The sequence below is a fragment of the Actinoplanes sp. NPDC023714 genome, assembly GCF_040639855.1.
Lineage (GTDB): Bacteria > Actinomycetota > Actinomycetes > Mycobacteriales > Micromonosporaceae > Actinoplanes.
In genome coordinates this window covers 514,682-572,096 of record NZ_JBFAAR010000005.1, presented here as the reverse complement: position 1 = coordinate 572,096, position 57,415 = coordinate 514,682, and the positions used below count along the sequence as shown (strand labels likewise).

Below are 57,415 nucleotides of genomic sequence, written 5' to 3'. Positions count from 1 at the left end.
TTCAGCCACCAGCATGCGTACGCCGTGAGCTCACTGGCGGCCAGACCGGTGGGGTGACCGTGGGTGAGCGCGGCCTGGAGTTGGGCGGCGCCCGCCCGCTGGTCGTCGCTCAGCCCCGGGATCAGGCCGATCGGGGTGACCCGCATGTTCGCCCCGCACCCTTTCGACCCGGTCTGGGTGGCCTGTGTCCAGGGCCGGCCGTCGGAGAGCGCGGCACAGGCCCGCAGGCAGGTCATGCCGGGCGCGCGGTCGTTCTCCGGGCTGGCCGCCCACTCCAGGAAACGGCGCCGCAGCACCGGCTCGAACGTCTCCGGGGTGATCTCGCCGTGCAGTTCCAGCAGCGTCTCGCCGACTGCGAGCGCCATCTGGGTGTCGTCGGTGACCAGGGCCGGCTCGCCCTCCAGCCGCTGCGGGCCGGCCGGGCCGTAGCGCGCGACGATCTCCTCGTAGTCCCGGAACTCGGTGGGCTTGCCGAGTGAATCGCCGTAGGCCAGACCGAAGAGGGAACCCGAGGCAGCACGCATGGGACAACTCTAGGTAGTCCGTCAATATGGAGCACATGCCCGATCCGTTACAGCCTGTCCTGGGCGGCGACGAGCCATTCGACGCGACCGAGTCCGAGGTCGAGTCCCGCGCCGAACTGGACGCCCTGCTCGCCAAGCGCACCCTCGCCGGCCTGGTCGTCCTCGGTCTGCGCCTGGACCGTGACCCGCCCGACCTCACCGGCGTCGACGTGCACGACACGCTCTTCGTCGGCTGCGAGTTCAGCGGGCCGGACGTCGAGACCGACCTGATCCGCCGGGGCGCGCACGTGGTGCCGCCCCTCGACGGCCTGCCGTACCCGACGCACCCGGCCGTGCTCTACACGCCGGAGGACCTGGCGGAGGGGTTCGCCGAGGGCGGTTTCGCCGGGATGTACGACACGGTCGTCTACGACCACTTCACGGCGCACGGCGGCGCCGTCCCGACCATCCGCGAGGCGCTCGCCCAGCGGCTGCACGACGCCGGCATCGACAACGCGCTCGGCAAGTCGCTCGCGGCCTGGGCCGCCGTGCACGGCCACGAGGGCGCGGTCGGGATCATGGGCGGCCACGCGGCGCTGCGCGGCTCCGACGCCTACCGGATGGCGGCCTCCCTGGCACAGCGGCTGGCCGCGTCCGGTCGCCTCATCGTGACCGGCGGCGGACCCGGCGTCATGGAGGCGGCGAACCTCGGCGGCTACTTCGCGTCGCGTACCCGAGAAGATCTCTCCGCCGCAATCGACGCCCTGGCGGCGGCGCCGCACTTCCTGGACCACGATCCCTACACCGCGGCCGCCCTGGCCGTGCGCGCCGACTATCCGCTGCCCGCCCTCGACGCCGCCGGACGCCTCCGGCACGGCGGTCTCGCGCTGCCCACGTGGCTCTACGGGCACGAGCCCGCGAACCTCTTCGCCGGGCAGATCGGCAAATACTTCTCGAACGCCGTCCGCGAGGACTCGATCCTGCGCCTGGCCCGTGGCGGCATCGTCTTCGCGCCCGGCTGGGCCGGCACCGTCCAGGAGATCTTCCAGGCCGCCACGAAGACGTTCTACGCCACCGACGGCCCGTCCGGCGCCTACGTCTTCCTCGGCGTCGAGCACTGGACGGCCCTGCCGGTGACCGAGCTGCTACGCCCTCTGCTGGCCCGCTCCCCGCACGGCGACCAGTCCCATCTGATCGTGGTCACCGACTCCCTCGACGAGGCGATGGAGGCCCTGGTCGGGTGAGGTGGCGGGGGTGCCGCACACTGCGGTCATGACGAGCTTCGTGGTGGTGTTCATCGCAGTGGTGGCACTGGTCTTCTTCGCGGTCATGGCGTTTGTCGCGGTCCTCGTCTTCCGGGCGGCCAGGCGGGGCCGCGACCACGGCCCGATCAACCGTTCCCGCGGTCGTGGTCGTGGTCGTTCCTCGTCGAGTTCCCACTACGCCAGTTCGGACTCGGGTGGCGGCGGCTGGGATTGGGGCTCGTCCGACTCGGGCGGCGGCGGTGGAGACGGCGGCGGTGGCGGCGGCGACTAGGGCAGACAGCAGTCGCACCCGCGTGTTGAGTTAGGGCGCGATCCGAACCCGAACTCAACACACACACCGGTTCCCCGCCTTGCGTGTTGAGTTGAGGCGCGCATCGGATTCCAACTCAACACACACACCCGCTCTCCACCCCGCGTGTTGAGTTGGGGCGCGGATCGGACCCGAACTCAACACACTCACCGGTTCCCCACTCCGCGTGTTGAGTTGAGGCGCGGATCGGACCTCAACTCAACACGCGACAGGGCTGCGGGCGGCGGGGCAAGCGGCGGGCGGCGGGCGGCGTCAGGCGACGTGGACGCGGCGCCAGTGCACCGGCGGCAGTTCCGACTCCGGCACATCGGTGAGGCCGTTCTCATCCATGGCGTTGTAGATCGCCAACCGAGCGCCCTCGAACAGGAACTCGACCGCATGCAGGACGCGAGGCCGCCAATCCACCGACGTGGTCCGCTCGATGACGTTGACCGCCCGAAGTGGACGACCGCGAGCATGACGCAGGGCGGCGTGCGGATCGGCGCGCCAGTCGAAGTGCTCGTACCAGTCGATCGGCCGGTTCATGTCGATCTGGTCCCAGGTGATGGCGCACTCGTCGAACTTACGGTGAGTGATCTCGACGTGACTGAGTCCGAAGTCGAGGATGATCGGGCCGTCGGCGAACCAGCCGCGCTGGGCGACGTCCCACATGAGCCAGCTGGAACGGAGCTTACGCCCGATGAGCCGCACGAACATGTGTCGATGTGTCGCGGCGAGGGCTTCGGCATCGTGATGCCACTCGGGTTTCCAGCCCTCGATGCCGAGCACGACCACCGTCCCTTGATCAAGACGTTCGATCGTACCCATGTCGCTGTGTAACCCTGCAAGACGACAGCGGCCGGTCCCCGCGAAGGGGACCGGCCGCTGACCGAACGAATTACTTCGCGAGGGTGGTTCCGGACGAGCGGAGGTGCTCGCAGGCCTCGACGACGCGCTTCGCGAGACCGTTCTCGGCCAGCTTGCCCCAGGCGCGCGGGTCGTACGCCTTCTTGTTGCCGACCTCGCCGTCCACCTTCAGCACACCGTCGTAGTTGTGCATGATGTGGTCGACGACCGGGCGGGTGAACGCGTACTGCGTGTCGGTGTCGATGTTCATCTTCACCACGCCGTAGTCCAGCGCGCCGTGGATCTCGGAGAGCAGCGAGCCCGAGCCACCGTGGAAGACCAGGTCGAGCGGCTTCTCCTTGCCGTACTTCGCGCCGATCGCGTCCTGGATCTCCTTGAGGATCTCCGGGCGGAGCTTGACGTTGCCCGGCTTGTAGACGCCGTGCACGTTGCCGAAGGTGAGGGCCGTCAGGTAGCGGCCCTTCTCGCCCAGGCCGAGCGCGGCGGCGGTGGCGAGACCGTCCTCGACGGTCGAGTACAGCTTGTCGTCGATCGCGGCGGAGACGCCGTCCTCCTCGCCACCGACGACGCCGACCTCGATCTCGAGGATGATCTTCGCAGCGGCGGACGCGGCGAGCAGCTCCTCGGCGATCTGCAGGTTCTCGTCCAGCGGCACGGCCGAGCCGTCCCACATGTGCGACTGGAAGAGCGGGGCGAGGCCCTTGCTGACGCGCTCCTGGGAGATCGCGATCAGCGGGCGGACGTAGGAGTCCAGCTTGTTCTTCGGGCAGTGGTCGGTGTGCAGCGCGATGTTGACCGGGTAGTTCTTGGCGACCTCGGTCGCGTACTCGGCCAGCGCGACCGCGCCCGTGATCATGTTCTTGATCGTCGGGCCGGACGCGTACTCGGCACCACCGGTGGAGATCTGGACGATGCCGTCGCTGCCGGCCTCGGCGAAGCCCTGGAGGGCCGCGTTGAGCGTCTGCGAGGACGTCACGTTGATCGCCGGGTAGGCGAACGCGCCGGCCTTGGCGCGATCGATCATCTCGGCGTAGACCTCGGGGGAAGCGATAGGCATCAGGCGCTCCTTGCTCTTTGGAACGGGAAGCAGAGGGCAGGACCGCGCTGTCCTCCAGCAGGCAGTATTCCGCAGTCGCAGTGCGTAGCGGAAATCACCCCGAAACTCGGACTCCGAACCCGGCACATCCGGCGTAGAAGACAAATAACCTTCAGGTCATGTCCGCGTTTACCGGGCGGATCGTGACCATCGCGTCCGCGGTCCTGCTCGCTGTCGGTGTTTGTCCGTTCCCGGCGACCGCAGCCCCCGAGAAGCCCACCGTCACCGCCCGCTTCCAGCAGCTCACGCTCGCGCCGGGAGGCGAGGGCCGGGAGGCCCTGCTCTGGGCGTCGATCGACGACGGCGGCACGCCCGGCTACAGCACGATCGACTACGTCGTCGACTACTCGGACATCGCCGCGTTCACCGAGATCGAGCTGACCGAGGCGTACGAGAACATCGCGCTCGGCAGCACGCCACTGAGCAGCCGGTCGATCGCGAGCCCGGAGCCGTCGCAGGACGGCTGCCGGGTCAGCGGCATGACGTTCGTCTGCACCGTCGCGGCGTTCACCGGGGTGGCCCAGCCGTTCGTGGGCCTCGGCTCCTTCGGCATCCGGCCCAGGACCGACGCGGCGGCGGGCACCTCCGGCACGGTCACGGTGACCGCTTCGATCGGTGACGGTCCGAAGATCAAGAGCGAGTCGAGCGTACGGATCGGCGAAGGCGTGAACCTGACGGCGGAGGAGATCGACCCGCTCGACGCCGCGGCCGGTGAGTCCACGCCGGTGCAGTCCCGGGTCCGCAACGCCGGGACCACGGTGGCCGACGGCCTGCTGCTCTACCTGGGCGCGGACCGGGGCCTGCTGACCGGGACGAAGCACCGGAACTGCCGGTACGGCAAGGTGGTGCTCTGCACCTTCGACAGCACCGTGGAGCCGGGCGCGACCTACGAGCTCGCCGAGCCCTTCGAGATCCGCCCGCCGGAGGACGCGATCGACGGCAGCGTCCTGGAGACCGAGGTCACCTGGACGACCGTGACCGAGTGGGAGGACCTGACCGCGTCCTGGCCGGCCGAGCTGATCGACGGGGTCTTCGGGGCGGGTGAGGCCGGCGACGGCGGCGACCTGGAGCTCACCGAGGTCGCCTCGGCCGCGGCGGCGCCGCAGGTGGAGACCGACTACAGCGACAACGACGTGAACCTGACCGCGACCGTGACCGGCGGCGCGACCGCCGACCTCGCCGCGATCGGCGCGACCGTCGAGGCGAAGCCGGAGAGCACCGTGCCGGTCCGGGTCGGGCTGGTCAACAACGGTCCCGGGCGGCTCTACCCCGATCTGTTCGACAACAACAACGTGCTGGTCGACATCGTGTTGCCGCCGCACACCCACCTGGACTGGACGGACGCCTACTGCGACGCCTGGGACGACGAGCAGCGGTTCGGCTGCGTCGCGGAGAAGGCCCTCGAGCCGGGCGACCGCGAGCACTTCGACCTCGAGGTGCGCGTCGCGAAGAAGCCCGGGAAGGCCGGCTCGATCGCGGTGCGGGAGCTGGCCGGCAGCGGCGAGAGCGGCAACGACACCGCCCCGATCACGATCACCGTGGCCGGTGGGGAGGCCAGTCTGCCGATCACCGGGCCGGCCGGGATGCTCGCCCTCGGCACGTTCCTGCTGGCAGCGGGCGGGCTCGGGCGCTACCTCGCCCGGCGCCGGCCGACATCGGATCGGTGACGCCGGTTTGTGCGGCATCTTCGACGGGGAAGCCGCACCATGGAGGCGACGGACGAGGGGAGCCGATCATGACGCGCCCGATGGACCAGATCGACGTGGAGACGCCCGAGGTGGACGCGGCCGAGCAGGCGGTGGCCGCCGTCCCGAGCTGGCAGGACGACGAGGGGGACGACACTCCCGCGGTCGGCGAGGCCAACGAGTGGGACGCCCAGGAGCAGGGCCGGGTCGTCGCCTACGACGACGATTACCGCTGAACAATTCGATCGCCTGGGACGACACCCGCTGACACGATCAACGGGTGCTGCTCACCCTGACGACCACTCACCGGCCCGCGACCGACCTCGGCTACCTGCTGGTCAAGCACCCCGCGAAGGTGCACACCTTCGACGTGCCCACCGGTACGGCGTACGTCATGTACCCGGAGGCGACCGAGGACAGGTGCACCGCGGCGCTGATGCTGGACGTCGACCCGCAGCGGTTGCGGGCCCAGCGGGACGCGTTCGAGCTGAGCCAGTACGTCAACGACCGCCCGTACGCCGCCTCCAGCCTGCTGGCGAGCGCACTGGCGAAGGTGTTCCGCAGCGCCCTCCGCGGTGCTTCGAAGGACCGTCCGGATTTGGCCGCCGTACCCATCCCGCTCGAAATCCACGTCCCGGTGCTGCGCGGAACCGTGGAGCTGGTGAACCGGCTCTTCGGCCCGCTCGGCTGGGACGTCACCGCCACCCGGATCCCGCTGGAACCGGAGATCGGTGGCGACAGCCGCTACGTGGACCTGCGCCTCACCGGTGAGCTGCGGGTCGCCGACGCGCTCAACCACCTCTACGTCCTGCTGCCCGTGCTCGACGACGGCAAGCACTACTGGGTCGCGCCGGACGAGATCGAGAAGCTGCTGCGGTCCGGTGAGGGCTGGCTCGCCGGTCACCCGGAGAAGGTGCTGATCGCCCGCCGCTACCTGGCGCACCGCAAGTCGTACGCGACCACCGCGCTGCAGATCCTGGCGGAGGACGAGGCGCCGGCCACCGAGGAGGAGGCCGAGCTTCCGGTGCCGCGTCGTGCGCCGCTCGCCGAGCAGCGCCGGGACGCCGTCCTGGCCGCGCTCGAGGAGACCGGCGCCGGCCGCGTCCTGGACCTGGGCTGTGGCGGCGGCGCGCTGCTCACCGCGCTGATGAAGCAGCGGTCGTTCACCGAGATCGTCGGCGCCGACGTCTCCAGCCGGGCGCTGGAGATCGCCGCCCGCCGGCTGCGCATCGACCGCCTTCCGGACCGGCAGCGGGACCGGATCCGGCTGATCCAGACCGCGCTCACCTACCGTGACGACCGGCTGCGCGGCTTCGACGCGGCGGTGCTCATGGAGGTGATCGAGCACGTCGACCTGGCGCGGCTGCCCGCGCTCGAGATGGCCGTCTTCGGTCACGCCCGGCCCGGCGCGGTCGTGGTGACGACGCCGAACGCCGAGTACAACGTGCACTACGAAGGCCTCACCGGCATGCGCCACTCGGACCACCGCTTCGAGTGGACCCGCGCCGAGTTCGCCGCGTGGGCCGAGCGGGTCGCCGCCGAGCACGGCTACACGGTCACCATCCGGGGCGTCGGCGAGGAGCACGAGGCGACCGGCGCGCCGACCCAGCTCGCCCTGTTCACGATCGACGAAAAGAACGAAGCATGATCCTCGACGTACCCGAGCTCTCCCTTGTCGCACTGGTGGGCATCTCCGGTTCCGGCAAGTCGACGTTCGCCCGCACCCACTTCACGCCGACCCAGGTGCTCTCCTCGGACTTCTTCCGGGGTCTGGTCGCCGACGACGAGAACGACCAGTCGGCCTCCGGCGACGCCTTCGACGTGCTGCACTACGTGGCCGCCAAGCGCCTCGCCGCCGGCCGGCTCACCGTCGTGGACGCCACCAACCTGCAGACGCACGCCCGGGCCGGCCTCGTGAAGGTCGCCCGCGAGCACGACGTGCTGCCGGTCGCGATCGTCCTGGACGTACCCGAGTCGCTCGCCTGGGAGCGCACGGAGAGCCGCGAGGACCGCACGTTCGACCGTCGCGTCCTCACCCGGATGAGCCGTGACCTGCGGCGTTCCCTCTCCCAGCTGAGCCGGGAGGGGTTCCGCAAGATCCACGTGCTGCGCGGCGTGGACGAGATCGCCGCCGCCGAGATCCGGTACGAGAAGCTCTTCAACGACCGCCGCGACGAGCATGGGCCGTTCGACATCGTCGGCGACGTGCACGGCTGCCGCGCCGAGCTGGAGCTGCTGCTCGGCAAGCTGGGCTGGGACCTGGTCCGCGACGAGCGAGGCCGCCCGGTCGACGCCGTGCACCCGGAGCCGGGACGCAAGGCCGTCTTCGTCGGCGACCTGGTCGACCGCGGGCCGGACTCGCCGGGCGTGCTGCGCCTGGTCATGGGCATGGTGGCGGCCGGCCACGCGATCTGCGTGCCGGGGAACCACGAGCAGAAGCTGGCCCGCAAGCTGAACGGCCGCAACGTGCAGCTCACCCACGGCCTCCCGGAGACCCTGGAGCAGCTCGCCGCCGAGCCGGACGAGTTCGTGGCCGAGGCGAAGACCTTCATCGAGGGCCTGGTCAGCCACTACGTGCTCGACGACGGCAAGCTCGTGGTCGCGCACGCCGGCCTCAAGGAGGCGTACCACGGGCGGGCGTCCGGCCGGGTGCGCAGCTTCGCGCTCTACGGCGAGACCACCGGCGAGACCGACGAGTACGGCCTGCCGGTCCGCTACCCGTGGGCGAAGGACTACCGCGGTTCGGCGGCGGTCGTCTACGGCCACGTGCCGACGCCCGTGCCGGAGTGGATCAACAACACGATCTGCCTGGACACCGGCTGCGTCTTCGGTGGCGCGCTCACCGCCCTGCGCTGGCCCTCCCGCGAGCTGGTCGCCGTGCCGGCGGAGAAGGAGCACTACGCGCCGCTCCGTCCCCTGGTCGCTACCGCGACCAAACCCGATGGTGGTCTGGATATCGCGGACGTGACCGGCCGTCGTCACATCGATTACGGGTACGGGCGGACGACCGTCCCCGCCGAGAACGCGGCCGCCGCCCTGGAGGTGATGGGACGGTGGGCCGTCGACCCGGAGACGCTGGTCTGGCTGCCGCCCACCATGGCGCCGTGCTCCAGCTCGACCGTCGACGGCTACCTCGAACACCCGTCGTCGGCCTTCGCGGACCTGCGGGCGGCCGGCGTGACCCGGGTCGTCTGCGAGGAGAAGCACATGGGCTCGCGGGCGGTCGTGCGCGTCTCGGCGTCCGGCGGCGGCGACGCGATCTGGACCCGTACCGGCCGGCCGTTCTTCGGGCCGGAGCTGGACGAGCCTCTGCTCGCCCGGGTCCGGGCGGCCGCCGCGCCGCTCTTCGAGGAGCTCGGCACCGATTGGCTGCTGCTCGACGCCGAACTGCTGCCGTGGTCGGCGAAGGCCGGCTCGCTGATCCGGGACCACTACGCCGGGGTGGGTGCGGCCGGCCGGTCCGCTCTGCCCGTCGCGCTGTCCGTTCTCGATCAGGTGGCGGGCCGCGGTCTCGACGTGTCGGCCCTGCGCGACCGGCTCGAGCTGCGGTCGGCGGAGATCGACGGGTACTCGGCCGCCTACCGGGCGTACGTGAAGCCCACCGACGGCCTGGCCGGGGTCACCCTCGCCGTGTTCGCGGTCCTCGCAGGCGACGGTTCCACGTACAAGAGCAAGGACCATGACTGGCACCTCGCGCACGCGGACCGCCTGGTCGCGGCAGACCCGGACCTCTTCGTCGCCACCCGGCGGATGAACGTCGATCTGGGCGACCCGGCGGCGGAAGCCGCGGCGACCGACTGGTGGCTCTCGCTGACCGCGGCGGGCGGCGAGGGAATGGTGGTGAAGCCCTGGGCCGGGCTCGGCGCGACCGACGCCGGCGGACGACTCGTGCAGCCGGGCGTGAAGTGCCGCGGCCGGGAGTACCTGAGGATCATTTACGGTCCCGAGTACACCCGCCCGGAACAGCTCGAGCGGCTCCGCGGGCGCAACCTCGGCCGAAAGCGGGCGCTCGCGCTGCGCGAGCACGGCCTCGGTCTGGCGGCGCTGGACCGGCTCGCCGAGGGGGCCGCGGCATGGCGGGTGCACGAGCTGGTCTTCGCCATCCTGGCCGCCGAATCCGAGCCGGTCGACCCGAGGTTGTGACCACACAGGTAGTTCTCGGGGAGTAAATGCTATCCACAGGATTCATACAGGGACCGGTCTTGTAAGGGCCGGTACCCTGGCTCCTCGTGGACATCCATGCGCTCACCGAGCAGCTCGCTCTGAACCCGATGGACCCGAAGGATCTGCTCTCCGCCTTCGGTGTGCCCGGCGTTCTGGCCATCCTCTTCGCGGAGACCGGCCTTCTCGTCGGCTTCTTCTTCCCGGGTGACTCCCTGCTGTTCCTGGCGGGTGTCGCGGCCTCCTCGGTGGCCGATTCGATCTTCGGTGCGGGCAGCAAGCTGTCGATCACCGCCCTGCTGATCGGCGCGCCGATCTGTGCCATCGCGGGCGCCCAGTTCGGGCACTGGCTCGGCGCCCGCTACGGGCGTCGGATGTTCGACAAGCCCGACTCGAAGCTCTTCAAGAAGGAGTACGTCGAGAAGGCGGAGTACTACTTCGAGAAGTTCGGCCCGGCCAAGGCCGTGGTGCTCGCCCGGTTCATCCCGATCGTCCGGACCTTCCTGAACCCGGTCGCCGGCACCCTCGGCATGCCCGCCAAGCAGTTCTTCGTCTGGAACGTGGTCGGCGCGATCCTCTGGACCGACGGCATCATCCTGATCGGCTACCTGCTGGCCCAGCAGATCTACGACGCCATCGGCGACAAGATCGACCACTACATCCTGCCGGTCGTCGTGCTGATCGTCCTGATCTCGGTGCTGCCGATCCTCATCGAGATCATCCGCGAGCGGAAGCACAAGAAGAACGCTCCCGCCGACGGCCCGGGCGTGGCCGAGGCGTTCGGCGTGGTCGCGGCGGCCACCGTGGTCGGTGCGGCGGACGCGGCCCACGACGAGATCCACCACCACCAGCACCAGCCTTCGGGTGGCCTCTACGGTCAGCCGCAGCAGCGGCCGGCGGACAGGTATGACGAGCCGACCCAGTTCGGTGGTGGGCTGCAGCAGCAATACCCGCCCCAGCCCGGCATCTACGGGCGGCCTCAGCAGCAGCCGGACGACCAGAGCCAGCCGCGCTGATCTCATAGGAAAACGGCCCGGTTCCCCGAGGGGAGCCGGGCCGTTCTACGTCTTGGTCTTTCTCAGACGGTGACCGCGGTGGAGCCGTGCAGCCGGTCCAGGAACGCCTCCGGGCAGTCGCGGAGGTTCTCCAGCCGGCCCGCGGCGAGCGCGCGGTAGGTCAGGGAGGCCGCCTCTTCGAGATTGCGGGCGCGCTTGTGCGCCAGCTCGACCGAGTCGCCCATCACGACACAGCCGTGCTGGCTCAGCACCAGGCAGTCGGTGCCGTCGGCGGCCATCGCGGCGGTCAGCGACGCCAGCTCCGTGCTGCCGGGCAGCCGGAACGGGACGGTCGACACCCGTCGCAGGTAGAACGCGTGGTCGGTCGTGACGATCCGGATGTGCTCGCCGAGAGCGTCGAGCAGCAGAGCCGTCTGCGGGTGCAGATGGACGACCGCGTTGACGTCGGGACGAGCACGGTAGAGCGCGAGATGCAGGGCGAGCTCGCTGGTCGGATCGATCCGCGGCGGCGGCATGCTGCCGACCATCGCGGGAGCGCCGTCGGAGATCCGGACGGGCGCGAAGGTGTTGCGGCTCAGCCGGTCGAGCCATGAGCCACTCGCGGTGACCCAGATGGCGTCCTCGTCGGGGATGCGGGCGGACAGGTTGCCGCCCGAACCACACACGAGGCCCGCCTGGACCACGTCGTAACCCACGTGCGCGAGCTGGTCACGCAGGTCGCCGGGAACGTAGTTCACCCGTTCCTCCTGGTCCTCGGCCTGGCGTCACGCCCCCATGTTTCAGTGACGCCAGGCGTTTCCCAACGGATCAGCGGGCCTTCTTGGTGGCCCGCTTGCGCGGCGGGGTGAGCAGGTCCGCAATCGTCGCGATCGCGGTCGGCACGAGGCGGTAGTACGCCCACACACCGCGCTTCTCGCGCTCGAGAAGACCAGCCTCCGTCAGAATCCGCAGGTGGTGGCTCACGGTCGGCTGCGAGAGGCCCAGAGGGGCCGTAAGGTCGCAGACGCACGCCTCGCCATCCGTCGCGGACTGAATGAGGCTCAGCAGCCGCAGCCGTGCCGGGTCGGCGAGCGCCTTCAGCACTCCCGCCAGGCGCTCGGCGTCGGCGCGTTCAATAGGCTCGCCGGCAAGCGGCGAGATCTGAGGCATAGTCATTTCCGCCAACGCAGTTCCCACGATCTCCATCCTTCCACCAACTGCATCGATTCTCCTGCATGTGTGCAGGAACGAACCGGCTAACTTTCAGGCCGTAAGGCCGACATCGATCGCCTTCTCGGTCGACCGGAGCGCTCTCGCCCCCCGCCCGCCGAAACCCGCGACACCGACTTCGGTCTCTGCCTCCTGCAACGCCTCAGCCGCCATCTGGTCGCTACCCATCCGTGTCGAGCTCTCGATCCCCGTCTCCGGAGTGAGGCGGGCCACATTGGTAAATCGTCGATTGTTTCGGCTCACCGATCTCGGACGATGAACCGGCACACAACGCATCGAGACCATCACGCGGCACTGCGCGATCTTTTCGCCACTCTCCGAACTCAACTGCCCCCGACCCGATGAAAGCACGGCGCCACGCTGCGCGACGGCCAATTCAGTGATGAATTTACCCAGGTCGTGCCGTGCCTTCATGACATCGAGCGTACTGGCTGGAAGGAAACCGGAATCTTTCGCCCCGCCGGGGCGGAACGGAACTATTGACCCACGGCTTTGGGGGCTTCTGTAAAGAAGGTTTACCGATCGACCATCGCGACTCAGCCTTTCCCCCGACCATAGATGCAGCTCAAAGCAGGTAACGTCGCCACGGTACCTCTGCGCACCTCAGGATCACCTGGTGGATGGGCTGTGAGCATGCTGTGAGAGCGTGAATCACGTTTGTCCATCCAGCGGAAAACACCCACCGTCCGGCCGATCAACATCTATCCGGACAGCCGATCGGGTGACGCGCGCAGAAACGGACCGTACCCGTTCGAGTGACCCACAGTCGTCGATGCAGGGCCGGATTGGGTTTGTTACCGGCGAGTTCAGTCCGAGGGTCGTGACCAGTACTCGTCTTCCGGCCGCTTCTGCACCGGACGGTGAACGAAGTTCTGATCCGCTTCGGACGGAGATTGATCCGATTGCGGGTATTGATCGGGGGTGGATTGTGGCGCGGCCCACGGAGAAGTTGTGACGGAGGAGTCACTCGGTGGGTATACGGGCGGGCCGGCGTACCCGAATCCGGAGGGCGGCGCGGGGGCGCTCGGGTGATTCGCGGGCGGGGTGTTCCACGGCACGGCGTTCCCCGGCACGGTGTGCCCCGGTGCGGTGTGCCCCGGTGTGGTGTTCCCCGGCACGGCGTGCCCCGGTGCGCCGGCGGTGTTGAGGGCGCCGGCGGCGCCCTGGCGGCCGAAGAAGGCCCGGGGAGCCAGCAGGAGAAGGAAGGCCACCACGATGTACGCGATGACCTGAGCGACCGCCACAGCGGCGTTCAGGCCTATCCAGCCGGCCGGATAGGCGGCGTTGAGCGCCTCGCCCAGCGAACCCGGCACCGCATCACCCGACTGCTGCCCGCCGATGGCCGCGACCGACCCGCATCCGCCGAGCACTCCGAGGACGCAGACCCCGAGCGTGATGCCCCAGGCCACCCGGCTGCCGCGCCGCAGTCCCACACCGAGCACCGCGAACAACGCGACGACGAGCAACGCCACCACGGCCCCGACCGCGGCATCGAGCCACACGACGGCGATGAAGTTCTCCGCCACCTCCGAACCGGACGTGGCCTCCCGGAACCGGCTCACCGTCCCGGGTGTGACGGCGACCATGCTGATCGCGTAGACGAACCCACCGACCGCCATGGTCCAGAGCAGAGCGACAGCGGTCGTCACGGCGCCGGGCCGGACAGCGCGCCGCCGCCCGGCCGGATCGTGGCCTTGAACGAACGCTTCGTCCGCAGCCTGATCGCCCGGGAGAGGCGTGCCCGGGAAGGGTGTTCCCGCGGAAGGCGTGCCCGGGAAGGGTGTTCCCGCGGAAGGCGTGCCCGGGAAAGGCGTGCCCGGGACGGGTGTTCCCGGGGACTGTTCACCGGGAGCCGGCTCGCCGGGGTTGGGCGGTCCCGGAACGGGCGGCTGTGCGGCGTACGACATCGATGAGCTCCCGCGGTGGTTCGGCTGGCCAAAACCTACCGCCTGCGGCGTCCGAAAGTGGCCGGACCGCTTCCGCCCGGGCTCCGACCGGAGAGAACGAACCGGCCCACCTCGATGAGGCGGGCCGGTCCACGATCGTTCAGAGGGCTACCAGAGGCTGCTCGGCCTCAGGATTGATCCGTAGGCCGGCCACCCTGCGGCCCTTCACCCCGAGACCCAGGCTGCGGGTCGTCGTCCGAGGAAGGGCTGTCCTGGGAACGGCTTTCCTGGGTTTCGCCTGCCTGGGATTCGCGTGCCTGGGATTCGCCTGCCTGGGATTCGCCTGCCTGGGATTCGCCTGCCTGGGCCTGGTCGCCACCCGGGAACGGCGGCGGCGGAGCCCACGGGTCGCTCGGCGGCAGGCTGGCGGGCGGCGAGCCGGGAGCGGCGGGTGCACCGAAGGTGGGCGGCTGCGGCGGCTGCGTCCCCTGCTGTCCGGGATACGGAGGAAGGCCGGGCGCGGGCTGGCCCGGCTGACCGTACTGTTCCGGGGTCCCGAAATGGCTCGCTTCCTCCGGCTGTCCCTGGGAAGAAGGCTGCCCCGGGAACGGCGGCGGCTGCTGACCCGGGAACTGCGGCGCGCCCGAGGTCGGCTGCTGCGGCGGCGGACCGTAGGAAGGCTGTTCGTGGGAAGGCGGCCCATACGGTCCCGGCGAACTCGGCGCCGGCGTTCCCGGGTAGGGCTGTCCGTAGGCAGGCTGTCCATAGGAAGGCTGCCCCGGCGGCCCATAGGGCGGCTGCCCCGGCGGCGGGAAACCACCGGCGGGCGGCGGAAAACCGGACGGTGGGAATCCGGGCGGCGGCACCGATCCTGGCAGCGGGAAACCGGCGGGCGGGACCGAACCGGGCGGCGGCACCGATCCCGGCGGCAGGGAGCCCGGCTGCGGATAGCCACCAGGTGCCCCGGAACCCGGATAACCACCGGCCTGCGCGGCCCCCGGCGGCGGATAACCACCGGGAGGAGCTGAACCGGGCGGCGGGTAACCACCGGCCGGATATCCACCCGGCTGGAAGCCGCCGGCCGGCGGGTAGGCGCCTCCGGGATAGCCCGGATATCCCGCGTATCCCATCGCCGGCTTGCGGAAGAACGCGTTGGCCGCCGGCAGCGCCAGCAGGATGACCACCGTGATCAGCGCGAAGATGGTGGCCAGCGTCAGCACCCAGAGGAGGGGCTCGACCCAGCCCGGCGTCGCGGCCGCGACCTGCGCGTCGATCTGCGCGTCGCTGGGCAGGCCCGCCCCCGTGCCTTCGGTGCTGGTCACCGCGCTGCCGGCCGTGTCGGTCAGGCCGAGCGCGTTGCAGCAGAGGCCGATGCCGGCGAAGACCCACGTCGTGATGCGCGAGCCGTTACGGCCCTGGCTGTTGAAGAACGCGAGGGTGGCGAGACCGATGGCGATCACGCCGTACATCAGGGCGATCAGGACCATCGCGACGGTCGCGATCATCTCCGCCTCGCCCTCGAGTTCCGTCCCCGCGTAGAGCTCCCGGTAGACCTCCTGTGAGGAGCCGAGCGTCAGCACCACCGTGAGCGCGCTGAGGAGTTGCAGGACAGCCACTCCGTAGAGCAGGTACGACGACGCCGTCACGACGCCCGGGCGCGGCGGCCGAGCGGCTGGCGCCGGATTTGGGGTGGGATATATGGGAACGGTCACACTGCCCTCCTCTAGATCCATTTACGGTATCGGTCGGAGGCCATATCCCGCGACCGCACCTCACCGTCCGCGACGGTGTGGCAGCATCGGGCGACGATGGCTCCTTCATCGCGTTCGACGTCGCTCGTTCGGGGGGCGACACCCCTCGACGGACCCGCCTACACTTCGATTTCGTGGCGTCCGGCCGGCAGCAGAGACCTCCGGCGGACCGCCCTGCCCGCGGCACGAGTCGCCCGCCCCGCGCATTCCTCTCCGGGGCCGAGGCAGACCGGCCGCAGGCGCCTTTCCCATTAGGCCTGCCGCGTGACCACGCCGCGGCTGCCCCAGAGCTGACAAGGACCGGTGAGTCCCATGCCCCACGCAGACACCCTGACCATCGTTCACCATGACGACACGCGAACCCGATTCAAAGACGTGCGATACCAGTTGCACCGCGACGGGATCCACATCTGGTCGGCCGAGGGCGAGCACGCCATCACGGACGTCCTCATGACTCACGCCTACCGGCAGCGGGAGGCGGAGAACTAGGCAGCGGGAGGCGGAGAACCAGAGAGAACGGGCCCCGGGAGACCGGGGCCCGTTCCACTTCTAGGAGCCGCGCTGGACCGCGAGGCCGTCCTTCCCGTCGCTGAGCGAGACCACCACGACGTCGCCGTCCCGGATCTCGCCGCCGAGCAGCGCCTTCGCGAGCAGGTCGCCGATCGTGGACTGGACCAGCCGCCGCAGCGGGCGGGCGCCGTAGATCGGGTCGTACCCGTGCTCGCCCAGCCAGTCCACCGCCTCCGGCCTCACCTCCAGCCGGAGACGGCGCTCGGCGAGGCGGTCGCGGAGCCGGCCGAGCTGGATGTCGACGATCGCGACGAGGTCTTCCTTGGTGAGCGCGTGGAAGACCACGATGTCGTCGAGCCGGTTCAGGAACTCCGGCTTGAAGTGCGCCCGGACCGCGGCCAGCACCTCGTCGCGCCGCTCCTCGTCGCCCATCGTGAAGTCGGCGTTCGCCGAGCCGAGGTTCGACGTGAGCACCAGGATCGCGTTGCGGAAGTCGACGGTGCGGCCCTGCCCGTCGGTGAGCCGGCCGTCGTCGAGCACCTGGAGCAGCAGGTCGAAGACGTCCGGGTGGGCCTTCTCCACCTCGTCGAGCAGGACGACGCTGTACGGCCGCCGGCGCACCGCCTCGGTGAGCTGGCCGCCTTCCTCGTACCCGACATAACCCGGCGGCGCGCCGACCAGCCGGGCCACCGAGTGCTTCTCGCCGTATTCGCTCATGTCAATGCGGACCATGGCCCGCTCGTCGTCGAAGAGGAACCCGGCGAGCGCCTTCACCAGCTCGGTCTTGCCGACGCCGGTCGGGCCGAGGAAGAGGAAGCTGCCGGTCGGCCGGTCGGGGTCGGCGATGCCGGCCCGGGACCGCCGGACCGCGCTCGCGACCGCGGCCACCGCCTCGCGCTGGCCGATCACCTTGGCCTGCAGCGACTCCTCCATGCGCAGCAGCTTGGCGGTCTCGCCCTCCATCATCCGGCCGGCCGGGATGCCGGTCCACGCGGAGACGACCTCGGCGATGTCGTCGGCGCCGACCTCCTCCTTGACCATCGGCGGCTCGGTCTTCTCCTCCTCGGCGTCGGAGGCCTCCCGGATCCCCTTCTCCAGCGCCGGGATGATCTCGTAGAGCAGCCGGGACGCCTCGAGCAGCTCGCCGTCGCGCTGGGCCCGCTCCTGCGCCGCCTTCGCCTCGTCGAGCCGCTTCTTCAGCTCACCGACCCGGTTCAGCCCGCTGCGCTCGCGCTCCCACCGGGCGGTCAGCGCGGTCAGGTCCTCCTCGCGGTCGGCCAGGTCGCGCTCCAGCTTCTCCAGCCGGGCCACCGACGCCGGGTCGGTCTCCTTGCCGAGCGCCAGCTTCTCCACCCGCATCCGGTCGACCTGCCGCTGGAGCTGGTCGAGCTCGACCGGCCGGGAGTCGATCTCCATGCGGAGCCGGGAGGCGGCCTCGTCGATCAGGTCGATCGCCTTGTCCGGCAGGAACCGGTCGCTGATGTAGCGGTCGGAGAGGCTGGCCGCCGCCACCAGCGCGGCGTCGGTGATCTGCACCCGGTGGTGCGCCTCGTAGCGACCCTTGAGGCCGCGCAGGATGCCGATGGTGTCCTCGACCGTCGGCTCGCCCACGACGACCGGCTGGAAGCGGCGCTCCAGGGCCGGGTCCTTCTCGATGTGCTCGCGGTATTCGTCGAGGGTGGTGGCGCCGACCATCCGCAGCTCACCGCGGGCCAGCATCGGCTTGAGCATGTTGCCGGCGTCCATCGAGCCCTCGCCCTTGCCGGCGCCGACGACCGTGTGCAGCTCGTCGAGGAACGTGACGACCTGCCCGTTCGAGCTGCGGATCTCCTCGAGGACGCTCTTGAGACGCTCCTCGAACTGGCCGCGGTACTGCGCGCCGGCCACCATCGCGCCGAGGTCGAGGGAGACGAGCTTCTTGTCGCGCAGGGTCTCCGGCACGTCGCCCGCCACGATCCGCTGGGCCAGGCCCTCGACGATCGCGGTCTTGCCGACGCCCGGCTCACCGATCAGCACGGGGTTGTTCTTCGTACGCCGGGAGAGCACCTGCACCACCCGGCGGATCTCGGCGTCCCGGCCGATGACCGGGTCGATCTTGCCGTCCCGGGCCAGCGCGGTCAGGTCGACGCTGTATTTCTCCAGCGACTTGTAGGTCTGCTCGGAGTCGGCGTTGGTGACCCGCCGCTCGCCCCCGCGCACCTGCGGGAACGCCGCGACCAGCGCGTCCTCGGTGGCGCCGACGCTCGCCAGCGCCTGGCCGACCGCGCCGCCGACCCGGGCCAGGCCGGCCAGCAGGTGCTCGGTCGACACGTATTCGTCGCCGAGCGGCTTGGCGATGAGGTCGGCCGAGCCGATCGCGTTCACGAACTCGCGGGAGAGGGTGGGCTCCGCGGTGCTGGCGCCGCGCGCCGAGGGCAGCTGCTCGAGCGCCCTGGCGGCGGCCCGGCGCACGTCAGCGGGGTTCGCCCCGACCGCCCTCAGCAGCACGGTCGCGGTCGACCCGCCGGTGTCGAGCAACGACAGCAGCATGTGCCACGGCTCGACCGTGGCATGCCCGCGGCTGCCGGCGTCGGCGACCGCGGCGGTGATCACTTCGCGGCTCTTGGTGGTCAAGCGTTCGGTGTTCATGTGCTCCCCTGATCGGATCCCAACCAAGCGGACTTGAGCGTATGCCACTCAACTTTAGCGCGCACCCCAAAGCCGTGACGACCACCACCGAACAAGGGTGGCAATAGGAAAGAACCCGTAACGTTGCCGGGGTGCGGCGGCTCCTCCCTCTAGGCCTCGTCTTTCTCACCTCCGGCATCGCCACCGCGGTGGTCGGGCCCTTCCTCGGGCTCTTCCTCAGCACGGCGGTCGACGCCAGTCCCGTCCAGGTCACCTTCTTCCTCGTGGTCGCGTCGCTCTCCGGCGTCGCGATGTCCTGGGCGATCGGCCGGATCTCCGACCGCCGCCCGATGCGCCGCACCCTGCTGATCATCGCGGCGCTGGCCGGTTGCGCCGGCGCGGGCCTCACCGCCTTCATCCGCGACTACTGGGTGCTGCTTGCGCTCACCGCGACGGCGACGGCGATTGCCGGGTCGCTCTTCCCACAATCCTTCGCGTACGCCAGGCAGGTGCTCCAACGCGACGATCCGTCCCGGGCCGCGATGGGGATCAGCACGCTGCGCACGGTCTTCTCGGTCGCCTGGGTCGGCGGCCCGTCCCTCGCGGCCGCGCTGCTGGAGGCGGGTGACTTCGAGTACGTCTACGGCGCGGCGGCCGTCACCTACCTGATCGCCGCGCTCGTGGCGGTGCGCTGGCTCCCGGAGGTCGAGGCGCCGGCCGCCACCACCGACGGCGAGCACCTGTCCGGGAAGGCGCCCCGGATCCTCTTCCCGATCCTGGCCGGTTTCACCCTGCTCCAGACCAGCATGGTCCTCGGCGTGCAGGCGCTGCCGCTGTTCATCGGCGAGGAGCTGGGCGGCTCGGTCGGCGACGCGGGCCTGCTCCTCGGGCTCTGCGCGGCGCTCGAGATCCCGCTCATGCTCGGCTTCGGCTGGCTCTCCACCCGGGTGCCGCTCCGGATGATCATCATCGGCGGCGCGGTCTGCGCGGTGATCTACCAGGTGCTCACCAGCACGGCCGACTCGGTCGCCATGCTCGCCGTCGCGCAGATCCCGAACGCGCTGTTCATCGCGGCGACCTCGGGGCTGGGCATCTCCTACGTGCAGGACATGATGCCGCGCTTCCCGGGCCGGGCCACCACCATGTTCACGAACACCTTCCCGATCGGGAACATCCTGGCCGCCCCGCTCTTCGGCCTGGCCCAGCAGTACGGCTTCCGGCTCGCGTACGTACTGAATCTCGCCCTTGTCCTTCTCGGTCTGCTGCTGCTGGCGGTCTTCCGATCCAAGGGACGGGCGGACACAACGATCGCGATGTCTGTTTCGGGGTAGGAACGGGCCCGTTGCGGGTTAACGTTGGCGTCGTGCGCGTACGGGTGGAACAGACTCCGCTGCCGGGAATCGGCGTCCGCCATGACCTGGTGACCTCCTCCGGCCGTACGGTCGGGGTCGTCTCGCATCGCAACGGTCGCCGCGACCTGGTGCTGTACGACGTCGACGACCCCGATTCAAGCCTCGCCTCGATCCCGCTGACCGACGACGAGGCGGAGGCCCTGGCCGACGTCCTCGGCGCGTCGCTGATGCTGGGCCAGCTCGCCGGCCTCCGGCAGCAGGCCGCCGGTCTGCTCACCGAGCAGATCGCGCTGCCGGCCGGCTCGCCGTTCGTGAGCCGGCGCCTGGGCGACACCCGCGCCCGCAGCCGGACCGGCGCGTCGATCGTGGCCGTGTTGCGCGACCGGGAGGTGATCGCCTCCCCCGAGCCGTCGTTCCGGTTCGAAGCGAACGACGTGGTGGTGACGGTCGGCACCCGGCAGGGTCTGGACGGCGTCACCGCCATCCTGGCCGGCGACGACGACGGCTGAGCCTCGTGGGACACGACACGACGATCCTGCTCATCGAGATCGGCGCGCTCCTCTTCGGCCTCGGCATGCTCGGCCGGATCGGGCGTCGGTTCGGGTTGTCCCCGATCCCGCTCTACCTGCTGGCCGGGCTGGCCTTCGGGCACGGCGGCGTGGTGCCGCTGTCGGCGAGCGAGGAGTTCATCGGCATCGGCGCCCAGATCGGCGTGGTGCTGCTCCTGGTCATGCTAGGCCTGGAGTACTCGGCCGACGAGCTGGTGGACAACCTGCGCGCCGCCGCGCCGGCCGGCCTGATCGACATGCTCCTCAACGCCCTTCCCGGCGCCGCGTTCGCGCTGCTGCTCGGCTGGGGCTGGGAGGCCGCCCTGGTGCTCGCCGGCATCACCTGGGTCTCCTCGTCCGGTGTGATCGCCAAGGTGCTCGGCGACCTGGGCCGGGTCGGCAACCGGGAGACCCCGGTGATCCTCTCGGTACTGGTCATCGAGGACCTGGCGATGGCCTTCTACCTGCCGATCGCGACGGCGGTGCTGGCCGGCGCCGGCCTGATCCCGGGCCTGAGCACGCTCGGCGTCGCGGTGGTCACGGTGGTGGCCGTGCTGGTCGTGGCGATCCGCTACGGCGGCGAGATCAGCCGGTTCATCTCGGTGAAGGACCCGGAGGCGCTGCTGCTCAGCGTCCTCGGCCTGACGCTGTTCATCGCCGGGGTGGCCGGCGAGCTGAAGGTCTCCGAGGCGGTCGGCGCGTTTCTGGTCGGCATCGCGCTCTCCGGCCCGGTCGCGCACCACGCCACCGAGATGCTGTCCCCGCTGCGCGACCTGTTCGCCGCGGTCTTCTTCGTCTTCTTCGGCCTCTCCACCGATCCCGCCGACATGCCTGCCGTGCTCGCCCCGGCGGCCGCCCTGGCCGTCCTCACGATGCTCACCAAGGTCGTCACCGGGTACCTCGCCGCGAAGCGGGCCGGCATCGCGCTGCCCGGCCGGGTCCGGGCCGGTCTCGCCCTGATGCCGCGCGGCGAGTTCTCGGTCGTCATCGCGGGCCTCGCGGTGGCGTCCGGTGTGGAGCCGCGGCTCGCGCCGCTTGCCACGGCGTACGTGTTGATCACCGTGGTCACCGGTCCGATGCTGGCACGGCTGCCCGACTACCAGTGGTTCAAGAACCTGATCCGGAAGTGGGCGGCGGCCCAGGCGGCGCGGGCGAAACCGATCCCAGCACCGGAGTGACCTGCGTCTCCATAACGAATGCCTAAAGTTACTGTCCAGTATCCGAATGTGAAGCCTTGACACTTCCGCTGAAACACTCAGCGCGCTACCGTCTCGGAGCGACGACTCTGAGTATTGGGACGTTCGACACTGACCACCGGTGGAGTGACGCCGGCCGGTTGATGCGGACGCATGAGTGAGGCGGCGGCGTGAGCGTGCGTGAGGCAACATTCCTCGGATTCGGGAATCCGGTCGATCCCCGGCCGGACGAGCTTCAGGCGTGGGCGTACCACCCTGAGGCGGTCCCGCTGAACACGATGCCGCGCGACTGGGATCTGCTGATCTCCGGCGACGTGCTCGGCCCGACCCTGTTCGAGCTGGCCATGGACCGGCAGTGCCCGGCGCGGCGATTCGCACAGCACTGCATGTACATCTACGCCGCGGACGGGGTGCGGCAGAACGCGAGCGGGCAGCGCAAGCGCCGGCTCAAGAAGTTCGTGGAGCGCGCCGAGGAGGTCGGCGACGAGCCGATGCAGATCTGGGCGCACAACTGCCGGGTGCTGATGACCCGGCCGGAGCTCTTCGACCACCACGACTGGATGGAGGGCGGCCTGGTCCGCCACCCGCGACGCCTGGGACTCTTCAACAGGCGGTAATCGTGAGGTGACTACTGGTAGTAACGGCGGCCCCGTGCGAACGGGGCCGCCGTTCTTCATCTGTCCGGTGAGCGGCGCGGCCGCCACACCACCAGGGCCGTCGAGTGGGTCTCCTGGCGCACCAGGTCCCGGCTCGCGTACGGGCTGCTCATCGCCTCGAGCTGGGCGATCCGGTCGTACGCCGCCTCGAGCTGCTCGGTCAGCTCGGCCACCCGGTGCTGCAGGTCTCCGACCAGTTGCTCGAGCCCGATGATGCGCTTGATCCCGGCCAGGTTGACGCCGTCGTCCTGGCTGAGACGCTGCACCTCCCGGAGCAGCGCGACGTCCCGCTCGCTGTACCGCCGGCCGCCTCCACCGGCCCGCCCCGGCTGCACCAGCCCGAGGCGGTCGTACTGCCGGAGGGTCTGCGGGTGCATCCCGGCCAGCCGGGCGGCCACCGAGATGATCAGAACCTTCGCGTCGGAGGCTTCCGTCGAGATGTGGATCTCTTCATACATGTGCCACCTCCAAGTGAGGGTCTAACCGGCCCGGCGCATACGGGCGTCGAGCCGCTCCCGCCCCGGAGGCGGGGTGAGTTTCGCGAACTTCTCCAGCGCGTCCCGGGCCTCGTCGCTGACGGCGGCCGGGATCTGCACGTCGACGGTGACGATGAGGTCGCCGGACTGGCCCTCCTTGCGGACCACGCCCTTGCCCCGGGCCCGCAGCTTGCGCCCGCTCGGCGTACCCGGCGGAACCCGCAGCGTGACCGGCCCGTCCAGGGTGGGCACCCGCAGGTCGGTGCCGAGCACGGCCTCCGACACGCTGATCGGCACGGCGAGCGTCAGGTCGTCGCCGCTGCGCCCGAACAGCTCGTCCGGCCGGACCTTGACCTGCACGTACAGGTCGCCGGCCGGGCCGCCCCGGTCGCCCGGCTCGCCCCGGCCGCTGAGCCGGATGCGCTGGCCGTCGGCCACGCCGGCCGGGAACCGCACGTTTATCGTCCGGGTCTTGGTGATGCCGCCGGAACCCCGGCACTCCGCGCACTTCTCGTCCACGACGCTGCCCGAGCCCTGGCAGTCCCGGCACGGCTCGGAGAAGCTGAACGAGCCCTGGTTGCTGGAGATCATGCCGGTGCCCTGGCACTTCGGGCAGGCCCGCGGCGTGGTGCCGGGCTTGGCGCCGGTGCCGCGGCAGGTGTCGCAGGCGCCCGGGGTGCGCAGCGTCAGCGGCAGCGTCGTGCCCTTGACCGCCTGCACGAAGTCGAGCGTCACCTCGGTCTCGACGTCCCGGCCGCGCTGCGGGCCACGCCGCGCCGCCGCCGGTCCGCCGGCCGCGCCGCCGCCGCCGGAGAAGATCGAGCTGAAGATGTCCGAGAAGCCGGTGCCGCCGAACCGGCGGTCGGCTCCCGCGGGCCCCGCGCCGCCGGCCCCGCTGAACCCGCCGAACAGGTCGGACGGGTCGAACTGGGCACCGCCGCCGCCGGGACGCGCCCCGCGGCGGAACGCGCCCGAGCCGAAGAGCGAGCGCATCTCGTCGTACTCTTTGCGCTTCTTGTCGTCGGCGAGCACGTCATAGGCCTCGGAGGCCGCCTTGAACTTCTCCTCCGCTTCCTTGTTGCCCGGGTTGCGGTCCGGGTGAAGGTCACGGGCGAGCTTGCGGTACGCCTTCTTGATCTCGTCGGTTGAGGCGGACTTGTTCACGCCGAGCACGGCGTAGAAGTCTTTCTCGAGCCAGTCCTTCGAGCTCATTCAGTCCACCTCCTTCGACTGCGGCTTCGCGGAGTCCCGCCCGCCGGCGGACCGGCGGGCGGGAGACGACACTGATCTCACTCCGGATCGGCGACCGCGACCATGGCCGGGCGGAGCAGGCGCTCGCCCAGGCTGTAGCCACGGCGCATCACCTCGACGCAGGTCGGCTCCGAGACGTCCGGGGACGTCTGGTGCGCGACCGCCTCGTGCCGGTTCGGGTCGAAGGAGTCGCCCTTCTCGCCGAACGCGACCAGGCCGAGCTTGCCGGCCACCGCGGTGAGCTGCTCCGCCACCGAGGCGAACGGGCCGACCAGATCGCCGTGCTCGCGGGCCCGGTCGATGTCGTCGAGCACCGGGAGCAGCGCGGTGAGCACCGCCCCGGTGGTCTGCTCGGCCGCGGCGCCCCGGTCGCGGTCGACCCGCTTCCGGTAGTTCGCGTACTCCGCGGTGACCCGCTGCAGGTCGTGAGTCCGCTCGTCGAGCTCGCTCCGCAGCGACTCCAGCTCCGCGCCGAACGCGTTCTTAGCGTCTTCGGACACCGAAGTCTCTTCCTCCTCCTCGGGGGCGCGGTGCGCGCCGACCGGCTGAACCACCGGCTCCTCGGCGGGGGTCTCCTCGGCTGACTCGTCGATCTCGCCCTGGATGACTTCCCGCTCGGTCACCGGACCGTCGTTCTCGTCGTCCTTGGCGGTCACTTCTTGTCGTCCTCCACGATCTCGGCGTCCACGACGTCGTCGCCGCCGCCGGCCGTCGGGCCGGCGCCGGTCGCGCCGCCCGGAGCACCCGCGCCCGGAGCGCCCTGCGGGGCCTCACCCTGCGAGTAGAGCAGCGAGCCGGCCTCCTGGGAGACCTGCGACAGCCGCTCGTGCGCCGACTTGATCTTCTCGATGTCGGTGCCGCCGAGGGCGCCGCGCAGCTCGCCGAGCGCCTCGCCGATCTTGTTCTTGCTGTCCTCGGGGAGCTTGTCGCCGCTCTCCGCCAGGAACTTCTCGGTCTGCCACTGCAGCTGCTCGGCCAGGTTGCGGGTCTCGGCGTCCTCGCGGCGCTTCTTGTCGTCGTCCGCGTGGTCCTGAGCGTCGCGCATCATGCGCTCGATGTCTTCCTTCGGCAGCGCGGAGCCGCCGGTGATCGTCATCTTCTGCTCCTTGCCCGTGCCCAGGTCCTTGGCGGACACGTGCACGATGCCGTTCGCGTCGATGTCGAAGGAGACCTCGATCTGCGGGACGCCGCGCGGGGCGGGCGCGATACCGCTGAGCTCGAACGTGCCGAGCTTCTTGTTGTACGCCGCCATCTCGCGCTCACCCTGGTAGACCTGGATCAGCACGGAGGGCTGGTTGTCGTCGGCCGTGGTGTAGACCTCGGAGCGGTGCGCCGGGATGGTGGTGTTGCGCTCCACCAGCTTGTGCATGATGCCGCCCTTGGTCTCGATGCCCAGGGACAGCGGGGTGACGTCGAGCAGCAGGACGTCCTTGACCTCGCCCTTCAGCACGCCGGCCTGCAGCGCGGCGCCGACCGCGACGACCTCGTCCGGGTTGACGCCCTTGTTCGGCTCGCGGCCGATCAGGCTGTTCACCAGCTCGGTGACCGCCGGCATCCGCGTCGAGCCGCCGACCAGGATGACGTGGTCGATGTCGGAGAGCTTGACGTCGGCGTCCTTGATCGCGGACTCGAACGGGCCCTTGCAGCGGTCGAGCAGGTCCTGCGTCATGCGCTGGAACTCGGCCCGGCTCAGCGAGGTGTCGAGGTGCAGCGGGCCGTTCGCGCCGGCCGTGATGTAGGGCAGGTTGATGCTGGTCGTGGTCGCGGCGGAGAGCTCGATCTTCGCCTTCTCCGCGGCCTCGCGCAGACGCTGCAGGGCCATCTTGTCCTGGGAGAGGTCGATGCCGTGCTCGCCGCGGAAGGTCTTGACCAGGTGGTCGATGATCCGCTGGTCCCAGTCGTCGCCACCGAGGTGGTTGTCACCCGAGGTCGACTTGACCTCGATGACGCCGTCGCCGAGCTCGAGCAGCGAGACGTCGAAGGTGCCGCCGCCGAGGTCGAAGACCAGGACGGTCTGCTCCTTGGAGCCCTTGTCCAGGCCGTAGGCGAGAGCGGCCGCGGTCGGCTCGTTCACGATCCGCAGCACGTTCAGACCGGCGATCTCGCCGGCTTCCTTGGTGGCCTGACGCTGGGCGTCGTTGAAGTACGCCGGGACGGTGATGACGGCGTCGGTGATCTGCTCACCGAGGTAGGCCTCGGCGTCGCGCTTGAGCTTCATCAGCACCCGCGCGGAGATCTCCTGGGGCGTGTACTTCTTGCCGTCGATGTCGATCGACCAGGTGGTGCCGATCTCCCGCTTGACCGAGCGGATGGTCCGGTCGGGGTTCGTCACCGCCTGACGCTTGGCGACCTCGCCGACGAGCACCTCACCGTTGCGGGCGAAGGCGACGATCGACGGCGTCGTCCGGGAGCCCTCCGCGTTGGCGATGACGGTGGGCTCGCCTCCTTCCAGAACGCTGACGCAGGAGTTCGTGGTGCCGAGGTCGATGCCGACCGCACGTGCCATGGTGTTCCTCGCTTCTAACAGCTTGGTCCGTACAAGGGTTGAGTGGAACCGACTCAATGATGCCACGGTGACAGGCATCGTCAAATCGAAGTTGAGCCAGAGCGGCGCAAGTCCACGCCTGGGACCGGTGATTCGGAAATCACCTACATACCTGTCCGGTCACGGCATACCGGGACCCGTTGTACTGGATGCATAGATCGTGCACGCTTTACCCGTGACGACGCACGGCCAGGTCAGCGGTGGCCCATCAGAGCGTACGGGGGACGACCAGGACCGGCCGGTAAATCAGGAAAAAGAGGTTTCGCCCACTTTGGGACGCCTGGCGAACGCCTTGAGCGGTTTGCGCTCGGCGCTCGGCGCTGTCTCGTACCCCCTGGTCCTGCCGTCCGCCGAGGAGGCCCGCCGGGTCGGCTCGGCGCTGCTCGCCCAGCTGGACGACTACCTGCTGCCTCGCCTGGCCCGGCTCGACGCGCCCCTGCTCGTGGTCGTCGGCGGGTCCACCGGCGCCGGCAAGTCGACCCTGGTGAACAGCCTGGTCCAGGCGCCGGTGAGCACGGCCGGGGTGCTGCGGCCGACCACCCGGTCGCCGGTGCTGGTGGCGAACCCGGCCGACCTCAACTGGTTCGGTCGCGGCGGCCTGCTGCCCGGCCTCATCCGCACCGGCGAGCAGAGCAACGACCCGAACGCGCTGCAGGTGATCGCCGCGCCGTCGATCGGCCCCGGCGTGGCCCTGCTCGACGCGCCCGACATCGACTCGGTGGTCGACCACAACCGCAAGCTCGCGGCCCAGCTGCTGGCCGCCGCCGACCTGTGGCTCTTCGTGACCACGGCGGCCCGGTACGCCGACGCCGTCCCGTGGGAGCTGCTGACCACCGCGAGGCTGCGCGGCACCGTGATCGCCCTGGTCCTGGACCGGGTCCCGGCCGACGCCGCCGCCGAGGTGGCGGCCCACCTCGGCGAGATGCTGACCTCGCGCGACCTCGGCTCGGCGCCGCTCTTCGTGATCCCGGAGACCGGCCTGGACGGGCACGGCATGCTGCCGGAGTCCGCGGTCGGCCCGATGCGCCAGTGGTTCGCCCAGCTCTCCTCGGACGCGACGGCCCGCTCGGCCGTGGTCCGGCAGACCCTGGACGGCGCGCTCGGCGCCCTCGCCCCGGCGCTGCACGGCCTGGCCGAGGCCGCCGACGAGCAGGTCACCACCGCGGCGACGCTGGACGAGCGGGTCGAGGCGGCGTACCGCAACGCCCGGCGCACCACCGAGGAGGGCCTGCAGGACGGCCGGCTGCTCCGCGGCGAGGTGCTGGCCCGCTGGCAGGAGTTCATCGGCACCGGCGAGTTCCTGCGCAGCCTCGAGTCGCGGGTGGGTCACCTGCGCGACCGGCTCGTCGCGGCCGTCAGCGGACGCCCGGCGCCCGGGCGCAACCTCCAGATCGCGATGGAGTCGCAGCTGGTCACGCTGCTGCGCGGGGTGGCGGCGGACGCGGCCGAGCAGGCGTACGCGGCCTGGCAGGCGCATCCGGCCGGGGCCGCTCTGCTCCAGCCCGGGCTGCAGAAGGCCTCCGAGGATCTGCCGGAGCGCGCCGACCGCCTGGTCCGCGACTGGCAGCAGTGGGTGCTCGACCTGGTCCGCCGGGAGGCCGCCGAGAAGCGCACGGTGGCCCGGGGCGCGGCCTACGCCGTGAACGGCGCCGGCCTGGCCGTGATGATCGCCGTCTTCACCACGACCGCGTTCATCCCGACCGGCCTGGAGGTCGCGGCCGGCGCCGGCACCACGGTCGCCGCCCAGAAGGTGCTCGAGGCCGTCTTCGGCGACCAGGCCATCCGTACCCTCGCCACCCGGGCCCGCACCGAGCTGCTGGCCCGGGTTGATGATCTACTCGCTGCGGAGGCGGCGCGGTTCACCGAGCTGACCGCGACCGTGCGCCTCGAGGCCGAGCCGGGCGGCATGCTGCGCCGGGTCGGCGCCGAGGTGGAGGCGGCTAGGAAGGAACTCGCGTTGACCGGACCGGCGCAATGAACGTCGTGGAGCAGAAGGTGGACGCCGAGGAGCTGGCCCGGCGGCTGGAGGCGCTGTCCCGGTTCCTGCGGGCCACCGGCCCGTACCTGCCGGACGGCAAGCTGGTCGCCGCGCACACGCTGGTGGAGCGGGCCGGCAACCGGCTCGCGCTCTCGCTGGACCACACCGTGGTGGCGCTCGCCGGCAGCACCGGCAGCGGCAAGTCGAGCCTCTTCAACGCGCTCGCCCGGTTCAAGCTCTCCCAGGTCGGCGTCCGCCGCCCGACCACCGGCACGGCGCACGCCTGCGTCTGGGGCCCGCTCGAGCCGGCGAACCGGCTGCTCGACTGGATCGGGGTGCTGCCGCGGCAGCGGTTCGTCCGGGAGAGCGCGCTCGACGGCGACGACGAGGTGGCCCTGCACGGCCTGGTCCTGCTCGACCTGCCCGACTTCGACTCGGTGGAGCGCGCGCACCAGCTCGAGGTGGACCGGCTGCTCGGCCTGGTCGACCAGATCATCTGGGTGGTCGACCCGCAGAAGTACGGCGACCGCGTGCTGCACCGGGCCTACCTGTCACAGTTCAGCACGCACGCCGACGTCACCATCGTGGTGCTGAACCAGGCCGACCGGCTCAGCCCCGGCGACACCGAGGTGGTCCTCGCCGACCTGCGCCGGCTGCTCGACGAGGACGGCCTCACCGGCGCGCCGGTGCTGGCCAGCTCGGCGAAGCAGCCGGGCATGCTGCGCGACCTGCGGGAGGCGCTGGAGAAGACGGTCGCCGACCGGCAGGCCGCGCTGCGCCGGCTCGCGGCCGACCTGGACACGGTCGGCGAGGAGCTGGCCGTCACGATCGGCCCGCCGGCCGCCGAGGACGAGGTGGACCGGAGCACGGTCCGCCAGCTGTCCGACTCGCTCGCCGCCTCGGCCGGGGTGCCGGCGGTGGCCGACGCGACGGCCGCGGCGTACCGGCAGCGGGCCACCGCGGCGACCGGCTGGCCGCTGGTCCGCGGCCTGAGCCGGCTGCGGCCCGACCCGCTGCGCCGGCTGCACCTGGGCGAGAAGCCGGCGACCGACGCGGTCTCCACCGACATCGTGCCGCGCACCTCGGTGCCGGCCGCCGACGCGGCGCAGCGCTCCGCGGTCGGCATCTCGGTCCGCGCGGTCGCGACCCGGGCCGCGGCGCCGCTGCCCGAGGTCTGGGCGCCCGCGCTGACGGCGGCGGCCCGTTCCAAGGCCGACGACCTGCCGGACGCGCTGGACCGGGCGGTCGCCACGACCGACCTCGGCGTCGGCAAGCCGCCGCTCTGGTGGCGGGCCGTCGGCGCTCTGCAGTGGCTGCTGCTGGCGACCGCGGCGGCCGGTCTGGCCTGGCTGATCGTCGGCTACGCGGTCCGCGCGCTCGGCCTGCCCGCACTGGACAATCCGCAGGTCGGCGCGGTCCCGCTGCCGACGCTGCTGCTGCTCGGCGGGCTGCTCGCCGGCCTGCTGCTCTGGCTGCTGCTCAAACCGCTGGTGGCGGCGGGCGCGCGACGCGCCCGGCGGCGGGCCGAGCAGCGTCTGCGGGCGGCGGTCACCGAGGTGGCCCGGGCGCACGTGGTGGCGCCGGTCCGCGAGGTGCTGAACGCCTACGCCCAGGCGAGGGAAGCGCTCGGCGTCGTGCGCTCGGAGTAGTTCGGCGGGGTGCCGCGGGCGTAGGCTCGCGGCATGCCCGCACCCCGGACCGCGTACGAGGCCGTTCTGCACGCGGCCCGCGACGTCACGAAGCTGGGCTGCGCGCTCGACGCCGAGATGCTCGGCACCGCGTTGCTCGGCAGTGTCTACTCGGTGGCCGAGGAGCGCCGCGCCGAGGCGGTGCGCGACTTCGTGAGCCGCTTCCTGGTCGTCACGAAGGACCGCCACACGCCCGAGGCCACGACGATCCGCGAGGTCTTCGCCGCGCTCGTCCCGGACGCCGACGGCGCTGCCGAGGTCGGTCACGACGGGCGGGCGCCGTCGTGGGTCACCCAGCTGGGCCGGGTCCGGCCCACCGGTTGCTTCGCCTATGGGGATGCGTACGGGGATCAGACGTCCTATCTGGTCACGTACGCGTACGAGGACGCCGCCGCCGGCGGACCCGAGCACGCCGTCGTGGCCGTCGTCGACCACAACATCGGCATCACCAAGGACGTCTTCGTCTCGGCCTCGGCCGGCCCGCTGCTCGACCAGATCCGCTCGCTCTGCGCGGCCGACGAGCTGACCTGGTTCCGCACCGAGGACCCGGGCCGCCTCCGCGACGAGGTCGGCCGCCACCTGAAGATCACCGACGAGCTGACCGAGCTCCCGTCGGACGGCTCACTCGCCACCGACCACGCGCTCGCCACGGCCCGGCTCGCCCTGCTGCCGGTCCCGGCCACGCCGCCGCTGGCCGAGCCGACCGGCCCGAGCGGCGCCGACCTGGCCCGCGACTTCGCCGACTCGCCGGAGGCGGCCGCCGAGGGCCTGCCCGCCGGCCACGATCAAGACGCCGACCAGGCGTCGTTCGCCTTCTGCGTGAGCCTGATCCTCGACCACGCCGACTCACTACCCGGCGCCGACCCGCTGCGCTGGAGCCCGGCCGTGGCCGGCCTGTTCCTGCTCGACTGGGTGCACCGGCGGGCCGTGCTCGACATCGACGACGCCGCCATGCTGCCGACAGTGGTCCGGGCCTGGACGGCCTACGCGGGCCGCAAGCGGAGCCTGCCGGCCGCCGCCATCGCCGGGACGACGGCCGCCGTGGAGGAGCTGATCCCCGAGTTCGTCAGGCTCTACCGGACCGGCGAGCGCCGCAGCCCGGCAACCGCCGCGGTGGCCCAGCTGATAGCCGAGGGCATCGACCCGAACGACACCTCCGCGATCGAAGCCTGGCTGGACGCCAACCGAGACGACTGACCCCACCCAGCCGAGCCACGCCCCACTCCCGCGCCGCTCCCTTCCCGCGCCGCCCCACTTCTCGCGCCGTGCCCTCACGCCCTCTTCCCGCGCCGCGCCCTCACGCCCACTTCCCCCGCCGCGTCCTCCCCCTCGTTCCGCGATCTTGTTGATCTGCGCAGGAACGGGGCGCGCTCAAATCAACAAGATCGCGGCGGAAGAGGGCGGTGGCAGGGCGCGGGCGGTGGGGAGTTGGGCGATCCGATCGGGCGGGGAGTGTCAGCGGCGGTTGGTGTGGTGGTCGTCGATCGGTTCGGCGTGGTGGCGGCCTACCCGGGTGCTGCGCTGCCAGGCCGCCGTGGTGCGCTCGTCGGCCTGGTCCAGCTGGTCGGCGCGGTGCTGGCCTCGGTAGGGCCGGTTGATCAGCATGCGCTCCTCCTCGGAGCGGGGCTGGGTGAGCAGCCGGTGCATGTTGAGGCCCTGCTCCGGGTAGCTCTGCTCGAGGATGCGGGCGGGTCGGATGTTGTACGGGCGTTCGGCCACTGCTGACCTCCGGCTGGGTTCGGACCGGTCTCGGGACCGGACTGGTTGGACGGTGCGGCGCCGGGATGAGCTCTCCCGGACGGTGGCGGACTCGCAGTGCCGCCAGTCGGGTTCGTCGTCAGAGGGGACGTTGGGCAGATCGGGGACGACCGGGATGCCCGCCGGCTCCTCCGGCCGGTACACGTCGTTCTCCTCGGGCACCCTCGGCAGATCGGGAACCGTCGGGAATTCCACGGCAACGGGCTTTTTGTCCGAATTCGGTTTTTGCGCCGGAGGCTTCCTCGACGGGGGCTTGCGGACCGGGGACTTCCGGGCCGGGGACTTCCGAGGTTTCGCACGATCCGAAATCGTCGGGCGCTTTCCCCCGTACCCATGCCTTGTCTGATCTTTATCGGTCAGAACGCCCGCCGAGCCGGAAGCGGAAGGAGGGGTCCGAGAAGATCGCCGGGGAGGCTTCAAGACCGAGGAGGACGGCGCCGGCACGAGCGAGGACGGCGCGGAGGGCGAAGACGAGGACGGCGAGGACGGCGAAGACGCGGACGGCGAAGGCGCGGACGGCGAAGGCGCGGACGGCGAGGGCGAGGACGGCTGCGGGCCCACCGGACCGGTCGGGGGCGGCGGCAGGAACGGCACGTCCATGGCGCCCGGCCGGTCCCGCCCGGAGATCTCCCCGGAGCCGGTGGTGAGCACCGCGAGCGTGGGCACCGAGGCGAGCCCGACCAGCAGCGCCACCATGATCACGTAGCGCCGGGTCGGCCCGGAGAAGCCGTGGTCCTCGCGGTACACCCCGTTGAGCCGCTTCCGCAGCACCTTGAGCGGCGGCGCGAAGTGGTCGTCGTCGGACTGGTGATGCACGCGGGACTCCCCCAGGAAAAGAAAAGATCCACTGGATCCGTTCCGGTCAAAGGGCTGAACGAGGAATCCGTTGGTTCGCTGCGGGAAGGGCCGACCATTCGTACTACAGTGAGATCACAAAGCCTACTAAAACGGACAAATACCCTTAACAATGTCTCAGCAGAAAATCTCTATTCGTGATCCACGCAGTCTGTAACCGCGCTCACTCCCTCTGTCAGGATGGGGACGACGGCACCGCCGCCGTCGCCTTCCGCCGACCAGCGGGGCTTCGGCGGGTTCGTCCCGGCAGACGCACGTGCCGGAACAAGCCGCGCGGCAACCCCACCCGGGCCAGGCGCGGCCAGCCCCAGCGGTCAGCCGCGCGGCCGGGAGACACCCGCCGCGGGCGCAGAAGAGGAAACAGGAGACACGGATGGCGAAAGGCGAGCGCGACAAAGCCGGCAACGATGTGCCGGCCGGCGGCTTCGTCCAACTGCTGACCCCCGACGGCGAGCGCATCGACAGCGCCACCACCGCCGACGGGATCACCTACACCGTCGACTTCACCGACGAGGAATACCGCGACCTCTACCGCGATCTGGTGACCGTCCGGCGCCTCGACGCCGAGGCCGTCGCGCTCCAGCGGCAGGGCGAGCTCGGCATCTGGGCCAGCCTGCTCGGGCAGGAGGCGGCGCAGGTCGGCTCCGGCCGGGCGCTGCGGCCCCAGGACATGGCGTTCCCCACCTACCGCGAGCACGGCGTGCTCTACTGCCGCGGCATCGACCCGATCATGCCGTTCGGCCTGTTCCGCGGCGTCGACCAGGGCGGCTGGGACCCGAACGAGTTCCGGTTCAACACCTACACCATCGTGATCGGCTCGCAGACGCTGCACGCGACCGGCTACGCCATGGGCGTCACGATGGACGGCCGGACCGGCAGCGCGGACGGCGAGGCCGTGATCGCGTACTTCGGGGACGGCGCGACCAGCCAGGGCGAGGTCAACGAGTCGTTCGTCTGGTCCGGCGTCTTCAACGCCCCCATCGTCTTCTTCTGCCAGAACAACCAGTACGCGATCTCCGAGCCGCTGGAGCGCCAGACCCGCGTCCCGCTCTACCAGCGCGCCGGCGGCTACGGCTTCCCCGGCGTCCGGGTCGACGGCAACGACGTGCTCGCCACGTTCGCGGTGACCCGGGCCGCCCTCGACAGCGCCCGCAACGGCCAGGGCCCGACGCTGATCGAGGCGTACACCTACCGGATGGGCGCGCACACCAGCTCCGACGACCCGACCCGCTACCGCATCTCCAGCGAGGTCGAGGCCTGGAAGGCGAAGGACCCGATCTCCCGCCTCAAGGCCTTCCTGGAGAAGCAGAAGGTCGCCGGCGAGGACTTCTTCGGCGAGGTCGACGAGGCCGCCGGCAAGCTCGCCCTCGACCTGCGCGAGCGCGTTCTCGCGATGCCCGATCCCGAACCGGTCGCCATGTTCGACCACGTCTATCCGAACGGCTCGCCGGAGCTGGTGACGCAACGAAGGGCGTTCACCGAATACCAGGCTTCGTTCGAGGGGAGCGGGCACTGATGGCCGAGACGATCAACCTGGGCAAGGCGCTCAACCACGGCCTGCGCCGCGCGCTGGAGAACGACCCCAAGGTCGTGATCATGGGAGAGGACGTCGGCAAGCTCGGCGGCGTCTTCCGGATCACCGACGGCCTGCAGAAGGACTTCGGCGAGAACCGGGTGATCGACACCCCGCTCGCCGAGGCCGGCATCATCGGCACCGCGGTCGGCCTCGCCATCCGCGGCTACCGGCCGGTCTGCGAGATCCAGTTCGACGGCTTCGTCTTCCCGGCCTACAACCAGATCGTCAGCCAGGTCGCGAAGATGCACTACCGCTCGAAGGGCAACGTCCGGCTGCCGATCGTCATCCGGATCCCGTTCGGCGGCGGCATCGGCGCGGTCGAGCACCACTCCGAGTCGCCCGAGGCCTACTTCGCGCACACTCCCGGCCTCAAGGTCGTGACCTGCGCGAACCCGGCCGATGCCTACTGGATGATCCAGCAGGCGATCGCGTCCGACGACCCGATCGTCTTCTTCGAGCCGAAACGGCGCTACTGGGAGAAGGGCGAGGTCGACCTGGGCGGCCCGCTCGACGGCGCGTACCCCTTGCACGCCGCTCGAGTGGCCCGGCCCGGCACCGACGCGACGGTGCTCGCCTACGGCCCGATGGTCCGGGTCGCGCTGGACGCCGCCGCGGCAGCCGCCGAGGACGGCCGCGACCTCGAGGTCATCGACCTGCGCACGCTCTCCCCGGTGGACTATCCGACGATCTTCGAGTCGGTCAAGCGCACCGGCCGCGCGGTCGTCGTGCACGAGGCGCCCGGCAACCTCGGCATGGGCGCGGAGCTCGCCGCCCGGATCACCGAGGAGTGCTTCTACTCGCTGGAGGCGCCGGTCCTGCGCGTCACCGGCTACGACATCCCCTATCCGGCAGCCCGGGCCGAGGAGGAGTACCTCCCCGACCTCGATCGCCTGCTGGACGCCGTCGACCGTTCGTTCGGCTGGTGACGCCGATGTCGCGGATCAAGGAATTCAACCTGCCCGACCTCGGCGAGGGTCTCACCGAGGGCGAGATCCTGGCCTGGCTCGTCAAGGTCGGCGACACGATCGAGCTGAACCAGCCGATCGTCGAGGTGGAGACGGCGAAGGCGGCCGTCGAGATCCCGGCGAAGTGGGGCGGCGTCGTCACCCGGATCTTCCACGAGGCCGGCACGACGGTGGAGGTCGGCAAGCCGATCATCTCGATCGACACCGACCCCGGCGCCGGTCCTGCCGAGCCCTCGCCGGCTCCCGCGTCCGAGAGCGCCGATCCGGAAGCGGGCCTCATCGGTGGTCCGGCTCCCGGCGGACGGACGGCGGTGCTGGTCGGTTATGGCCCGCGCACCACGAGCGCCAAGAGAAGACCCCGATCGAGTACGCCGGCAGCGGCCGCGGAGACGCCACAACCCGCCGCGCCAGTGGTCCCCGCGCCGCAGGTCGAGCCCGTCCCGGTCCCCGCTCCGGCAGCGGCGACCCGGGTCGGCCCGGTCCTCGCGAAACCGCCGGTGCGCAAGCTCGCCCGGGACCTCGGCGTCGACCTCGCCACGATCACCGGCACCGGTCCGTCCGGGTCGGTGACGCGGGACGACGTACAGAAGGCTCTCGCGCAACCACCCACCGAGCCGGCGCCCTCGCTGAACGGCCTCGCACCCGCTGCGGGGGGCGACCGGGAGCAGCGCATCCCGATCAAGGGCGTGCGCAAGGCGACAGCGGCGAACATGGTGGCGTCCGCGTTCACGGCGCCGCACGTCACCGAGTTCCTCACGGTCGATGTGACCCGGACCGTGAAGACGCTGGAGAAGCTGCGCGCCAAGCGGGAGTTCGCCGATCAGAAGATCTCCCCACTGCTGCTCGTGGCGAAGGCCGTGCTCCTCGCGATCAAGCGGTACCCGATGGTCAACTCGACCTGGTCGGGCGAGACCGGCGAGATCGTGGTCAAGGAGTACGTGAACCTCGGCATCGCCGCGGCGACCGAGCGTGGCCTGATCGTGCCGAACATCAAGGACGCCGGCCGGCTCGCCCTCCCGGAGCTCGCCACCGCGCTGAACGACCTGGTGCGGACCGCGCGGTCGGGCAAGACATCGCCGTCCGACATGACCGGCGGCACCTTCTCGATCACGAACGTCGGCGTCTACGGCGTGGACACCGGAACCCCGATCCTGCCGCCCGGCGAATCGGCCATCCTGGCGCTCGGCGCCATCCGGCCGACACCCTGGGTGCACAACGGCAAGATCAAGATCCGCGAGGTGACCACGCTCGGGCTCTCCTTCGACCACCGGATCATCGACGGCGAGCTGGGCTCGAAGTTCCTCCGGGACGTCGGCGCGTTCCTGGCGGACCCGAAGACGGCGATGCTCACCTGGGGCTAGGTTCGTTCGGCCCTTACCGATGCGGACTTTCGAATCGTAAGCACATGACTCAGCTCACCCCGTAATCGTTTGGCACGAACGTCGCACCCGGCGCATACTTGGATCAACACCGAGACATGCGCCGGGTGCCCGCCACAAGCGAGGCCGGACGCCTGTCACCAGCAGGGCCGGCCAAGAGCCGGGGAAGAGAGCAGGGCAATGAGCAGCATGATCGACCGCATCCGCCGGCACCGCCGGATCAGCCGCCAGAACCGGGCCATCGACCGCGCCATGCAGTCGGCGCCGACCCAGGCGATGCGTGACGAGATCGCCTTCTTCTCGCAGCGGCAGCCCTCCTAGGCGATATCGCCGCCAGGGGCGGCGTCTTCGGGGGGTTACACAACGTTGAACGGCCCGTCTGGATCATCCGGACGGGCCGTTTCGTGTCAAAAACCACGTTCGAAGATCGGACATCGGTCCCTCCGGGGCGTACACCGGGATTCCTCCGGTCGCCGACGCCCGGTACGGTTGGGCACGGTCCTCAAGAGCCGGCTCGGCCGGTCGGCGAAGAGGACTGGGGCGCTTCATCCCGGTTCCCCAGCATGACCTTGGCCGGAGAGCTGGCACGGCCCTTTGGCGGAAGGACGCCGATGGGGCCGCGTCCGTGCAAAGCTGGCACGGCCGCAGAAACGAGGAGGCGCGTATGACGTCCGAGGGGCACCACGCCGGTCAGCCGGCCGAGGCCACGTCGGGCGGACCCGCATCGGGCGGTTACCCGTCCGACGCCGAGGGTCAGCGAGTGGCCGGCCGGGCATCCGCCCCGGTGACGCCGGCCGAGGGTTTCCCGACTTCCTACGGGCCTCCGCCACAGGCCACCCCGAACGGCGGCTCGCCGTTCGTGGTCCCGCCGGTCTCCGCGTTCGGATCCGGCCCCCAGCAGGCGGGCACCCAGTACGGGTCGGCCCGCGTGCCCTCGGAGGAGAACGAACTTCCCCGGCGGGAGCCTTCGGCTTCGCCGTACGGATCGGTCTCTCCTTCCGACTCCCCCTACGGCCCTTCCGGCTCTTCCGGCTCTTTTGCTGGCGGGGCTCCATCGGCTCCTTCGGCTCCTTTTGCCGCTGCTGAGCCCTCGGCTCCCTTTGCTGCCGCCGGGCCCTCGGGTGCTGATCAGGCCGGTTGGAGTCCGCAGGTCGCGCCGCCCACCACGGGTGGCCTGCCGACCCGGACTCCGGGCGCCTCGGTGCCCTCCGCCGACGACTCCGGCGGCACGAGTTTCTCCGCTTTCGGTGACCAGCCGGTGCGCGTGCCCGGCGCGAGCCTCACCGGCCTGCCCGACGCCGGTGCTCCCGGTGCTGGTGGTCCCGGTGCTGGTGGTCCTGGCGCTGGTGGTCCTGGCGCTGGTGGTTCTGGCGCGGCTGGTCCCGGTGGTTTCACCGCCGGGCCGGCGCAGAACAGCTGGATGCAGAGCAACAACGGCCGCACCGCCGAGCCCTCCGAGCCCGGTCGTCAGCCCGCGTTCCCGACCCGCCGCGGCGACGGCAGCGGCTTCCCGCTCCGCACGCCCGCCGGCCCGGCCGCGGTCGAGAACGACGGTGGTTCCGACCTGCCGGTCCGTACTTCCGCGCCGGCTCCGAGCGGTTTCGGCTCGGCGGCTCCGGCTTCGGGGGGTGCTTTCGGATCTCCTGCTCCGGCCTCCGGTGGGGCTTTCGGATCTGCTGCTCCGGCTTCCGGTGGGGCTTTCGGTTCCGCCGAGCCGTCCGGCAACGTCTTCGGGTCGCCGTCGGGTGACGGGTTCGGGCCGGGTACCTCTCCGGTCTCCTCCGCCGGCGATGGGTTCGGAGCGGCTCCGGCCTCGGGTGATGGGGCTGCCGGGAATGGTTCCGGTTTCCCGCAGCGGGTTCCGGGTGCCTCGCTCTCCAGCGGTGGTGCTCCCATCCCGCCGTCCGCAGCCATCCCGCCGTCCGCAGCGGCCGCATCGGCACCGGCATCCGCACCGGCTTCGGCGTCCGCGCCGGCGCCGACGTCCGGCAGCGCCGTGCCGCAGCCTCGTGACGCGGCCGAGCGCCCGGCGGTCGGTTCCGCGCGGCCGGTGACGGCCAGCGCGTCCGTACCCGGCTCCCGCGTCGAAGCCAACGAACTCCCGCCGCCCGCCCCGGCCCCGCAGGCCCGGGTGTACGGCCGTCCCGCCGCCCCGGCCGAGCCGGAAACCGGCGACGACGATCAGGCCGGCGACTTCCCGGATGCGCCGTTCGCCGCTCAGCGTGCCGAGGCGCCGTTCGGGGTGCAGCAGCCCGAATCCTTCGCACCGCAGCAGGCCGAGCCCTTCGCACCGCAGCAGGCCGAGCCGTTCGCGCCTCAGCAGCCCGGTTCGCCTTATGGCAGCCCGCAGCAGGACTCGCCCTTCGGCGCCCCGCAGCAGGACTCGCCCTTCGGTGGTCAGCAGCAGGACTCGCCTTTCGGGGGCCCGCAGCAGGGTGAGGCGCCGTTCGGGCAGCAGGGCAACCAGGTTTTCGGTGGGCAGCAGGCGGACTCGCCGTTTGCTCAGCGGCGCGGTGAGGACGAGGAGCCGTCCGGCGGGTTCCAGCAGGACCGGTTCACGCCGCCCGGCAGCTACCCGGCCGGGTCCGGTTTCCCGCAGCAGCCCGGTGCCGAGGAGAACGGCCAGTTCGACCAGCGGCCCGGCGACGGCGGTCCGTTCGGCCAGCGTCCGGGTGAGGGCGGTCCCTTCGGCCAGCGCCCGGGTGAAGGTGGTCCCTTCGGGCAGCGTCCGGGTGAGGGCGGTCCCTTCGGCCAGCGCCCTGGTGAGGGTGGCCCCTTCGGGCAGCGGGCTGAGGACGGCCCCGGTGACGGTGGTCCCTTCGGTCCTCGGCCCGGGGACGGCGGTCCGTTCGGTCCTCGGCCGGGGGAGATGCCTCGTTCCGGCGAAGGGCTCATGCCAGGCGACGGCAGCCGTACCGATGAAGGGTCTGAAAACCCTCGGGGCGGGACCTATGGCGGAACCTATGGCCAGCGTGCCGAGGAGAACGTCGACAACGAGCCGAGCGGTGGCTTCGCGTTCCCGCAGCGTGATGGCTCGCCGGGAACGCCGGGACCCTTCGGCGACGATGCGTCCGGTGGATTCGGCGTGAACCCGCAGTCGCCGGCCCGGGCCTCCGCCCGTGCCTCGGCGAGCGCGCGTGTCTCCCCGCCCGACGCACCGCCGTTCCCCGGATCCGGGGGCGCGCCGTACTCGATGCCCGGCTCGCCGCAGTTCCCGTCGTCCGGAGGCCCGGCGTTCGGGGGAGGGGCAGGAGCTCCCGGACCGGACCAGTTCAGCGAGCACACCACCGACCTGTCCGGCCGGGGCAACTCGACGTACGTGCCGGCGCCCGCTCTCCCGCCGATGCCCGGCGAGACCCCTCCCGGCGTCTACCCGGGCAGCCCGGCGGCCCGTGCCACGGTCACCCCGCCCGGCCCGGAGGACACCACGAGCTGGCCCGGACCGGCCGAGGAGCAGAACCGGTTCGACAGCTTCAAGGCGGAGGAGCCCGCAGCACCGGCGCCGGTCAAGACGAACGTCAAGACCATCCCGGTCACGCTGGCCGTGGTTCTCGGCGCGACGCTGCTGCTGGGCATCGTGTTCGGCCTGGTCTACCTGATCTCCGGGGACGACGAGTTCAGCGTGGCCCAGGGCGAGTGCGTCACGCGTACGTCGGAGAACACCCCGGTGAAGGCGGACTGCTCGACGAAGGGCGCGTTCGAGGTCGTCTCGATCGCGGCCGCCAAGGAGCAGTGCGCCGACCAGTCCCAGCCGTACATCGTCGTTCCGAAGGACGGCGGCGACCAGGTTCTGTGCCTGAAGCCGCGGGCCTGATAGATCGTTGATCACAGCCGCGGTCCTGCCGGTGGGCGGGCCGCGGCTCGTCAGGCACGATGGGCACCATGAACTCTCGCGTGCGTGCGCCTGAACTGAAGGGCCGCGGCTGGCTCAACACCGGCGGCAAGGATCTGACCCTCGCCGACCTCCGGGGCAAGATCCTGATCCTGGACTTCTGGACGTTCTGCTGCATCAACTGCCTGCACGTCCTGGACGAGCTGCGGCCGCTCGAGGAGAAGTACGGCGACGCCATCGTGGTGATCGGCGTGCACTCCCCGAAGTTCGAGCACGAGCGTGACCCGGTGGCGCTGGCCGCCGCCGTGGAGCGGTACGGCGTACACCACCCGGTCGTCGACGACGGCGACATGCACCTCTGGCAGCAGTACGCCGCGAAGGCCTGGCCCACCCTGGCCGTCGTCGACCCGACCGGCTACCTGGTCGCCTCGATGGCCGGCGAGGGGCACGCCGAGGGCCTGTCCCGGCTCATCGACGAGTTGATCGAGAAGCACGAGGCGGACGGCACGCTGCACCGCGGCGACGGCCCGTACGTTCCCCCGCCCGCCCCCGACGGGCTGCTCCGCTTCCCGGGCAAGGCGATCGAGCTGGCGAACGGCAACCTGCTCGTCTCCGACTCGGCCCGGCATTCCATCGTCGAGCTGACCGCCGACGGCGAGACCCTGGTCCGGCGATTCGGGTCCTCCACCCGGAACGAGCCGTTCAGCGAGCCGCAGGGCCTGGTCCAGCTTCCGGCCGAGATTTCCAACATCACCGGGTACGACGTGATCGTCGCTGACACGGTCAACCACCAGCTGCGCGCGATCGCCACCGAGACCGGCGAGATCCACGTGGTGGCCGGGTCGGGCAAGCCGTGGCGCTCCTCCGTGGACGACCTCCCGCACGACGCCCTCGTCGCCGACCTGTCCTCGCCGTGGGACGTGGCCTGGTACGACGGCAAGGTCATCATCGCGATGGCCGGCATCCACCAGCTCTGGTGGTTCGACCCGATCAAGCGGACCGTCGGCGTCTACGCGGGCACCACGGTCGAGGCCCTGCGCGACGGCCCGCTCCCCGACGTCTGGATGGCCCAGCCGTCCGGCCTCTCGGTGAGCGCCGACGGCAAGCGGCTCTGGATCGCCGACAGCGAGACCTCGGCGCTGCGCTACGTCGAGGACGGCGTCCTGCACACCGCGGTCGGCCAGGGCCTGTTCGATTTCGGCCACGTGGACGGCACCGCCGACGAGGCGCTCTTCCAGCACCCGCTCGGCGTGACCGCCCTGCCGGACGGCTCGGTCCTGGTCGCCGACACCTATAACGGCGCGGTCCGCCGCTTCGACCCGTCGACCGACCAGGTCTCCACCGTGGACTCCGGCCTTGCCGAGCCGAGCGACGTGCTGGTCACCGCGTCCGGCGAGGTCCTCGTCGTCGAGTCGGCCGCGCACCGACTCACCCGCCTCGCCCCCGGCGTCGTGAAGACGGTCAGCGGGGAACGGCACAGGACCGAGCGCCCGCCGTCCCACCTGGCGCCCGGCGAGGTCACCCTCGACGTCATCTTCACGCCCGCCCCGGGCCAGAAGCTGGACAGCCAGTTCGGCTCGCCGCTGCGCCTCACGGTCTCCGCCTCACCCGCCGAGCTCCTCCTCGAAGGCGACGGCGTCACCACCGACCTCACCCGCCGGCTGGTCCTCAACCCGGACGTGCCGAAGGGCGTACTCCAGGTGGTGGCGCAGGCCGCGACGTGCGACGTGGATGCGGAGTACGGCGCCTGCCACCTCACCCGCCAGGACTGGGGGGTGCCTGTCGTGATCGACGCGGCGGCCCCGAGCCGGCTGCCGCTGATCCTCCGCGGCATGGACGAGTCCTAGCCGGCGAACGCCCTCACCTCCAGGTGGCCGTCGAGCCCCGCCCGCACCGCGCGAGCCAGCTCGACGGCCCCGGACGTGTCGCCGTGCACGCAGATGGAACGCACCGGGCAGGCGACCACCGTCCCGTCCACCGCTACGACCTCGCTGCTGACCGCCATCCGCACGGCGCGGTCCACCACGTCAGCGGGCTCGTGGACGAGGGCGCCGGCCTCCGACCGCGGCACCAGCCGGCCGTCCGCCAGATAGCCGCGATCGGCGAAGCCTTCGCCGACGACGGTGAGGCCCGCTTCGGCCGCGGCTTCGGCCAGCACCGATCCGGGCTGGCACAGCACCGGCAGCTGCGGATCCCAGGCGAGCACCGCGTCCACCACGGCGCCGGCCTGCAGCCGATCGACCGCCGCGGTGTTGTAGAGCGCCCCATGCGGTTTCAGATAGCGCACACGGTCGCAGAAGGCCGAGAGGGCGCCGATTTGATAGAGGATGTCGTCGCGCAGTTCGGTTCGCGAGTAGTCGATTCGGCGGCGACCGAAACCGGCCAGGTCTCGGTAGCCGACCTGCGCCCCGACGGCGACACCCTTCTCGGCGGCGGTCCGGCACACCCGATACATCGTGGACGGATCGCCCGCGTGGAAGCCGCACGCCACGTTCGCCGAGGTCACGACGTCGAGCAGGGCGTCGTCGTCGCCGAGCCGCCAGGCGCCGAAGCCCTCACCGAGATCGGCATTGAGATCGACGGAACGGGCGGAAGCGTCAAACGAGGTCACGGAAACGCACCGTACTCCCGGGCCGCGCCTGTGCGAGCGGCGTCACGTCATCGACCACGCCGATCACCGGATATCCGCCGGTCGTGGGGTGGTCGGCGAGGAAGATGATCGGCTGCCCGTCGTTCGGCACCTGCACCGCGCCGAGCACGACGCCCTCGGAGGGCAGTTCGCCGGCCTGGGTGCGGGTCAACGCGGTGCCGGCCAGCCGGGCACCGACGCGGTTGCTCATCTGACTGATTTTGTACGGGGTACCGAACAGCCCCGCCACGTCGAACCAATCGTCGCGCGGCCCGAGCCGGACCCCCAGAACGATCTCCTCACCGTCGACCGGCCCGACGCCCGGATAGTCGAAAGGTGCGCCATCAGAAATCGCGCAGGAGCCGACCGGCAGCGTCATGCCATCGGCCAGCCGCTCCGGGCCGAGCCCGGCCAGCGTGTCCGTGGACCGGCTGCCGAGCACCGGATCGACCGCGATCCCCCCGGCCACCGCGAGATAGGACCGCACCCCCCGCACCGCCCGCCCGATCTCCAGCACACCCCCGGCCGGCACCGCGACGACCGGGCCGGCGACGGGAACCTTGTCGAGCTTCACCGTCGCCTCCGCGCCGGTCACGGCGACCGTGGCGGGCACCTCGAACCGCAGCTTGCAGCCCATCAACGTGGTCTCCAGGCCGGCCGCGCCGTCCGGGTTGCCGACGAGGCGGTTGGCGAGCCGCAGCGCCGGCACGTCGAGAGCGCCGGACCGGGGCACGCCGAGGTGCGCGTAACCGGGACGGCCGAGGTCCTGGACCGTGGTGAGCGGGCCCGCCCGCAGAACGGTGATCATTGCGCCGGCACCAGGTTCACGCGGGTTCCGGGGACGAGCAGCGCGGGGTGCTCACGACGTACATCGAAGGTCTTCAAGCTGGTGTGGCCCACCAAGCGCCACCCACCCGGGGATGCCGCCGGATATATGCCGGCATAGCCGGCGGCGAGCGCTACCGAACCGGCCGGCACGCGAGGCCGCGGAGCGGCGAGCCGGGGCACCGACCAGGCGTCCGGGAAGCCACGGAGATAGGCGAAGCCGGGCGCGAAGCCGCAGAAAGCGACCGTCAGCGGCGTGTCCACCAGGCGTTTCACCGCCTCCTCGACGGACACCTGCCAGATCTCCGCGACGTCGGCCAGATCCTCGCCGTCGAAGGTGGTGGGCACCTCCACGAGCGGACCCTCGGCGCGGGCCCGGCCGGGCGGCGGCTCCCACCCGGCAAGGCGCTCCTCGGTCCCGGGCTCGACGCCGTCGAGCAGCACCGTCCGCGCTCCCGGAACGATCTCCACGACCCTCAGTTCGCCACTTTCCCGGCGCCGCCAGAGCTCGGCCCGCCAGTCCTCCACCCGATCGGCGTCGGCGCACTCGATCAGCAGCGCCGAGGCGCCCGCACGTCGTACTTTCATGAGGAAATCATCGTGGATGGTCTTCCGTATCCGGCATCACTACCCAGTAGTAACCTACGGTGCCGTAACCTGGAGCGCGTGACGACCTCAACCCCGTTCCGGATGAAGCCCGCCGATCTCGGCAAGCCGCGGCTGCGCGGCCGGTTGCACCAGTACGCGTTCTTCGTCGCCCTGGTCTGCGGCATTGTTCTCTGCTCGATCGCGCTCAGTCGCCCGGGCATTGGTCCGTTCATCAGCTGCCTCATCTACAGCATCACGGTGTGCGGGCTCTTCGGCACCAGCGCGCTGTACCACCGTCGGGTCTGGAGCGAGCGCGGCTACCAGATCATGCGACGGATGGATCACTCGATGATCTTCATCTTCATCGCCGGCACGTACACGCCGTTCTGCGTGCTGCTGCTCAGCGAGAGCAAGGCCACGCTGATGCTCAGCCTGGTCTGGTTCGGCGCCCTCGGCGGCGTCGCGCTCAAGATGATCTGGCCGCACCTGCCCCGCTGGGTGGGCGCCCCGCTCTACGTCGCGCTCGGCTGGGTCGCCGTCGCGATCATCCCGGACGTCGTGCACATGAGCGTGACGGTCCTGGTCCTGATGATCGTGGGTGGCGCGATCTACACGATCGGGGCGATCTTCTACGCGCTGCGCCGGCCGAACCCGTGGCCGACCGTCTTCGGGCACCACGAGTTCTTCCACGCGTGCACGCTGGTGGCGGCGATCTGCCACCACATCGCGATCTACTTCGCTCTCTACGTCTGATTTCATTTCTGAAAAAGCAAAAAGGCCCGGGCTGGGGTTGCCCGGGCCTTTCGACGATCAGGAGTACGCCGGGGGCGGCGGCGGGGGCACATCGTCGTTGCGGCGGACCTCGCGGTACTCACTGGCGTAACCGGCGCCGGCGACCGGCTGCTGCGTACGGGTCACCACCGTCCGGCGACGGCTGTTCCAGAACCACAGGGTGATGATCAGGCCGGCCAGGCCGCCGACCATCAGAATCCAGCCGATGACGTTGATGTCCAGGCCACTGATGTCCGCCTCCACGGCGAACGCCAGGATCGCGCCCAGAATCAGCAGGAAAATGCTCGCGCCGATGCCCATCGGACCCTCCTCGGGTGTCCGCCCGGCCGTGCGCCCACGCTCGACCGTGATGAATGCGTCGATCGAGCGTTTACCCGCCCGTGCGAAATTCCAATCAGGCAAGCTGGTGCCATGACGTCGCGAACGCTGATCCTGCTGCGCCACTCCAAGGCCGAGACGCCCGGTGATCTCGTCGACTTCGACCGCGCGCTGACCGAACGGGGTGAGTCCGACGCGGACGCCGCGGGCGCCTGGCTCGCCGACGCGCGACTGCATCCCGACCTCGTGCTCTGCTCGACCGCGAAGCGCACCCGGCAGACCTGGCACAACGCCGCGGTGGCACTCGCGCAGGGCAACAACGGCCACGGCGCGCCCGAGGTCCACTACGAGGAGAACCTCTACTTCGGCGGCCGCACCGAGGTGTTCGACCTGCTCCGCGCGGTCCCCGACACGGTACGGACGGTCCTCGTGGTCGGCCACAACCCCACGGTGTCCGAAGTGTCCGCCCTGCTCCTGCCGGACGACCAGTTCAGCGGCACGGTCATCGAGATCAAGACTTCCGGCCTGGCCGTGCACGCCGGCAACGGCTCGTGGTCGCACACCCAGCCCGGGGCGATGCGCCTGGTCCGGCAGCACACCGCCCGCGGCTGAGGTCGGCTACTTGCGGTACCAGGTCCGGACGCTGGTGTAGGTGACGTTGCCGAGCTTGTCGTACGCCCGGACCCGCACCTTCATCGTCTTCTTCTGCTTCTTGGTGTTGACGCTCAGGACGTACCCCGAGGTCTTGTCCGCCGCGACCACCTTGCCGTTGACGATCAGCTCGACCCGCGCGACGCCGGAGGCGTCGGAAGCCTTCACCGAGACCTTGACCGTGCCCTTGACCTTCGCCTTGTTCTTCGGCGCCTTCGTGATCGACACGGTCGGCGCCTTGTTGTCGGCGATCACGGTCCGCGTGTAGGACCGGAGGTTGCCCAGCTTGTCGGTCAGCTGCCAGGTCAGCTTGATCTTGCCGTTGAGGCCGCCGATCTTGACCTTCCCGGAGAACGGCGCGGCCTTGTCCACACCGATGTACTTGCCGTTCGCCCAGAGCTCGGCCTTGGCCACCCCGGCGCCGTCGCTCACCCCGGTCAGCGTGGTGGTGAACGTGCCACGGACCCGGGTGTTCTGCTTCGGCGTGACCGTGGCCACCGGGCCGGCGTTGTCGGCGATCAGGGTGCGGTTGAGGACGCTCGTGTTCCCGGCCCTGTCGGTCAGCTTCCAGGTCAGGACGAACCTGCCGTTCACCCCGCTGGTGTCCACCCACCGGCCGATGCCGTCGCCGATGTATTCGCCGTTCGCCCAGAGACCCGACTCCGCGACCCCGGTGGCGTCACGGCGATCGACGAGCCACGTGTTGACGAGCCCGCGCACCCGGGTGTTCTCCGCCGGCACGACCGTCGCGGTCGGCCCCGCGCCGTCGATCACCACGTCCAGCCTGCGGTGCGAGCCGTTGTTCAGAGCGTCATAGACCCAGACCGAGAACGACCCGGTCCTGCCGTCCCCTTCGACGTCCGGCTCAACCGTCGCCTGCCAGTCCTGCGAGCCGGCCACCCGGATCATGTCCTTGCCGTTGACAGTGGCCGAGGCGATGTCGGAAGTGCCACGGAACACCACCCTGACCGGGACGGGCTTGCGATACACCGCGTAGTTCGCCGGCGCCACGAAGCCACCGCCGGTCGGCCCGGCGGTGTCGACCGGGACGGCCTGCGTCAGCTCGCCCACCTTGCCGGCCAGGTCGTACACCTTCGCGGTCACCCGCATCGTTCCGGCGAACCGGTCCGGCGGTATCAGATAGATCGGCTTCCAGGAGCGGTTGCGGATGCCTATCGTCTTGCCGTCGACGAGGAACTCCACGCGGTCCACGCCGTAGTCGTCGACGATCGTCGGCCACACCTCGGTCACGCGGGAGACGACGCCGTTGTGGGTCCGGGTCAGTCCCAGTCCGGTCACCCGGGGCTGTTCGGTGTCCTCGCCGCCGAGGCTGTAGAGCGCCCGGCCCACGTTCAGGAAGTCGACCGGCCACGTGTCGCGCCCCGAGTTGGCGCGAGTGACGTTGTCGGTGAGCAGCTTGCGCAGGTCGGCCGGGGTGGCCTCCGGCTTCGCGGACAGCAGGAGCGCCGCCGCCCCGGACGTGAGCGCGACCGGCGCCTCCACCCGGCCGACCGCCCGCAGGTCGCCGTTCGCGTCGACAGCGGGCGCCTGCCAGGACGCGGCCAGGTCCACCCACGGCGAACCCTTGACGTTGCGGCGCCCGGTGTATCCCTCCGGGAAGGCCTCGGTGACGCCGAGGACCGGTTCGATCGCCGCCGGGTAGAGCCGGTCCGGGCCCACATGCGCGGCCGACGACACGATCAGCGCGCCCTTGCTGTCGGCGTAGCGCACCGCCTCGGGGAGCAGGCGGCTCGCCGTGAAGGCGACGAGCGAGATGTTGATGATCCGGGCGCCGTGATCGGCGGCCCAGACGATGCCGGCGGCCAGGTCGGCCTCGCGTCCCTCGACCTGGTTCCCGGACTCCTTGCGAGCCACCCGCACCGGCATGATCCGGCAGGCGGCGCAGATGCCCGTCGTGCCGAAACCGTCGCCCGCTCCGGCCGCGATGACCCCGGCCACCATGGTCCCGTGCCCGCTGTCGTCGGCCGGGTCCGCGTCGCCGTCGACGAAGTCGTGACCCGCCACGAGGCGGTCGGCCGGCAGATCAGGGTTCGCGGTGACGCCGGTGTCCAGGACGGCCACGGTCACCGCGTCGCTGCCGATGTGGGCCCCACTGGTCGGCGCGTTCACCAACTGCAGTTCCTGGCCGGTGAGTGCGCGGGGATCCGCGCCACCGACGGTCTTCTGGTCGATCTCGGCGAACCGGACCGCGCCCTTCTCGGCGGTCAGCGTCGCTACGGCGGTCTCGGGCGCCACGACGCTGAGCACGCCGATGCCCTCGACGACGCGCGGCTCACTCGCCGCGATGCCGAGCCGATCCAGCAGCGCATTCCCATCGGTGCCCGCCGTGAGACCGATATTGATGCGTACGGGCGGAGCTGGCGTGGCATTCGCGGGGGCCGCGACCACGGCGCCGAGCAGGGTGGCAGTCAAGAGCAGGGCCGGCGTCCTCATTTGCGGTACCAGGTCCGGACGCTGGTGTAGGTGACGTTGCCGAGCTTGTCGTACGCCCGGACCCGCACCTTCATCGTCTTCTTCTGCTTCTTGGTGTTGGCGGACAGGACGTAACCGGCCTTCACGTCCTTGGCGACCACCTTGCCGTTGACGATCAGCTCGACCCGCGCGACGCCGGAGGCGTCTTTGGCGGAGACGTAGACCTTCACCGTGCCCTTGACCTTCGCCCTGTTCTTCGGCGCCTTGGTGATCGACACGGTCGGCGCCTTGTTGTCGGCGATCACGTTCCGCGTGTAGGTCCGGGAGTTGCCGAGCTTGTCGGTCAGCTTCCAGACCAGCTTCACGGTGCCGTTCAGCTTCCCGGTCGCCACCTTCTTCGAGTAGCCGGTGCCCAGGTACTTCCCGTTCGCCCACAGCTCGGCCTTGGCCACACCGGACGCGTCCCTCACCCCGGTCACCGAGGTGGTGAACGTGCCCCTGAGTCGCTTGTTCTGGGCCGGGTTGACCGTCGCCACCGGACCGGCGTTGTCGACCACCAGCCGCACCCCGGCCGAGGTCATGTTCCCGGCCAGGTCCTCGGAGACGGCACTGACGTAGCCGTGTGCCTTCGGCACTACGCGGGCCTGCCAGGTCCAGGCGCCGATCTTCTTCGCCGGCACGCCGTCGACGGTCAGCGATCGGAGCTCTTCCCGGACGGTCTGAGTCATGCGTACGTCGACCGCACCGCGAACATGCTGACCGTCTCGCGGCGACTCGATGGCGATGTCCGGCCGCTGGTCGTCGAAGACGACGCCGCGGTACAGCGACAGCACGTTGCCGGCGACGTCGTACACGTCGACGTAGATCCCCTCGTTGGCCGGCTTGATCTCGCCGGACCACTGCTTCGGCCCGGTCTGTTTCAGGACCACGCCTTCGGCGGTCACCTTCGCCGTGTCGGCGGTGGTCGCGGTGAAGACGACCTTCACCCGACCGCCCGTCTGCACCGGCGTGTCCTGGGCGGGCGCATCGAGCCGGCCGTCCGGCTCGATCGCGTCGAAGCGTACGGTCCGGGTCGCCTCGGCGGATCGCCCGGCGTAGTCGTAGACCCGGAGCGTGTAGGAGAGCAGGCCCTCCTCGCCCCTCGGCGGGGTGACGGTGAACCCGCCCTGCCACACGTGGTCGCGCCGGGCGACGACACCGTCGATCTCCAGCTCGCTGCGCTTGATCGCGTGGTCGTCGGAGATGCCGGGGGTGAGGCGGAACGAATGTCCGCTGACCAGCGCGAGGTTCGCAGGGTTGAGGCCGGTGATCGCCGGGGCGCGATCGTCGGCGCCGCCGAGGGAGTGGATGAGCGCGGCGGCGTCCACGATCGGGGCGTCCTCCGGCTCCATCGTGTCGGCACGTCCGGCCGTGTCCACGATCGCGGAACGGAGGTCAGCCGCCGGAAGGCCGGGTCGCATCGCCAGCCCGAGGGCCGCGATCCCGGAGACCAGGGCCGCCGAGGCCGAGGTGCCGGAGATGAATCGCAGCGTCGACTGCGTGTCCAGCGCCCGGTACGACCGCCAGGCGCCCACGTCGACCCATCGGTTCTTCTCCGAGTTCCGGTTCGAGGCGTTCAGCGCCCCGCCGAACTGTCCACCGGACGAGCCGACCGCGAGCGTCGGCTCGAACGCCGCCGGATAGTACGGCTGGACCGAGTTGTCGTCGCCCGCCGAGGCCACCACGAGAGCCCCGTCCGCGGTCGCCGCCGCGACGGCATCCTCCAGGACGCTGCTGCGCTTGGCCGTACTCAGCGACAGGTTGATGATCGGCGCCTTCTGCTCGGCCGCCCAGGCGATGCCGGCCGCGACCGTCGAGGCGTACCCCTCGGCCGGCCCTCCGGCACGGTGCTTCAGCACCCGGACCGGCATGATCCGACACTGGCCGCAAACGCCCATCCCACCGACGCCGTTACCGTGCCGCGCCGCGATCGTGGTGGCGATCAGGGTTCCGTGACCATCATCGTCCGCCGGGTCGGCGTCGCCGTCGGCGAAGTCGTAGCCGGGATCCAACCGGTCAGGGCTCAGGTCCTCGTTGGCGGTGACACCGGAGTCGACGACCGCGACCGTCACCGACGGGTCACCGATGGTCCACGTCCAGGCGCCCGGGATCTGATTGACGGTTCCCTGCGCCCTGCTGGTGGCGCCGTCCGGATCCGCAGTGGCATCCGCGGCCACCAGTGGGTCGATCTCGGCGTAGCGGACCGCGGGGTCCTTGAGCAACGTGGCGATCGCGGTAGCCGGCGCCGTCACGGTGACGGCGTCCAGACCCGGCACCGGGACCGCCTCGATTCCCAGGGGTCCCACGACCGCTGTGGCATCGGCACCGGGCACGAGCCCGATCACGAGTCGTTGCGGTGTGTCGGCCGCGGCGGCCGGTGTGGCGGTGAGGCCGGCCAGGAGCACGGCGACAAGAGAGAAGGAGACGACGCGCAAAGATGCTCCCGAGCGAAGATCCACAGTGAATCGAAAGGATCTTAACTGTCGTCGATGCGCGTCGTCTGCCCTGTTCCTCCGCGGTGAAGACGGAGGCCGGCGGACGCCATTGTCCGCCGGCCTACGTCTTTTTCAGGAGAGTGGGAAAAGCTTCAGATCAGAACGCTTCCTCGGGCAGGTCCATCGCGTCGAGGGTGGTGTTCTCGATGATGCGGCGGTCCGAGCCGATCCGGGGCAGGATCTCGCGGACGAAGAAGCGGGCCGCCGCCACCTTGCCGGTGTAGAACGCCTTGTCCGCCTCGGACACCTCACCGTTCAGCGCGTTGAGCGCCACCTCGGCCTGGCGCATCAGCAGCCACGCGAGGACGACGTCACCGAGGGCCAGCAGCACCCGGCGCGAGGAGAGGCCGATCTTGTAGAGCTCGCGGGCGTCGCCGCCCTGGACCGCCTGCAGCCAGCCGAGCGAGATGCCGAGGATCTGCTGCATCTCGCCGAGCGCCTTGCCCAGCGCCAGCCGCTCCTCCTTGAGCTGGCCGTTGCCGGCCTCGCTCTCGACGAAGCCCTGGATCTCGGCGGCGATCGTGCCGAGCGCCCGGCCGTTGTCCTTGACGATCTTGCGGAAGATCAGGTCGAGGCTCTGGATCGCGGTCGTGCCCTCGTACAGGGTGTCGATCTTCGCGTCCCGGACGTACTGCTCGAGCGGGTAGTCCTGGAGGAAGCCGGAGCCACCGAAGGTCTGCAGCGACTCGTGGCCGAGCAGCTCGTACGCCCGCTCCGAGCCGACGCCCTTGACCAGCGGCAGCAGGAAGTCGTTGATCTTGCTGGCGATCTTCGCGGCCTTCTCGTCGCCGGCGGCCTGCGCGATGGCGACCTTGTCCTGCCAGGTCGCGGTGTAGATGACCAGGGCACGCAGCGCCTCGGCGTACGACTTCTGCAGCAGCAGGGAGCGGCGTACGTCGGGGTGGTGGATGATCGTGACGCGGGGCGCGGCCTTGTCGCCGTTCTGCACCAGGTCGGCGCCCTGCACGCGGCCCTTCGCGTATTCCAGCGCGTTGAGGTAACCGGTCGACAGGGTGGCGATCGCCTTGGTGCCGACCATCATCCGGGCGTTCTCGATGATCATGAACATCTGCCGGATGCCCTCGTGCACCTCGCCGAGCAGCCAGCCCTTGGCCGGGGTGCCGTGCTCGCCGAAGGTCATCTCGCACGTGTTGGAGACCTTGATCCCCATCTTGTGCTCGACGTTCGTGGCGTAGACGCCGTTGCGCTCACCGAGCTCGCCGGTCGCCGGGTCGAAGTGGTACTTCGGCACGATGAAGAGCGAAAGGCCCTTGGTGCCGGGCCCGCCGACGCCCTCGACGCCCACCGGGCGGGCCAGGACGTAGTGGATGATGTTGTCGCTCAGGTCGTGCTCACCCGAGGTGATGAACCGCTTGACGCCCTCGATGTGCCACGAGCCGTCGGGCTGCGGGATGGCGCGGGTGCGGCCGGCACCGACGTCCGAGCCGGCGTCCGGCTCGGTGAGGACCATCGTCGAGCCCCACTGCTTCTCAACGAAGAGCTTGGCCCACTCCTTCTGCTCGTCGGTGCCCTCGACATAGGCCACGTGGGCGAAGGAGGGACCGGACGAGTACATCCAGACCGGGGCGTTCGCGCCGAGGATCTGCTCGGCGACGGCCCAGACGAGGCTGCGCGGCGCCGGCGTGCCACCGATGGCGGTCGGCAGGTCGAGCCGCCAGAACTCGGAGGCCATGAAGGTCTCGTAGGACTTCTTGAACGACTCCGGCAGCGGCGCGGTGTTCGTCGCCGGGTCGAAGACCGGTGGGTTGCGGTCCGCGTCGGCGTAGCTGGCGGCGAGATCCTCGCGGGCCAGCCGGTCGACCTCGGCGAGCACGTCGCCGGCGCTCTCCAGGTCGAACTCGTCGAACGGCGCCTGGCCGAGCGACTTCTCCGCTCCGAAGACCTCGAAGAGGTTGAACTTGAGGTCCCGAAGGTTGCTCTTGTAGTGCGTCATCGTGCTTGGCCCCGCTCTCCCGGACGCGAGTTACCCGTCAGTAACCCCACTGTATTACCCATCGGTAGCAACCGACAACCCGGGCAGGGTTTCCGGCCGAACCCACCGGGTAGGGGAGCCTGTCCGTCGGTTCGTGGGTCAAACGTCACCGATCAGGTGGCTTACCGGACAGCCGTTCGGCCATTTGCGTACTTCGACCCTCAGGACGACGTATCGCCTGCCGATGAGGCTCGTTTCACCGGATAGACAGCGAAGAACGTCAGGGGGACGCCATGTTCGCCACGATCAAGAGCCTGATTCCGGAGCCGCGCCAGGCCAACCAGCCCCGTCACTACGTCGGCCGGCATCGCCAGCCCGAGACGGTTCCACCGTCGCCGGCGCCGACCTCGCCCGCCGCTCCGGCCGAACCGGACGACAGCGCGGCCTAGCTTCCCGCAGCGCCGACTTCCCAGCTCGGCACCGGCACGGCAGCGTCGCCGTCCGGACCGACGTACTCCAGCAGGACCAGGGCGATGTCGTCCTCGAGCCGGCCGTAGACCCAGTCGACGAGCGCGGTCTCGAGGGACGCCAGTCCGTCGCCAACCGTGCCATGACCGAGCAGTCGCCACGCCCGGTCCGCGGTCGGGAAGAACTCGCCCTCGCGGCGGGCCTCGCCAAGCCCGTCGGTGAAGAGCAGCAGCCGGTCGCCCGGCTCCAGCCGTTCCACCCGTGCCTTCACCTCGGGCATGAAACCGAGCGGTGGCGCCGGCGCCGGCGGCTCCAACGGGATGACCTTGCCCCGGCGCAGCAGCAGGGGCGCGGGATGTCCACAGTTGACGATGGTGAGCGTGCCGCCGCGCTCCTCCACGAGCGCGGCGGTCACGAAGTCCTCGTCGCCGACGCTGCGGGCCACGGCGCGGTCCAGGTCGGCCACGATCGCCTTGAGATCGGCCCGCTCGTACGCGACATGCCGGTACGACCCGAGCACGATGCTAGCGAGGCGGACCGCGTCGAGGCCCTTGCCCCGGACGTCACCGATGATGATCCGGACCCCGTACGGCGTGTTCAGCGCCTCGTAGAGATCGCCGCCGATGTCGGCCGCCGCGGTGGCCGAGATGTAGCGGCCGGCGACCGAAAGTGCTCCCACCTGGGGTCCGATCGGCCGGAGCACCGCCTGCTGGGCCACCGAGGCGAGCCGGAGCAGCTCGGCGATCCGGTCGGACTGCCGCTCCCGCATCGTCGCGCCGGCCGCCGCCACGCCGGTCGCCAGCATGATCCCCAGAAGGTTGACCAGCCCGGCCATGCCCTGATCGCCGGTGGCGCCCACGAAGATCGCGCCGAGCAACGTGGCCGCGATGCCCGTGCCGAGCACGACCTGCCACACCGCGAAGACCGCGGCGAGGAACGGAACCGCCGCCAGCAGGCCCACGAACTGGGCGGACTCCTTGTCGGCGAACTCCACGGCGGACACGACGGCGAGCAGCACGACGGCCGCGCCGAGGCCGGCGCGGTTCCCGGAGCTCATCGGGCGTCGGCCCGGCAGCAAAGTAGGCATGGTTCCGCCGAACAGCATGCCCGATCCACGCGCCCTCAGGCATCATCTTGACCCCTAGGCTGAGGTGGTTCTGTCCACCCGTCACCACCGGCGTCGTTCGGTCGGTCCAAGAAGAACCGGTCCACGGTGACAGGATGTCGAAGTGACCACCGATCTGCGTGATCTTCTGCGTTCCGAGTTCCGCTGGACCAACCCCGGCCCGAACAGCGAATATCTGGTCAGCGACCGCTCCGGATGGTGGCGTGAGCCGCGGATCCTGGACGCTCTCGGCCCGGCGCTGGCTGATCTCTTCCGATCAGAGCGCCCGACGGTCGTGGTCTCGCCGGAGGTCACCGGATTTCTGCTCGGCCCGCTCGTGGCGCGGTCGCTCGGCGTCGGATTCGTGGAGGCGTACCGGGCCGGGGCGCGCCGGCCGATAGCCGAGCCGATGATCTGGGCCGAGGTGCCGGCCGACCACCGGGGCGACGTCCAGCATCTGGGCGTCCGCGAGCGCCTCTTCACCCCGGACGATCGCATCCTGGTCGTCGACGACTGGGCGTCGACCGGTGCGCAGGCGCGTGGCCTGCGCACCCTGGCCGGCAGCCGGTACGTCGGCACCGCGGTGATCTACGACGAGTGCCCGCCGGCCGTCACCGCGGAACTGGCCATCAGGAGCCTGCTGTCCGGTTCCGACCTGGATCCCTAGGGGCGGGTCCGCTGGTATCCGGCGAGCGCTCCGCGGGTGGGGTGCCAGCCCGTCGCGGTGTACTCGGCCAGGCCGCGCTGCACGTACGGGTCCTGGGCGATCACCTCGCGGGCCTCGGCCTCGGTGTCCACGTCCAGCACGATGACGCCGCCCACGGCCGGCTCCTGGCGGCCGGCCGTCACCGAGAGGCCACGCGCCTCGAGGTCGGCGATGTAGGCGAGGTGGTCCTCGCGGGCCGCGTCGACCTCGGCGAGCGGCTTCAGGTACTTCGAGATCATCAGATACACGACCCCGATCGTAGTTCCGCCGATCGGGGGATACGCGGATCGGCCGACGGCCGGGCGGCCCGGCATGTCCGCCTGGTGACGATTTGCCCTACCTGCTGGCTACCGTTGAGGGGTGCAGATCCAGTTCACCGCGGGCCCCGACCCGGTCCTGATCGCGGCCGCCGTCCGGCGCCGCCTGCGCCGCCCGGTGCTGCTGGCCCGCTGCGCGGGGTGGGCCGCCCTGCTGGCTGCCGCGTTCCTGCTGGTCACCAGGGACAGCCTGCACCCGGCGCTGCTCGTGGCCGGCGTCGCGCTCGCCGCCGGGGTGCCGCTCGTGCTGCTCAACCGCGCGGCCCGACGGGCGATCTGGGACGGCCGGGTGACGACCTTCGAGATCAGCGACGCCGGTGTTGCGAGCGCGGATCCACGAAGCTGTCATTCGTACGCATGGGCTGCTCTGAAATCAGTGGAGGAACTCCCCGGCCAGCTCCTCTTCACGCTGGGGGACATGCGGTTCCTGCCGGTGCCGACCGCGGGCCTGACCACCGCACAGATCGATCAGATCCTGGACGTGGCCGCCGCCGGCGGACTCGCGGTGAGCCGGCTCAGGATGTCGGCCATGTCCGGAAGTTGAGCGCCGACCGGCTCGCCGTCGGACCCCGCTGCCCCTGGTAGCGCGAGCCGTAGACGGACGACCCGTACGGGTGCTCGGCCGGGCTGGACAGCCGGAAGATGCACAGCTGGCCGATCTTCATGCCCGGCCACAGCTTGATCGGCAGATTCGCCACATTGGAGAGCTCCAGCGTGACGTGCCCGGAGAAGCCCGGGTCGATGAAGCCGGCCGTCGAGTGCGTCAGCAGACCGAGACGCCCGAGGCTGCTCTTCCCCTCCAGCCGGGCAGCCAGCTGCTGGCCGAGAGTGATCACCTCGAGGGTGGACGCCAGCACGAACTCGCCCGGGTGCAGCACGAACGGCTGACCATCCTCCACCTCGACGGCGGCGGTGAGCTCGTCCTGCTGCTCGGCCGGATCGATGTGCGTGTACAGGTGGTTGTTGAACACCCGGAAGAAGCGGTCCAGCCGCACGTCGATGCTGGACGGCTGCATGAGCGACGGCTCGAACGGCTCCAGCGAGAGATCCCCGGATTTGATCTCGGAGACCAGGTCACGGTCGGAGAGCAGCATCGCAACACCATACCGACCTGCCCATATCGGCGTGTTCGGTGGATGACTCGAACACTTGTTCGATAGAATGTGGTCATGGCATCCTGGTCCGACTTCGCGGCAGCCGAGCCGACGCTCGCCGC

The 57,415-nt window shown here is 70.6% G+C and carries 50 protein-coding genes (2 of these 50 cut by a window edge); 26 read left to right on the top strand and 24 right to left on the bottom strand.

The genetic code is table 11. The annotated features are described in order from the left end of the window. A protein-coding gene (locus AB0G10_RS25370; protein WP_360926318.1) for an ADP-ribosylglycohydrolase family protein crosses the window boundary here: on the bottom strand, positions 1 to 524 show its 5' portion. It extends 469 nt beyond the left edge of the window; 524 of the gene's 993 nt are visible here — the first part of the coding sequence; its start codon is at positions 522 to 524; the stop codon falls past the left edge of the window. A 35-nt stretch (positions 525 to 559) separates the two neighbouring features. Here AB0G10_RS25370 and AB0G10_RS25365 point away from each other — a divergent pair, with 35 nt between their 5' ends. Further along, positions 560 to 1,747 carry a hypothetical protein gene (locus AB0G10_RS25365; protein WP_360926315.1) on the top strand — a complete coding sequence of 396 codons (1,188 nt, stop codon included), beginning with the start codon at positions 560 to 562 and terminating at the stop codon, positions 1,745 to 1,747. Between the two features lie 28 nt (positions 1,748 to 1,775). Beyond that, a complete protein-coding gene (locus AB0G10_RS25360) occupies positions 1,776 to 2,039 on the top strand; it encodes a hypothetical protein (RefSeq protein WP_360926313.1) in 264 nt (87 codons plus the stop codon). Positions 2,040 to 2,330: 291 nt separating this feature from the next. Here the strand turns inward: AB0G10_RS25360 and AB0G10_RS25355 are convergent, their stop codons facing one another. Both AB0G10_RS25355 and fbaA read right to left on the bottom strand, forming a co-directional pair. Next, a complete protein-coding gene (locus AB0G10_RS25355) occupies positions 2,331 to 2,846 on the bottom strand; it encodes a hypothetical protein (RefSeq protein WP_360926310.1) in 516 nt (171 codons plus the stop codon). A gap of 109 nt (positions 2,847 to 2,955) precedes the next feature. Beyond that, positions 2,956 to 3,981 (bottom strand): class II fructose-bisphosphate aldolase, encoded by a 1,026-nt coding sequence (fbaA, locus tag AB0G10_RS25350; RefSeq protein WP_360926307.1) that lies wholly within the window; start codon positions 3,979 to 3,981, stop codon positions 2,956 to 2,958. 158 nt (positions 3,982 to 4,139) lie between these two features. Between fbaA and AB0G10_RS25345 the strand changes: the two genes are divergently transcribed. From AB0G10_RS25345 to AB0G10_RS25325, 5 genes are all read left to right on the top strand, one after another. Next, complete coding sequence (locus AB0G10_RS25345; protein WP_360926305.1) at positions 4,140 to 5,687, top strand: hypothetical protein; 1,548 nt, start codon at positions 4,140 to 4,142, stop codon at positions 5,685 to 5,687. 68 nt (positions 5,688 to 5,755) lie between these two features. Then, on the top strand, positions 5,756 to 5,941 hold the full coding sequence (locus AB0G10_RS25340) for a hypothetical protein (protein ID WP_360926302.1): 186 nt from the start codon (positions 5,756 to 5,758) through the stop codon (positions 5,939 to 5,941). A gap of 44 nt (positions 5,942 to 5,985) precedes the next feature. Then, positions 5,986 to 7,353, top strand: coding sequence for a 3' terminal RNA ribose 2'-O-methyltransferase Hen1 (locus AB0G10_RS25335; RefSeq protein ID WP_360926300.1), 1,368 nt, complete (start codon positions 5,986 to 5,988; stop codon positions 7,351 to 7,353). Continuing rightward, entirely contained in the window at positions 7,350 to 9,848 is a 2,499-nt protein-coding gene (locus AB0G10_RS25330) for a polynucleotide kinase-phosphatase (RefSeq protein ID WP_360926297.1), read from the top strand. The genes AB0G10_RS25335 and AB0G10_RS25330 overlap by 4 nt, the downstream gene beginning before the upstream one ends. 86 nt (positions 9,849 to 9,934) lie before the next feature. Further along, positions 9,935 to 10,882 (top strand): DedA family protein, encoded by a 948-nt coding sequence (locus AB0G10_RS25325; RefSeq protein ID WP_360926294.1) that lies wholly within the window; start codon positions 9,935 to 9,937, stop codon positions 10,880 to 10,882. Positions 10,883 to 10,944: 62 nt separating this feature from the next. On the opposite strand, the gene AB0G10_RS25320 is transcribed toward AB0G10_RS25325, so the two are convergent. The 6 genes from AB0G10_RS25320 to clpB all read right to left on the bottom strand — a co-directional run bounded on the left by AB0G10_RS25320 (position 10,945) and on the right by clpB (position 18,866). Next, entirely contained in the window at positions 10,945 to 11,619 is a 675-nt protein-coding gene (locus AB0G10_RS25320; RefSeq protein WP_360926291.1) for a class II aldolase/adducin family protein, read from the bottom strand. 70 nt (positions 11,620 to 11,689) lie between these two features. Continuing rightward, entirely contained in the window at positions 11,690 to 12,067 is a 378-nt protein-coding gene (locus AB0G10_RS25315; protein WP_014440216.1) for a metalloregulator ArsR/SmtB family transcription factor, read from the bottom strand. Positions 12,068 to 12,124: 57 nt separating this feature from the next. Continuing rightward, entirely contained in the window at positions 12,125 to 12,505 is a 381-nt protein-coding gene (locus AB0G10_RS25310; RefSeq protein WP_360926288.1) for a hypothetical protein, read from the bottom strand. 392 nt (positions 12,506 to 12,897) lie between these two features. Beyond that, complete coding sequence (locus AB0G10_RS25305) at positions 12,898 to 13,740, bottom strand: hypothetical protein (RefSeq protein ID WP_360926285.1); 843 nt, start codon at positions 13,738 to 13,740, stop codon at positions 12,898 to 12,900. Between the two features lie 425 nt (positions 13,741 to 14,165). Then, the gene (locus AB0G10_RS25300) at positions 14,166 to 15,623 is read right to left on the bottom strand and encodes a hypothetical protein (protein ID WP_360926282.1); all 1,458 of its coding nucleotides are present in this window, start codon (positions 15,621 to 15,623) and stop codon (positions 14,166 to 14,168) included. 654 nt (positions 15,624 to 16,277) lie between these two features. Then, the gene (gene clpB / locus AB0G10_RS25295) at positions 16,278 to 18,866 is read right to left on the bottom strand and encodes an ATP-dependent chaperone ClpB (RefSeq protein ID WP_360926279.1); all 2,589 of its coding nucleotides are present in this window, start codon (positions 18,864 to 18,866) and stop codon (positions 16,278 to 16,280) included. A 131-nt stretch (positions 18,867 to 18,997) separates the two neighbouring features. On the opposite strand from clpB, the gene AB0G10_RS25290 reads away from it, so the two are divergent. The 4 genes from AB0G10_RS25290 (at position 18,998) to AB0G10_RS25275 (ending at position 22,558) form a co-directional block, all read left to right on the top strand. Continuing rightward, positions 18,998 to 20,176: a sugar efflux transporter gene (locus tag AB0G10_RS25290; RefSeq protein ID WP_360926276.1), complete on the top strand. Its 1,179-nt coding sequence runs from the start codon at positions 18,998 to 19,000 to the stop codon at positions 20,174 to 20,176. Positions 20,177 to 20,208: 32 nt separating this feature from the next. Continuing rightward, entirely contained in the window at positions 20,209 to 20,706 is a 498-nt protein-coding gene (locus AB0G10_RS25285) for a cation:proton antiporter regulatory subunit (RefSeq protein ID WP_360926274.1), read from the top strand. 5 nt (positions 20,707 to 20,711) lie between these two features. Further along, the gene (locus tag AB0G10_RS25280) at positions 20,712 to 21,923 is read left to right on the top strand and encodes a cation:proton antiporter (protein WP_360926271.1); all 1,212 of its coding nucleotides are present in this window, start codon (positions 20,712 to 20,714) and stop codon (positions 21,921 to 21,923) included. Between the two features lie 188 nt (positions 21,924 to 22,111). Beyond that, positions 22,112 to 22,558 (top strand): hypothetical protein, encoded by a 447-nt coding sequence (locus tag AB0G10_RS25275; protein WP_127544591.1) that lies wholly within the window; start codon positions 22,112 to 22,114, stop codon positions 22,556 to 22,558. Between the two features lie 56 nt (positions 22,559 to 22,614). On the opposite strand, the gene AB0G10_RS25270 is transcribed toward AB0G10_RS25275, so the two are convergent. From AB0G10_RS25270 to dnaK, 4 genes are all read right to left on the bottom strand, one after another. Continuing rightward, positions 22,615 to 23,055, bottom strand: a complete 441-nt coding sequence (locus AB0G10_RS25270) for a MerR family transcriptional regulator (RefSeq protein WP_360926268.1) — start codon at positions 23,053 to 23,055, stop codon at positions 22,615 to 22,617. A 21-nt stretch (positions 23,056 to 23,076) separates the two neighbouring features. Next, a complete protein-coding gene (gene dnaJ / locus AB0G10_RS25265; protein WP_360926266.1) occupies positions 23,077 to 24,285 on the bottom strand; it encodes a molecular chaperone DnaJ in 1,209 nt (402 codons plus the stop codon). Positions 24,286 to 24,362: 77 nt separating this feature from the next. Beyond that, on the bottom strand, positions 24,363 to 24,980 hold the full coding sequence (grpE, locus tag AB0G10_RS25260; protein WP_360926264.1) for a nucleotide exchange factor GrpE: 618 nt from the start codon (positions 24,978 to 24,980) through the stop codon (positions 24,363 to 24,365). Continuing rightward, positions 24,977 to 26,830 (bottom strand): molecular chaperone DnaK, encoded by a 1,854-nt coding sequence (dnaK, locus tag AB0G10_RS25255; RefSeq protein ID WP_360926261.1) that lies wholly within the window; start codon positions 26,828 to 26,830, stop codon positions 24,977 to 24,979. Before dnaK ends, grpE begins: the two co-directional genes overlap by 4 nt. 310 nt (positions 26,831 to 27,140) lie before the next feature. Here dnaK and AB0G10_RS25250 point away from each other — a divergent pair, with 310 nt between their 5' ends. From AB0G10_RS25250 to AB0G10_RS25240, 3 genes are read left to right on the top strand one after another with little or no spacing between them, the layout of a single operon-like run. Then, positions 27,141 to 28,847, top strand: coding sequence for an ABC transporter (locus AB0G10_RS25250; RefSeq protein WP_360926259.1), 1,707 nt, complete (start codon positions 27,141 to 27,143; stop codon positions 28,845 to 28,847). Beyond that, on the top strand, positions 28,844 to 30,496 hold the full coding sequence (locus AB0G10_RS25245; RefSeq protein ID WP_360926257.1) for a GTPase: 1,653 nt from the start codon (positions 28,844 to 28,846) through the stop codon (positions 30,494 to 30,496). The genes AB0G10_RS25250 and AB0G10_RS25245 overlap by 4 nt, the downstream gene beginning before the upstream one ends. 33 nt (positions 30,497 to 30,529) lie before the next feature. Beyond that, complete coding sequence (locus tag AB0G10_RS25240) at positions 30,530 to 31,732, top strand: hypothetical protein (protein ID WP_360926255.1); 1,203 nt, start codon at positions 30,530 to 30,532, stop codon at positions 31,730 to 31,732. Positions 31,733 to 31,990: 258 nt separating this feature from the next. On the opposite strand, the gene AB0G10_RS25235 is transcribed toward AB0G10_RS25240, so the two are convergent. Next, positions 31,991 to 33,109, bottom strand: coding sequence for a hypothetical protein (locus tag AB0G10_RS25235; RefSeq protein WP_360926253.1), 1,119 nt, complete (start codon positions 33,107 to 33,109; stop codon positions 31,991 to 31,993). Between the two features lie 412 nt (positions 33,110 to 33,521). On the opposite strand from AB0G10_RS25235, the gene pdhA reads away from it, so the two are divergent. From pdhA to AB0G10_RS25205, 6 genes are all read left to right on the top strand, one after another. Next, the gene (gene pdhA, locus AB0G10_RS25230) at positions 33,522 to 34,664 is read left to right on the top strand and encodes a pyruvate dehydrogenase (acetyl-transferring) E1 component subunit alpha (protein ID WP_360926251.1); all 1,143 of its coding nucleotides are present in this window, start codon (positions 33,522 to 33,524) and stop codon (positions 34,662 to 34,664) included. Then, complete coding sequence (locus AB0G10_RS25225; protein WP_360926493.1) at positions 34,661 to 35,650, top strand: alpha-ketoacid dehydrogenase subunit beta; 990 nt, start codon at positions 34,661 to 34,663, stop codon at positions 35,648 to 35,650. Before pdhA ends, AB0G10_RS25225 begins: the two co-directional genes overlap by 4 nt. A 5-nt stretch (positions 35,651 to 35,655) precedes the next feature. Continuing rightward, positions 35,656 to 37,050: a dihydrolipoamide acetyltransferase family protein gene (locus AB0G10_RS25220; protein WP_360926490.1), complete on the top strand. Its 1,395-nt coding sequence runs from the start codon at positions 35,656 to 35,658 to the stop codon at positions 37,048 to 37,050. Between the two features lie 198 nt (positions 37,051 to 37,248). Further along, on the top strand, positions 37,249 to 37,389 hold the full coding sequence (locus AB0G10_RS25215) for a hypothetical protein (RefSeq protein ID WP_174262377.1): 141 nt from the start codon (positions 37,249 to 37,251) through the stop codon (positions 37,387 to 37,389). Positions 37,390 to 39,064: 1,675 nt separating this feature from the next. Continuing rightward, positions 39,065 to 40,882, top strand: a complete 1,818-nt coding sequence (locus AB0G10_RS25210; RefSeq protein ID WP_360926249.1) for a hypothetical protein — start codon at positions 39,065 to 39,067, stop codon at positions 40,880 to 40,882. Between the two features lie 68 nt (positions 40,883 to 40,950). Beyond that, entirely contained in the window at positions 40,951 to 42,747 is a 1,797-nt protein-coding gene (locus tag AB0G10_RS25205) for an NHL domain-containing thioredoxin family protein (protein WP_360926247.1), read from the top strand. Here AB0G10_RS25205 and AB0G10_RS25200 read toward each other — a convergent pair. From AB0G10_RS25200 to AB0G10_RS25190, 3 genes are read right to left on the bottom strand one after another with little or no spacing between them, the layout of a single operon-like run. Beyond that, on the bottom strand, positions 42,744 to 43,511 hold the full coding sequence (locus tag AB0G10_RS25200) for a 5-oxoprolinase subunit PxpA (RefSeq protein ID WP_360926245.1): 768 nt from the start codon (positions 43,509 to 43,511) through the stop codon (positions 42,744 to 42,746). The genes AB0G10_RS25205 and AB0G10_RS25200 overlap by 4 nt on opposite strands. Continuing rightward, positions 43,498 to 44,337, bottom strand: a complete 840-nt coding sequence (locus AB0G10_RS25195; RefSeq protein ID WP_360926243.1) for a biotin-dependent carboxyltransferase family protein — start codon at positions 44,335 to 44,337, stop codon at positions 43,498 to 43,500. The genes AB0G10_RS25200 and AB0G10_RS25195 overlap by 14 nt, the downstream gene beginning before the upstream one ends. After that, positions 44,334 to 44,942, bottom strand: a complete 609-nt coding sequence (locus AB0G10_RS25190; protein ID WP_360926241.1) for an allophanate hydrolase subunit 1 — start codon at positions 44,940 to 44,942, stop codon at positions 44,334 to 44,336. Before AB0G10_RS25190 ends, AB0G10_RS25195 begins: the two co-directional genes overlap by 4 nt. Positions 44,943 to 45,020: 78 nt before the next feature. Between AB0G10_RS25190 and AB0G10_RS25185 the strand changes: the two genes are divergently transcribed. Further along, a complete protein-coding gene (locus AB0G10_RS25185; RefSeq protein WP_360926239.1) occupies positions 45,021 to 45,695 on the top strand; it encodes a hemolysin III family protein in 675 nt (224 codons plus the stop codon). 57 nt (positions 45,696 to 45,752) lie between these two features. Here the strand turns inward: AB0G10_RS25185 and AB0G10_RS25180 are convergent, their stop codons facing one another. Next, positions 45,753 to 46,034, bottom strand: coding sequence for a DUF6458 family protein (locus AB0G10_RS25180; protein ID WP_360926237.1), 282 nt, complete (start codon positions 46,032 to 46,034; stop codon positions 45,753 to 45,755). Between the two features lie 111 nt (positions 46,035 to 46,145). Here AB0G10_RS25180 and AB0G10_RS25175 point away from each other — a divergent pair, with 111 nt between their 5' ends. After that, entirely contained in the window at positions 46,146 to 46,664 is a 519-nt protein-coding gene (locus AB0G10_RS25175) for a histidine phosphatase family protein (protein WP_360926235.1), read from the top strand. Between the two features lie 6 nt (positions 46,665 to 46,670). Here the strand turns inward: AB0G10_RS25175 and AB0G10_RS25170 are convergent, their stop codons facing one another. From AB0G10_RS25170 to AB0G10_RS25160, 3 genes are all read right to left on the bottom strand, one after another. Further along, positions 46,671 to 49,157 (bottom strand): S8 family serine peptidase, encoded by a 2,487-nt coding sequence (locus AB0G10_RS25170; RefSeq protein ID WP_360926233.1) that lies wholly within the window; start codon positions 49,155 to 49,157, stop codon positions 46,671 to 46,673. Next, a complete protein-coding gene (locus AB0G10_RS25165; protein WP_360926231.1) occupies positions 49,154 to 51,610 on the bottom strand; it encodes a S8 family serine peptidase in 2,457 nt (818 codons plus the stop codon). Before AB0G10_RS25165 ends, AB0G10_RS25170 begins: the two co-directional genes overlap by 4 nt. Positions 51,611 to 51,767: 157 nt before the next feature. Next, positions 51,768 to 53,624, bottom strand: a complete 1,857-nt coding sequence (locus tag AB0G10_RS25160; RefSeq protein ID WP_360926229.1) for an acyl-CoA dehydrogenase — start codon at positions 53,622 to 53,624, stop codon at positions 51,768 to 51,770. Between the two features lie 272 nt (positions 53,625 to 53,896). On the opposite strand from AB0G10_RS25160, the gene AB0G10_RS25155 reads away from it, so the two are divergent. Continuing rightward, on the top strand, positions 53,897 to 54,052 hold the full coding sequence (locus tag AB0G10_RS25155; protein WP_360926227.1) for a hypothetical protein: 156 nt from the start codon (positions 53,897 to 53,899) through the stop codon (positions 54,050 to 54,052). Here the strand turns inward: AB0G10_RS25155 and AB0G10_RS25150 are convergent. After that, positions 54,049 to 55,176, bottom strand: a complete 1,128-nt coding sequence (locus tag AB0G10_RS25150) for a PP2C family protein-serine/threonine phosphatase (protein ID WP_360926225.1) — start codon at positions 55,174 to 55,176, stop codon at positions 54,049 to 54,051. The genes AB0G10_RS25155 and AB0G10_RS25150 overlap by 4 nt on opposite strands. A gap of 124 nt (positions 55,177 to 55,300) precedes the next feature. Here AB0G10_RS25150 and AB0G10_RS25145 point away from each other — a divergent pair, with 124 nt between their 5' ends. Continuing rightward, entirely contained in the window at positions 55,301 to 55,843 is a 543-nt protein-coding gene (locus AB0G10_RS25145; protein ID WP_360926222.1) for a phosphoribosyltransferase, read from the top strand. On the opposite strand, the gene AB0G10_RS25140 is transcribed toward AB0G10_RS25145, so the two are convergent. Continuing rightward, on the bottom strand, positions 55,840 to 56,121 hold the full coding sequence (locus AB0G10_RS25140; RefSeq protein WP_360926487.1) for a YciI family protein: 282 nt from the start codon (positions 56,119 to 56,121) through the stop codon (positions 55,840 to 55,842). The two genes, AB0G10_RS25145 and AB0G10_RS25140, sit on opposite strands and share 4 nt — an antisense overlap. 121 nt (positions 56,122 to 56,242) lie before the next feature. Between AB0G10_RS25140 and AB0G10_RS25135 the strand changes: the two genes are divergently transcribed. Next, a complete protein-coding gene (locus AB0G10_RS25135) occupies positions 56,243 to 56,743 on the top strand; it encodes a YcxB family protein (protein ID WP_360926219.1) in 501 nt (166 codons plus the stop codon). Here AB0G10_RS25135 and dcd read toward each other — a convergent pair. Beyond that, a complete protein-coding gene (gene dcd, locus AB0G10_RS25130; protein WP_360926216.1) occupies positions 56,715 to 57,293 on the bottom strand; it encodes a dCTP deaminase in 579 nt (192 codons plus the stop codon). The genes AB0G10_RS25135 and dcd overlap by 29 nt on opposite strands. 75 nt (positions 57,294 to 57,368) lie before the next feature. Between dcd and AB0G10_RS25125 the strand changes: the two genes are divergently transcribed. Next, positions 57,369 to 57,415, top strand: the 5' end (the start) of a protein-coding gene (locus tag AB0G10_RS25125; RefSeq protein WP_360926213.1) for a pyridoxamine 5'-phosphate oxidase family protein. 460 nt of this gene lie beyond the right edge of the window; only the first 47 of its 507 coding nucleotides appear in the window; its start codon is at positions 57,369 to 57,371; its stop codon lies beyond the right edge, outside the window.

Excerpts from the sequence above, each read along its gene's own strand:
- AB0G10_RS25365 (WP_360926315.1), top strand. The coding sequence starts at position 560 with ATGCCCGATCCGTTACAGCCTGTCCTGGGCGGCGACGAGCCATTCGAC.
- AB0G10_RS25360 (WP_360926313.1), top strand. The coding sequence starts at position 1,776 with ATGACGAGCTTCGTGGTGGTGTTCATCGCAGTGGTGGCACTGGTCTTC.
- fbaA (WP_360926307.1), bottom strand. The coding sequence starts at position 3,981 with ATGCCTATCGCTTCCCCCGAGGTCTACGCCGAGATGATCGATCGCGCC.
- AB0G10_RS25345 (WP_360926305.1), top strand. The coding sequence starts at position 4,140 with ATGTCCGCGTTTACCGGGCGGATCGTGACCATCGCGTCCGCGGTCCTG.
- AB0G10_RS25340 (WP_360926302.1), top strand. The coding sequence starts at position 5,756 with ATGACGCGCCCGATGGACCAGATCGACGTGGAGACGCCCGAGGTGGAC.
- AB0G10_RS25330 (WP_360926297.1), top strand. The coding sequence starts at position 7,350 with ATGATCCTCGACGTACCCGAGCTCTCCCTTGTCGCACTGGTGGGCATC.
- AB0G10_RS25315 (WP_014440216.1), bottom strand. The coding sequence starts at position 12,067 with ATGGAGATCGTGGGAACTGCGTTGGCGGAAATGACTATGCCTCAGATC.
- AB0G10_RS25310 (WP_360926288.1), bottom strand. The coding sequence starts at position 12,505 with ATGAAGGCACGGCACGACCTGGGTAAATTCATCACTGAATTGGCCGTC.
- clpB (WP_360926279.1), bottom strand. The coding sequence starts at position 18,866 with ATGAACACCGAACGCTTGACCACCAAGAGCCGCGAAGTGATCACCGCC.
- AB0G10_RS25270 (WP_360926268.1), bottom strand. The coding sequence starts at position 23,055 with ATGTATGAAGAGATCCACATCTCGACGGAAGCCTCCGACGCGAAGGTT.
- dnaJ (WP_360926266.1), bottom strand. The coding sequence starts at position 24,285 with ATGAGCTCGAAGGACTGGCTCGAGAAAGACTTCTACGCCGTGCTCGGC.
- dnaK (WP_360926261.1), bottom strand. The coding sequence starts at position 26,830 with ATGGCACGTGCGGTCGGCATCGACCTCGGCACCACGAACTCCTGCGTC.
- AB0G10_RS25245 (WP_360926257.1), top strand. The coding sequence starts at position 28,844 with ATGAACGTCGTGGAGCAGAAGGTGGACGCCGAGGAGCTGGCCCGGCGG.
- AB0G10_RS25240 (WP_360926255.1), top strand. The coding sequence starts at position 30,530 with ATGCCCGCACCCCGGACCGCGTACGAGGCCGTTCTGCACGCGGCCCGC.
- pdhA (WP_360926251.1), top strand. The coding sequence starts at position 33,522 with ATGGCGAAAGGCGAGCGCGACAAAGCCGGCAACGATGTGCCGGCCGGC.
- AB0G10_RS25220 (WP_360926490.1), top strand. The coding sequence starts at position 35,656 with ATGTCGCGGATCAAGGAATTCAACCTGCCCGACCTCGGCGAGGGTCTC.
- AB0G10_RS25215 (WP_174262377.1), top strand. The coding sequence starts at position 37,249 with ATGAGCAGCATGATCGACCGCATCCGCCGGCACCGCCGGATCAGCCGC.
- AB0G10_RS25205 (WP_360926247.1), top strand. The coding sequence starts at position 40,951 with ATGAACTCTCGCGTGCGTGCGCCTGAACTGAAGGGCCGCGGCTGGCTC.
- AB0G10_RS25195 (WP_360926243.1), bottom strand. The coding sequence starts at position 44,337 with ATGATCACCGTTCTGCGGGCGGGCCCGCTCACCACGGTCCAGGACCTC.
- AB0G10_RS25190 (WP_360926241.1), bottom strand. The coding sequence starts at position 44,942 with ATGAAAGTACGACGTGCGGGCGCCTCGGCGCTGCTGATCGAGTGCGCC.
- AB0G10_RS25180 (WP_360926237.1), bottom strand. The coding sequence starts at position 46,034 with ATGGGCATCGGCGCGAGCATTTTCCTGCTGATTCTGGGCGCGATCCTG.
- AB0G10_RS25175 (WP_360926235.1), top strand. The coding sequence starts at position 46,146 with ATGACGTCGCGAACGCTGATCCTGCTGCGCCACTCCAAGGCCGAGACG.
- AB0G10_RS25170 (WP_360926233.1), bottom strand. The coding sequence starts at position 49,157 with ATGAGGACGCCGGCCCTGCTCTTGACTGCCACCCTGCTCGGCGCCGTG.
- AB0G10_RS25160 (WP_360926229.1), bottom strand. The coding sequence starts at position 53,624 with ATGACGCACTACAAGAGCAACCTTCGGGACCTCAAGTTCAACCTCTTC.
- AB0G10_RS25155 (WP_360926227.1), top strand. The coding sequence starts at position 53,897 with ATGTTCGCCACGATCAAGAGCCTGATTCCGGAGCCGCGCCAGGCCAAC.
- AB0G10_RS25150 (WP_360926225.1), bottom strand. The coding sequence starts at position 55,176 with ATGCTGTTCGGCGGAACCATGCCTACTTTGCTGCCGGGCCGACGCCCG.
- AB0G10_RS25140 (WP_360926487.1), bottom strand. The coding sequence starts at position 56,121 with ATGATCTCGAAGTACCTGAAGCCGCTCGCCGAGGTCGACGCGGCCCGC.
- dcd (WP_360926216.1), bottom strand. The coding sequence starts at position 57,293 with ATGCTGCTCTCCGACCGTGACCTGGTCTCCGAGATCAAATCCGGGGAT.